Genomic DNA, 57,671 nt, shown 5'->3' with positions numbered 1-57,671 from the left:
GGTGTTGCTCTGGATGGCACAAAAGGCGCTCAAAAGCCCGTGGGGCCGGATGATGCGCGCAATACGGGACAACGAGGTTGCCGCCGAAGCAATGGGCAAGGATGTGACCCGCAGGCACCTGCAGGTCTTTGTTCTGGGCAGTGCCGTTTGTGGGATCGCTGGGGCGATGATGACGACCATGGACGGGCAATTGACGCCCGGCACCTATCAGCCGCTACGGTTCACGTTCCTCGTCTGGGTGATGGTGATCGTTGGTGGATCCGGCAATAATTTCGGCTCGGTCCTTGGAGCGATGCTGATCTGGTTTCTGTGGGTTCAGGTCGAACCGATCGGGATCTTCCTGCTCGATGTTCTGACGTCGGGAATGTCGGATGGTCCGCTGAAATCGCATCTGCTGGACAGTGCGGCGCATATGCGTCTGTTGACCATGGGGCTGGTACTGATCCTCGTCTTGCGGTTCAGTCCGCGTGGATTAATCCCGGAGAAATAGGAAATCGCCATGAAAACGTCCACATGTTGCGATGTTAACGCTTATGAGTCTCCGTTGCGCTAAATTCCCCGTGTCAACGCGCTTCGTTTCAAGTTAGTGAATGGAGATGAGCCTTTGGTTGTCTTGAATGAGTAAGGATTCCACGATGAAAATACCCTGTGTTCCCGCCGCCCTGATCTTATCAGTAGTTGCTGTTGCTGGATGTGTGCCCTCGCCCGCAAGTTTTGAATCGGCACCCGTGCAGGTGCAAACGGCTCAGGGTGTCGTCACATGCCAGCTTTACACTCCGGAACGTGTGTACTGGGATCGTGCGATTGACAGGCCAAACTCAATGTCAGTACAGCAAGGCGATGCGGTGTGCCGGGCAGAGGGTGAGCGGCGCAAGAATAGCTGAGGCCGTCACAGGCGCCGTTCTGCAGCGTCTCTGCTCTGCCCCGAAACACAGCTCATATTCCAACGCGCTGAGAACTTTGATTTCAGTCAGCGTCAGATGGATCGGTTTCGGGTCGAAACGTTCTAGCGCCCTTTGAACAATCCGCCGAGGATGCCGCGCACGATGCGGCGTCCGGTTGTCCCTGAGAGCTCTTTCATGACGTTCTTGGTCAGCGCTTCGGCAAAGCCGCTGCCGCTTTGCTTCGTCTTACGCGAGGTCGAGCGACTGACACGGCTACCTGAATAGCGGCGTCCGGCGTTGAACTCGCGGAACATCGGTTCCATCTCTTCGGCCTTTTCCTCGGACTTCGCCGCTTCGGTAGCGGCCTGCGCCGCGCGTTGGGCCAGGATCTCGTATGCCGATTTCCGGTCCAGCGTCGTGTCGTACTTGCCCGCCATGTCCGATGCCGCGAGATGGGCCTGCCGTTCCTCGACTGTAATCGGACCAAGTTGCGAGGACGGCGGACGGATCAATGTGCGTTCGACAATACCGGGTACGCCCTTGTCCTGTAGCATCGAGGTCACCGCCTCGCCGACGCCAACCTCTCGGATTGCGTCTTCGGTCGAAAACCGGGGATTCTCGCGATAGGTTTCCGCGGCCAGTTTTAGATTCTTGCGATCCTTGGCAGTGAACGCGCGCAGGGCATGTTGAATGCGATTGCCCAGCTGTCCAAGGATGTCTTCGGGCACGTCGGCGGGATTCTGGGTGATGAAATAGACCCCCACCCCTTTGGACCGGATCAAGCGAGCAACCTGCTCGACCTTGTCCACAAGCGCCTTGGGCGCGTCGTCAAACAGCAGATGTGCTTCGTCAAAGAAAAAGACCAGCTTGGGTTTGTCCGGGTCACCGACTTCGGGAAGTTCCTCGAACAATTCGCTGAGCAGCCACAGCAGGAAAGTCGCGTAGAGACCCGGTGCGCTCATCAGCTTGTCAGCAGCAAGGATGTTGACCACGCCCTTTCCTTCCGCGTCAGTGCGCATCATATCAGCGAGTTCCAGCGCGGGTTCGCCAAAGAGTTTTGCGCCTCCCTGATTTTCGAGCACCAACAACCGGCGTTGAATCGCGCCGATCGACGAGGTCGAGACATTGCCATAGCGCAGTGACAGGGTTTCGCGGTTTTCTCCGATCCAGACCAGCAAGGACTGCAAATCCTTGAGATCAAGCAGCGGCAAACCTTCTTCGTCCGAAAGACGAAAGGCGATATTCAAAATACCTTCCTGCGCCTCGGTCAGTTCCAGCAATCGGGCCAACAACAACGGACCCATTTCCGCGACTGTTGTTCGCACCGGGTGGCCTTGGTCGCCGAACAAATCCCAGAACGTCACCGGATAAGCTCGGTATCCATAGCTGGTGAACCCGATCTTTGCGGCACGGGCCGTAAACGCATCGTGCAGCTTGTGATCTACGCGCCCTGGTTTTGCCAAACCGGAAAGGTCGCCTTTGACGTCAGAGAGAAAGACCGGGACACCGGCATCACTGAACCCCTCAGCGATGATTTGCAGCGTGACGGATTTGCCCGTGCCGGTTGCCCCGGCGACCAGACCATGACGGTTCGCGTATTTCAGGCTCAATCCTTGAGGGCTGGCATATTCCTCGCCCCCCCCACCGATAAAAATTTTGCCATCCATACCAACTTGCCCCCTGACTTACCGTGCCTATCGCACCGACCATACTAACTTAACTTTTCGCTGCCATAGTTAATTCGCGCGCTAAAGAGGGTCGATTGGCCCGGCGGGCACTTCCTCCCTGTTAGACTGGCCGTGCCTTCGGGTACGGCCCTTTTTTCAAACAACTTCGATTCTCAGGCGAAAGTGTCGGTTTTAACGCCTTTTTATTGGCGTAGCTGTTGACCGACGGGCGGGCCTCTCGTAACGTCGCGCCATAACTAAGTCGGCCAGTCCGACGGGGAGACAACCTATACTTAAAGGGGGCTTTACGGCCCCCTTTTCTCGTTGTGCCTTTTTGCTGTTGAAAGCCCAATGTTTACGGGCGGAAACTCCTTCAAACCATAGCGATCAGTTGAATATCCGCCTGACACCGCTGCACTGTCGTGATAAGGCGTCGGCAATTGCGGACTGTGCGCAATGGAATCGCCGATGCCGTGCAGGATGCTCCGAGCAACTATAAACAAACGAGACAGGCACATGTTCAAATACCTTTCCCCCTTCGCCGCGTTGGCGCTGGCCGCGATGTCTTATCCGGCACTTGCACAACAGACCGACGACGCCGCAGCGCCCGAAGAACCGGCGGTGTCCGAAGACGCGGCTCCAGACACAGGCCCGCAGTTGGATCTCGGACAGCCCGTGACCGAAGGCCCCAAACTCGGCGAGCGCTATTCAAAAGAAAAGATCGGCGACTGGGACATGGCGTGCATCCGCACCGAAGCTGAAACCGATCCTTGCTCGCTTCTCCAGATCATGCGGGATGACTCAGGTAACGCCGTCGCCGAAATGTCGCTGTTCCGGATCGAAAACGGCGGCCAAGCCGCTGCCGGCGCAACCATTCTGGTGCCACTGGAAACCCTGCTGCCTGCGCAGTTGACCATTGCGGTCGATGACGCGCCCGGCAAGCGCTATAACTATACCTATTGCAGCCCGGTCGGCTGTGCCGCGCAGATCGGCCTGACACAGGAAGACATAGACACGTTCAAGAAGGGCAACAGCGCCACCGTAACACTGGTCCCAGCCCCTGCGCCGGATCAGGTTGTCTCGCTGACGCTGTCTCTCAAGGGATTTACCGCCGGTTATGACTCTGTGGATGTCGTCAAGCAGTAATAGCCTACACATCTTGTCAAATTCAGACGCCGGGCCAGTTGGTCCGGCGTTTTTCGTCAGACCTTGCGCAAGACCAGAACCGCGTTCAAACCGCCAAACGCAAAGGCGTTCGAAACCGCGACCTCGACCTGTGCATTGCGCGCTACATTGGGGACCACGTCAAGCGCGCACTCTGGGTCGGATTCTTCATAGCCAATCGTCGGGGCGATAACGCCGTCGCGCAAGGCCATTATACAGGCCAGCAACTCGACCGCACCGGTTCCACCGATCAGATGCCCGTGCATGGATTTGGTTGAACTGATCATCAGTTTGTCGGCATGCGGTCCGAACACGTCGGCAACTGCGGCGCATTCGGTCTTGTCATTGGCCGCCGTGCCCGTGCCGTGCGCATTGATGTATCCCACTTCAGAGGGCGCAACCCGCGCATCACTGAGCGCCCCGGCCATCGCGCGTGCCGCGCCCTGTTTGGACGGCATCACGATATCGGATGCATCCGACGACATGGCAAACCCTGCGACCTCGGCCAGAATATCGGCACCACGGGCGCGTGCGTGTTCGTAGTCTTCAAACACGAATATGCCTGCGCCTTCGCCCTGAACCATCCCGTTGCGACCAAGACTGAACGGACGGCAGGCGTCTCGCGACATGACACGCAGCCCTTCCCACGCCTTGACGCCGCCAAAGCAGAGCATCGATTCAGACCCGCCGGTGATCATTGCCGGGGCCATTCCGCTGCGCACCATGGCAAAGGCTTGCGCCATCGCGTGGTTGGAACTCGCACAGGCCGTCGACACCGTAAACGACGGCCCCTTGAGGTTGTATTGCATGCTGACGTGACTGGCGGCCGCGTTGTTCATCAGTTTGGGTACGACAAACGGGTGCACCCGGTTCTTTCCGTCCTCATAGACGCTGCGATAATTGTCGTCCCATGTTGACACCCCACCACCGGCCGTACCCAAGACGACCCCTGATCGGGCCGAAAGATCACCGTGAAATTCCAGCCCAGACTGGCTGATCGCCTCTTTGGCTGCGGTCAGCGTAAACTGGGTAAAGCGGTCATAGAGCGACATTTGCTGCCGGTTGAACCGCCCCTCGGCTTCGAACCCGCGCACCTGTCCACCAATGCGGATGGACAGCCGCTCTACGTCACGGAACTCCAGATCGCCGATCCCACAACGTCCTTCGCGCATCGCGGCCAGGGTTTCAGGAACAGAATGTCCAAGCGCGTTGATCGTGCCAGCGCCGGTGATGACGACCCGGTTCATTATCTCTCTGCCCTGCCCTATGCCTTCTCCGACACGAGCTTTTCTATTCCGGCGACGATGGCGGCGACGCTGGATATGTCAAAGTCGCTGTCGGTCGGCTCGTTGGCGTTGAAGGGGATGGTTATGTCGAACTCTTCCTCAATGGCAAAGATGCTCTCGACCAGCCCCAGGCTGTCGATCCCAAGACTTTCGAGTGTGCTGTCCATTGCCACGTCAGACGGTTCAAGAACGGCCTGTTCCGCGATGATCGCTATGACCTTTTCATTGATGCTCATAATCTGGTCCCAAGCTGTGCGTCTGGCGCTGACTTAGTCCTTCGCCTCCGCTTTGAAAACAGCCTTTTGTAACGCTGCGACGTCACGCGCCAAACGCGGGAGGCGACGCTGTGCCTTGTATATCTCGGTATGGGTTTCCATCTTGATCGCCGGATACCCCATCATCACGCGTCCTGCCGGGGCATTTGACAGGATCTTGGTACCGCCCGCCGCGATCACGTTGTCGCCGATAAATATATTATCGACGACCCCGACCTGCCCCCCAAGGATCACGTTGTTGCCAATATCGACCGAACCAGAGATTCCGACCTGCCCGCATAACAGACAGTCCGTTCCGACACGGGTGTTGTGGCCAACATGGACAAGGTTATCAAGCTTGGTACCGCTGCCGATCCTTGTGTTCCGAATGGTGCCGTTATCGACCGTGCAATTTGCACCGCACTCGACATCGTCGCCGATTTCAACCGCCCCGAGCGAATGGATCCGAACCCAGCTTTGCGCTTTGGCATCTCCCTGATCCCCAAGGGTCTTGCGCACGTTTTCCGCGCCGCTCACTTCAGGCGTGACAAAGGAAAACCCATCGGCACCGATCCGTGCTCCGGGCTGTGCAATAAAGCGGTCCCCGATCTGAACCCGCGCTCCGATACTGACCATTTCGCGCAAATAGGCATGTTCGCCGAGCGTTGCATCGGTTCCGATGGTGCAATGAGGACCGATCACCGACCCGGCCCCGATCCGAACCCCTGCGCCAATCACACAAAGCGGACCAACCGAAACATCAGGCGCCAAATGCGCCGTTGGATCAATCACCGCACTTGGGTGGATGCCCGGTGCAAACCCCTGACCGGGGTCGAGCATCGACGTCAGGCTGGACATTGCCATGCGCGGGCGTCCGGTGAATATCGCCGCGTCCAGCCCCATGCCCGCCCAGTCAGCGTCTTCCCAGAGGATCGCCGCTCGCGCCTGCCCCAAGGCGAGCGCCTCGCCGTACTTCGCAGACATCGCGAGCGCCAAATCATCGGCTGCCGCGTCTACCGGTTCGGCGGCACCTTTGATGACAAAGGACAGGTCGCCGACGGCCTCGGCGCCAAGTGCGGTTGCAATCTCTTCGATCGTAAATGTCATGGTAGGTCCCCGTTGCAAGCAGCTCCGGGTTCGTGATTACCCCTGAACAGCGCCCAGAGTCACCCCCGCATTCTCGAGCGCCTTCCAGATCTTGGCGTCACGGCCATAGACATCGCGGCGGTACTCGGCGTTCCCTTTGGGGTCGATGACGGCGGTGCGATAGATAATGTGCACCGGCACCGGCGCGTCCAGGACTACCTTGGTTTCACGCCCGGACTTCAGAATGCGCTGAAACTCTCCCTTTGGGTCATCCGATTGCACGGCGAGAAGCGCATAGGCAAAATCAAACGGATCAGCCAGACGAATACACCCATGCGAAAAGGCTCGGACTTCGCGGTCAAAAAGGCTCTTGGACGGCGTATCATGCAGATAAATGTTGTATTTGTTGGGGAACATGAACTTGACCAGCCCTAGTGCATTGCGACTGCTCGGAGGTTGCCGCATCGCATAGGGAAAATTTCGTGCGCTATACTGAGCAAAGTTGGCATTGGCGCGATTGACGCGACGCCCACGGCTATCGGTGATTTCGATATGACCAACGGCATGCGGGTTGTTCCGGAGTTTTGGCAAATATTCCTTGGTCACAATCGAGCGCGGCACATACCAGCTCGGGTTCACGACCATGAACTCCATCTCGTCCGAAAACTCCGGGCTACGCCGATCACTGGTGTTCTTGCCGATCACTGAGCGTGTCTGAAACGTGACCTTGCCGTTATCGATGATCTTGGCGCTAAAGTCCGTCTGGTTGACCAGAACATGGCGCGGACCCAATTCCATATTGATCCAGCGTTCGCGCTCCATCGCGACGATCACTGATTTCAATCGCTGCTGAACCGAGACGTTGACTTCGTTCATCGTACCCTTGCCAGCGACACCATCGGCGGCGAGGCCATGCGCTAGCTGAAACCGTTGAATGGCTTCCTGCATCTGCACATCATAGGTTTGCGATGCGCTGCGCCCCATGTACCCCATGGCAATCAAACGATTGCGCAGCGTGACGACCGGCGCGCCGGTTTGACCGGGCTTGAGGCTGCTCGCCGAGACGGTCGGACCCCAACCACCTTGCTCCATCAAACCTTCAAGCTGCAGCTTTTCTTTCATCAACGCACGGTATTGCGCGGATTGCGGAGGAAGGGTTTTCAGGAACTCCCGCGGAGACCCCGCGGCAAACTCGGTCAAAGATGCTGTCCGGTCGCGATACGGCACCTGCCGCACGAGGCCGCCATCAATGCGTGATGGCACCAGCGTCCCCGTCTGTACATCACGGGCATATTGCAGAAGCATCTTGCTGAGTTCGACCTCGACCAAGCCCAAATCACGTGTTGTTTGCGCGGTTTCCATCTGCTCGCGCAGCGCCGCCACATTGTAGCGCGCAGGTGACAGTCCGTGAATATCGACCGCTGAAAGCGCCCTGATCAGTTCGACCCGCCGCGCTTGATGTTCGGTCGATTGACCCGTCCATAGCGGTTCATAGGCGTTGTCACGATAAAAGGCGGCTATGTCGCCGTCCGTCGACGCCGCTTCGGCGACCGCCTGTTTGAAGGCCGTGACTTGCGCAATTGAGGGGACGGTCCAAAGGTTGAACAGGACAAGTACCGCAACAATCAAACCCAATGGTTTGAATACACGAGGCAAATTCAACTGTTCAGTCATGAGACATTCCTTAAAATCAGTAACATTGTAAGTCACGAGCACCATCTATCAATTTTAGGAACGTAGACCCACTTGTCCATCAAACTCTGCCATCAGTGCTAACTCGATGTTACTCTGATGTTTGACTGCATCGCTTCGCCCGCTCGCTGGATTCGCGGTTCGGTGGTTGCGCAAAAAATCGCCGAAATTCCAGCATATTTAAAACTTGCACAATTCCCAGCTTGGAATGTGGGCAATAATGTGGCATGAAAACGACACATCAGGGGATGGATGTAACAACGATGTGAGAATGCGCGCGTAACATCGCGCGCGGGCAGGAATACAAGCGTACAGGACGGCGCAGGATATGAGACAGAACGACTCATCGGGTTTTACCCGGCGTGCCCTATTGGGTGCATTTGCAGCAACGGCAGTAGCAGCGACACCAACCTTTTCCAACGCAGCAGGGTTCCTTCGGGGTGGCGGAGATATTCGCCGGATCCGGATGTATTCCGGACGCACCGGTGAACGGTTGGATATGATCTATTGGATCGACGGGAAATACATCAAGGACGCAGTGAAAGAAGTGAACCACTTCATGCGCGATTGGCGGACCGATCAGGCCAAGAGCATGGACCTGCGGACCATCGACATCATGGCCGCCGCGCACAACCTGATGGATGTGAACGAGCCCTACATGCTGTTGTCCGGCTATCGCAGCCCCCAGACCAACGCAATGTTGCGCCGCCGCTCACGTGGTGTCGCCAAGAACTCGTTGCACATGAAAGGTCAGGCAGCTGATCTTCGGCTCTCTTCCCGCTCGGTCAGCCAAATGGCGCGCGCTGCGAGTGCCTGCAGCGCTGGCGGTGTCGGGCGCTATTCCCGATCGAATTTTGTCCATATGGACTGCGGCGTTGTCCGCACATGGGGTGGCTGACGCCCCCTGACGAAATACACAGACGCACCAGGGAAGGCCGTTGCAATTCGCAGCGGCTTTTTCTTTGGCAAACAGCCTTTAAGTTGTTGATAGACGAAAAGTTGTCCGAGTGTAGGGGCGCAGTCCGCAGCGCCCCTCCCTCAACTTGACGTCGCCAAACAAGAAGCGGGCGGTCGCTGAAACCAGGACCGCCCGTAAAACTTATCAGTGATCTGCCACCTAGAAGTTGAGCGACAGGTCCCGGTGTACAGAGTTACACTTTGCGAGGAACAGGGCCTGATCGCGACTGAATCGGGGCTGCTGGCGGGCGCCAACATTCTCGGCAATCCCTGCGATATAGGCTTGAACACCCGGGCGCACCTCTTGCTCTGCCGCTTCACGCCAGCGCAGTTGCTCTTCGTAGGCAGAGACGGCGCTGGCATATTCGGAAACAGCCTTGGCGCGGTCCTCTTTGCCCTCACGCAGGGCCCGACGAGAGGTGGACAGTGCCGACGCGATATCTCGCGCACCGGCGATCTTGGCAAACGCTTTCCCGATTGCGTCCACAGCAGCCTCGGCATCCTCGCGTGAACCGTTGGCGACCGTGCCGGACATGCCTTTCAAATCATCCTCAAGGGCTGCGAACTCTGCGTTGGCATCCATAATTGCAAGGAACTCGACCGCAGGTTCGACCGCATCATCAGATGCACGACGATACTGATTGCGGGCCGTTTCCTCGGCCTTGGTCAGAGCAGCAAAAGTTGTGTGCGTCCCTTCCCAACTTTCAGGAATGTCGGCCGCGATGACCTCTTTCTCTGCTTCAAGCTCGGCAATGCGTTCCTCGATCTTCGCACGCCGTTCTGCTTCACTCTCATCATTCATGAACCGCGCCGAACGCTGCAACTCGTCGATTTCAACATCGAGTTTGCGCATGTCCTTTTGAAGGTCTCGAACGATCCGCATAATCGGACGATAATCGCTGGACGCAGCCTGAACGGCCGCCTCGGTTGCGGTGATACCGCCAAGAAGCGTCACAGCCTCGCCCGCACGGTCAAAGGCCCCTTTCAGATCCGATGCCATGCTCTGCGGCAACACCGACACATCCAGCGCCTGCGCCTTGGAGATCGCCCCGTTGATCGCATCACCGTTGATCATCACCTGTTCAAGCACGTATTCCTCAAGGCATTGCTGCAGTTTCGGATTGCGTGGCGGCGGAGATGTCTCGGAAAGAAAGCTCATCCGGTTGGGCAAATAGTTGACCAGTTGCGGATAGTAGCCAACGATCGCAAGCGCCAGAAGTTGCAGTCCGATAAAGGAAATGACGCCTTTGTAGATCTGCACCGTCTTGACGATTGCCGGGGCAACGCCCCGCAAATAGAACAGCGCAAAGCCGAACGGTGGCGTCAGGAACGACGTCTGGATATTCAGACCGATCATGACACCAAGCCAGACCGCTGTGATGTTCGCCTCGGGATCCGCCAGCAGGATCGGTGCGACGATTGGCACGACGACCACGGCGATCTCGATAAAGTCGAGAAAGAAGCCGAGGACGAAAATCACGCCCATCACGATGACAAATTGCGTCCAGAATCCGCCCGGAAGCGAGTTGAGGAAATCACGGACCAGTTCCTCGCCACCAAAGGCACGGAAGGCTGCCGTCAACATCGCAGCACCCAGCAGGATGATGAACACCAGCGATGTGGTCTTGGCCGTTTCGGTCATCACCTCGTGCAGCGTGTTGTCGACCTTGAGTACGCGTATCCCGCTCCAGATCAGGGCTACAACAAGCAGGACCACGGCGATGACGCCAAGGACGATCCCTGTCATATCACCGCCGACAACCAGAATTGCCTTGATGTTCATGTTGTATCTGGACAGCGCAAACACGATCATCCCGAGCGCCAGGAACGTCAGCAACGCCGGGTAATAGGTGAGCTTGTTCGGTTCGGTAATCCGATACCCCGCCATGATGATGGCACCGGCCGCACCGATGGCGCCTGCCTGGTTTACCGTAGCAACACCGGTCAGGATCGATCCCAACACAAGAAAGATCAACGCAAGCGGCGGCACAAGTGTCAGGGTGACATTGGCCCAGAACGCCATATCGCGCGCGCCCTCATATGGCACGGCAGGCGCCGATTTGGGGCGCAGGATCGCGTAGATCAGAATAAAGATCATATAGACCAGCACCAGAACGATGCCGGGCACAAACGCCCCAAGAAACATTTCGCCAGCACTGGTCGAGGCCACGTCAAAGACGCTTGGCATGCTCAGTTCGCCGGTCGCTTCCTTGTAGAGCGCCTTACGCGCCGTGCTTGCCTGATCCGACGCACTGGCCAGCTGGTCAGCGAGAATGATCAGCACGATGGACGGCGGAATGATCTGCCCCAAGGTGCCGGAGGCCGCAATCGTGCCTGTAGCGAGCGACTGTGAATAGTTGTTGCGCAGCATCGCGGGCAACGAAATCATACCCATTGCAACCACTGTCGCGCCAACGATCCCTGTCGTTGCCGCCAGCAGTGCACCCACGAAGACAACCGAGATACCCAGACCACCGGGAACGGGGCCGAACAGGCGCGCCATGGTGACCAGCAGGTCTTCGGCGATCTTGGAACGCTGCAGCATGATGCCCATGAAGATGAACAGCGGAATCGCAATCAGCGTATCTCGTTCAACCTCCCAATAGACCCCTCGAAGGTTGGTCACCCCCGCCGTCAGCCATTGTGAGGGTCCGCCCGAATGAAAATAGGCATCTGGATTGTCGGCAAAGATATATCCGCTGCCTGCTGCCAGAGCGATCGTGATGATCGCCGATCCGGGGAGCGCGAATGCAACTGGGAAACCCGACGCCAAGGCCGTGGCCATGATGACGATCAGGATGAATAGAAAAAGGAGTTCCATGCGTGCGGCCTCAGTGTGAAATGGCAGCGACTTCGCGCTTGCCGGGTTCGTCGCGCGCGTCGGCGACAGCCTCGAACAGGTAGCTGACGAACTGTATCAGCATCGTCACCGCGAAAATCCCAAGGAACGCCGCCATCTGGTATTTGACAAACATCCCCGCGGTGCCAACCTGCGACACCTCGAAATTCGCAACCGGCGAATTGATGATGGCCTGCTTGGAGCCAAGCCCGATGATGATGATGGTCCACGTCGTCACGATACCCAGGAAAATGCAGCCGATCGAGTTTATGCGCCCCTTGGTGCGGGAACCAAAGCCCGCATAGAGGACATCAACCCGGACGTGACCTTCCTCGAGCAATGTGTAAGCCGAGGCGAAAAGGAACAGAGCCGCGTACCAATACCGCACAAGATCGCCCATCAGCGCCTGTTCATACGAAAAGACAAAGCGCGAAATCACGATCAGGAGTTCGGCGACCACGATCAAAAGGGCGAGCCAGATAAAGCCCAACGACCGCGAAAACAGGGCCGCCACAAATCCCAGCAGGATCAGCGGGACATGGACATAAGGGCCGATGAAACGCGATCGGGTCAGCTCCTTTGCCATGTCGCCCGACACCAACGACGTCAGCAACCCTTCGACCCGCAGAAAGGCGATCGCGAAATCAGCTACTCCGACAAAGAGGACAGCAAAGTAGCAGCCTCGTATCAGATAAGCGTTGAAGTCACTGATCATATGCGCGTCATAGCGCAGCGTTCGGGTCGACGTTCGCTGCACTAAAAGTCCCGCGCCCACCAGTGCCAGCAAGTAGGTCGCGGCCAACACCCACGCACGCTTGTCCGTCCCGCTAAACAGCGACGTGATCGTCGGATAGTCATACCAGACGATAAGCACGTTGTTGATCAAAAATGTCAAAAGGACCAACAATGTGGCCCAACCAAAATACCGCACATAGGGTGCGGGTGCACCGCGTGGCGACAGAATCTCTGCCTCTGAGGTAGCGTTCATTGCGATTTCCCCAATCATACAGCCCGGTTCAGGTCGGGTCAGTCTCACGCAGGGTCAGCGGAGTACCTGTTGAAAAGCAGGGGGCAGCCCGAGAGCTGTCCCCTGCCTGCTACACAGCGAACAACGTTTAACCGATATCCAGGATACGGTTACGCTGTTTGGTGAATTCGATCTCGGCAATGGCACGCCAGCCACCGATCTCGCGCAGCGACGCCTGATAGGCATCGTTGATCTTGGCGGCGAGTGGCGAGTGATCGCGCGTTTCCTCGAACACTTCTTCGGCCGCGCTGCCGAATGCGTCCCAGACTTCCTCATTGAACGCGCGCACCTGGACGCCGTGTTCGTTCACGAGTTTACCCAGATACTCACCATTCTTGGCCGAGGCTTCTTCGATCTGTGCCGCCATTTCTTCGTTACAGCAGGCGGTGATCACGGCCTGCTCGTAATCGGACAGGCTTTCCCACCAGGATTTGTTCATGCCAAAACCCAGTCCGCCACCCGGCTCGTGCATGCCGGCGGTATAGTAGTATTTGGCCGCTTCGTAGAACTTCATGAAATAGTCGTTGTACGGACCAACCCATTCGGTCGCTTCGATCGCGCCGGAAACCAGGTTTTCATAGATTTGGCCGCCCGGCAGCGACACGGTGGACACGCCCAGCTTGGTCATAACGGCACCCGCAAGTCCGGGGATACGCATCTTGAGGCCGTTCAGATCGTCAGGCGACAGGATCTCTTTGTTGAACCAGCCACCGGCCTGCGCGCCAGTACCACCGCAGGTGATGGTCTTGAGGCCAAACTCGCCAGCCAGTTCATCCCACAGTTCCTGACCGCCAGCGAACTTGATCCATGCGTTCCATTCCGGTGTGGTCATGCCAAACGGAACAGAGGTGAAATAGTTGAAGCCCGGATGTTTGCCGCCGAAATAGTATTCAGCGCCGATATAGGCTTGGCTGTTGCCGCTTGCGACTTCGTCAAAGACGTCAAACGCGCCGACACGTTCGCCTGCCGCAAAATACTCGGTGCGCAATGCGCCGCCGGAAACAACTGTGATTCGTTCGGCCAGTCGCTGTGCCGAAGAACCAAGACCGGGGAAATCCCGAGGCCACGTCGATACGATGGTAATCGTTTTGCCACCCTGGGCGATGGCTGGTGCTGCCAGTGCTGCACCGGTGCCGGCAATCGCGGCACCCTTCAAAAACTTACGACGTTCCATATTCCCATTTTCCTCCTGTTGGGTCGGTAGTATTTTTTATTATTTCGGGCGGAACGGCCCAAAGAGCGTGCTCCGCCTTCAACGTCGCGCCAGCGTATTCGTAAGCCGCAGAATTGCAATGGCTTTTGATCCCGAAAACGACGCTTGCTCAGGTTTAGCGTCACAACAGTCCATTGCAAATCTGCTTTTGCCCGGATTGACGTAAGGGCATCTCCCCATTTGGCCGGTTTACGCTGCATCTCAAAACACCGGTGCAACGGTGCTCCACAAGCCTCTGTTTTGGGACAACAATATAGCCTTTCGCCCTGTCATTTTCGACCGTTTGGATGGCTGTAAAAGCCACGTAGGCATAGTGAAGTTGCCGCCTTTAGTTGGAGTTCCTCAACGAGCCAGCGCGGCTTCTGGCATATGATTATGTTGGAACAACGCCCAATTCCTGCGATTGCCACCCTGACAACTGCAATGAAGCGCTTGCGGATTGTTTCGAGAACGGCTTTCAAGGAGGCAACAAAGCCACTTTGTCGACGTTTGAGGTCTATCATGTCCAAACCTTGTATCCTGTGCTGCGCCATCACCGGCAGCGTGCCGACCAAGGCGAACAACCCCGCCCTGCCTGTCGCCGTGCAAGAGCAAGTCGAAAGCAGTCACGAGGCGGTCGAGGCTGGCGCGAGCATCATCCACGCGCACGTCCGCAACGATGATGAAACCCCATCGTCGGACCCGGAGAAATTCGCATTGCTCAAGGAAGGGCTTGAGAAACACTGCCCCGGCGTGATCATTCAGTTTTCCACCGGCGGCCGGTCCGGTGCCGGTAAAACGCGTGGCGGCATGTTGCCTCTTGTCCCTGACATGGCTTCGCTTTCGGTTGGGTCGAACAATTTTCCCACCCGTGTCTACGAGAACCCGCCCGATCTGGTGGATTGGCTGGCGAGCGAGATGCGAACCTATGAGATCACGCCCGAAGTCGAGGCATTTGATCTGAGCCATATACTGCACGCCATCCGGTTAAGCGAGGCGGGTGTGCTCTTTGGCAAACTCTACGTGCAGTTCGTCATGGGGGTGAAAAACGCCATGCCCTGTGATCGCGAAGTCTTTGATTTCTACGTTCATACCATGCAAAGCCGCGCGCCGGAGGCCGAGTGGTGCGCCGCCGGGATCGGGCCCAACCAGATTGTGGTCAACGAATGGGCGATTGCGGCAGGGGGCCATACCCGCGCGGGACTGGAAGACAACATGCGCCTTGATCGCGAATATTTGGCCCCGTCAAACGCGGCCTTGATCGCGCGGGCTGCTGATCTTTGCGAGAAATACGAACGCCCGGTCGCGACCCCTGAACAGGCCCGCGAGATATTGGGCCTGCGCGCAGCATGACTGCCCGCTAGATCGAATGTTCCCGGGCGGCGTCAGCCGCTTCGCTGCCCGGCAATCGCACGACGCGGCTGCCGTCTTGAAAATCTTTCATCGACAGCGGCCAGACCGTACCCGGCCAGCGAATTTCCATCTCTTTTTTACGAGGTCTGTAGACGGCGGTGTAAAGCGTACCGAACCCAACCGAAAATGCTGTGGAGTAAAGTGGCGGTTTCAGAAAAGCGTTAATGAAGGTTTCTTGCGGATCCCGGTGCAAGGTCAGCCGTTGTAACAGATAACGCTCGCGCTCTACCGTCGCTGTGAAACGTGCATGGCTGACCCATTCCACCGCTTCCTGATGATTGGTCGCAACGGCCGCATGGGTAATGACGGCTGGTCGATCCGGGGCCATCATCGCGGTCAGATAGTTCCGCTTTTTGTCAAGCGCCGTCACGTTATAGCTCATATGGGTGGGAATGCGCGCCAGCGCCTCGCCGGCCTCTTCTGCGGTTTTGCAGGTTTGCAGCACATAGCGCAGGATCAAGGGTACTCCAAACCCCTCTCCCACAATGCGTCGCCCACCGAATGTCAGCGACAGGGAAAGACCAGCGTCATTGGTTCCGTCCACCAATCCCCAAAGGCCATCACTGGTGCCCATGACCGTGCGCCCCATCCAGTTGGTCTTGAGGATCAGGCTGTCAAAGGCGTTGGGGTTGTAGTCATAATTGCGGATCAGGACAGGCTCCTTGCCGGTCCAGATCGCCTGCGAACATCCTGACAAATAAGGCGGTGGGCAATAAAAGCTGAGGAAACGCGATGCCTGGTCGCCGCCGCCAGCCAGTTCACACAACTGATCATAGAGTTCGACGATTTCCGGCATGTGCTCGTTGAGCGCCCGCCGGCTTTCCATATAGGTCGGGCGCACGCTGTCGCCCTCCCGCAACCACCATCTTCGGTAGTCAGGCCAGTATTCAGAAAACAACCCGGCCCATACAGGGCCGGGTGAATCTTCACTTATCGCGCGCCAGAGCATGGCGAGCCCCTTACATGATTTTAAAGGCAGGATCACTCAGTGCCGGTTCGGCTTGAGCAACGGAAAGTGGTTTTGCCGCAACGGTTTGCTTGATCCCGTGAATCCAGCGCTTGGCCCGTTCGTTCAGCTTGAAGCCTTTGGTCATGGACCGCCCGCGCGTCACCAAAATGCCGATATCGGCACCTTCATAGCGATAATCGCCGGGTTGCAGGATGCGCAGGAAAAAAGCCTCGTTCTCGCTTTCCACTGCACGGCGGTGATAGTCGAACCGGTCAAACACAACCCGACCATCCTCGAGCATCTTGTAGATGCCGGTCTCGGGCGCCTGGGTACAGATGTCGACACTGTCATCCGTGTGCTTGATCACCATCTGCGACCAGCTGTCGATCATGTCGGGATCCGCCCAGCGTGCATTGAGTTCATCCACATCCAGATCGAATTTCTTGCGTGAGAACTCCAGCAAGTGGAACAGGAACAAGGGTGCATCCGCGTGGGCAAACGCCGCGTGGTTCGTCATCGACGATGCGCCAGTGATCCGTGGGTTCAGCTCGCCCAGCCAAAGTTCACCGGTTTTTTTGTCGATCAGGAAGTCCAATTCGAAATAACCGCGATAGCCTTCCTTGCGCAATTGTTCGCCGAACTTGAATGTCAGGTCGCGTGCATGGTTACGGACCTTTGGCGGAAAGGCAGTCGACAGGATTTCGTTGCCACACCAGCCGCCCCGGTACGGTGTCAGTTCCTTGAACCCAACCAGTTCGGTCATCAACGGGCCAACGATGGTGCCTTCCTTGGTGGCGCAGGCCTCGATCGCTGATCCACGGCAATCGATCCGCTTCATGATCTTAATCTCGCCTTCACCGACGATCTCGTGTTCATGGCGGCGGAAATCGGCCTCGCTCTTGATAAAGAACGTCGTGTGACCGGAATCGCCAAAGGCAGATTGCAGAACCAGATCATGCCCAATCCCGCCCTTTTCGCAGGTCTTGCGCAGGTCTTCATAAGATTTAACCTCGGCCAGCACGTTCGGCACCGACGGAACGCCAGCCTTGTCGCCAATGCGCACGGTTTCGATCTTGTTGTCCATCTTGGTGCGCAACTTGGCCTTAGGGAACCAGACATCGGCACCCAGCTCCTTGGACAGGCGCTCGGTTTCTTCGTCAAACATCAGGAACACGAATTTTGGTTTGCCCCCGCGCCGTTTGACGAAATCAATCACTTCCTTGTGCTGAAGCAGGTAGTTGTTGATGTCCTCGATTGACTGGAATTCGGCATGAGGCTGTTCCGAAGGCACAAAGGTGTTGGGGTGCTTGCCGTCATAACAGTCGATGTAACAGATGTATTTGAAGTTCTTCACCCACTCGTCAATGCCCAGCAGATTAAAGTTGGTCGCCGAGATGAAATAGACCGGATCTTCGTTTCGATGAAAGAAACGACGGATTTCCGATATATTTTTCAATACTTTAGTAGCCATGTCTTTCTCCCAGTTCTTATTTTGCTGCAGTTATCAGATTTGATTCTGCATGTTTTGCAAGCGCCTCTGGCGTGAACACGCGCAGCCCGAGGTCGGCCCGATACCCATGAATCTCGTTAACATCCAATGCCCGCATGAAGGCGAGGATTTCGCTGCTGACCACCTGCCCCGGAACTAGGATCGGAAATCCTGGTGGATAGGGAATGATGAAGCCGGCGGAAACGACTTCCTGACCGCTATCAAGCGCCTGTTTCAGGGACCCATCCAGTTCCATGTAATCGCAATTGTCGCCCTCGTAGCTGAGGAAAAACGCAGAGCGAATATCGCCTTCGGACGTACCCTGATCGGTGCGGAACGCATCGTGGAACCGGCTGAAATCAGGCAATGGCGGCAGGTCTTCCATCAGGTTCTTGACCCGGCGATCAAAGCCGATTCGCTCCATTCGACTGGCATCATCCAGAAGGTCGTCCAGCCCTTTGGCGATTTCGACCAGAACCTCGATCAGATATGCAACGCTGGACCGGGTCGTGCCTATATTCGTCATGAACAATACAGTGTTACGCGATGTCTTGTTGATCTGGATACCGTAGCGATCCATCAGGATCTCGGTCTTGAACGTATCGCCGTCCCAGCCAGTTCCCCCAACCGCAAGGGTCACGCGGGTCGGGTCGAGCGCGAATTCATCCTGCTGCCAGCAGTCCCACATATCGGTCCAGCCCTGTTCGGCGTCAAAGTAACTGGTGACGCCGCTCTCGCGATGGCCTTCGGGGATCATGTCACCCGCCGTCAGCACGCGGAAGTACTTTTTGAGCAACGGGTGTGTGGCAATCGAACGGCGCATCGACATCGCCGCCTCGACCTGCCGTTGAACAAATTCGAACCCTTCCAGCTCGACCTGCCGTCGCCCGACATCGAGGCTCGCGATGATCTGATAGTTTGGCGACGTCGACGTATGCGTCATATAGGCTTCGTGGAAAGACTGTTCCACCTCGCCTTTAAAGTCCTGATCGTTAACGTGAATCATAGACCCCTGCCGCAGCGACGTCAGTGTTTTGTGGGTCGATTGCGTTGCATAGGCCCGCACCCTCGCATCAGGTGGTGGTATCAGCCTCGTATCCAGCAGGGTTTCATCATCGGCATCGGCCAGTTCCGTTTGTTGCTTTTCGTAGGCAGCCAAGTGCTTGTCGGTCTTGAAACGACCGCGCAATTCCGCAGCGGCGTGCATGGCGGTTCGTTGACGATAGGTCGGGTTGAACCGGGCGAAGGCAAACCACGCTTCGTCCCAGAGAAAGATCAGATCGGGCTTGATCGCCAGACATTCTTCCATGACGCGTTCGACATTATAGACCACACCATCAAATGTGCAGTTTGTCAGCAGCAACATCCGCACACGATCGAGCTTGCCCGCTGCCTTTAACTTGAGAAGCTGATGCTTGATCTCGCGGAGTGGCACAGCCCCATACATCGAATATTCGTTGAGCGGATAGCTGTCGAGATAGACTACCTGCGCACCGGCGAGCACCATGCCGTAGTGGTGCGATTTGTGACAGTCCCGATCGACCAGCACGATATCGCCGGGGCTGACCAGTGCCTGAACAACGATCTTGTTGCAGGTCGACGTTCCGTTGGTCGCAAAGAACGTCTGTTTTGATCCGAACGCTCGGCTTGCGAGTTCCTGCGCACGTTTGATCGGCCCATGCGGTTCCAAGAGCGAATCCAATCCACCAGAGGTGGCAGAGGTTTCCGCAAGAAAGATGTTCGGGCCATAGAACGCGCCCATGTCCTGGATCCAGTGGCTGCGACTAATCGACTTGCCGCGGCTGATCGGCATCGCATGAAAGACACCCGTGGGTTGCTTGGAATATTCGACAAGTGCGGTAAAGAACGGCGTCTTGAAACGCGACTGCACACCACGCAGGATATTGAGGTGCAGTTCAAGGAAGTCTTCCTGATTGTAGAAGACCCGCCGGCAGATCCCCAGATCATGCCCAGCAATATCTTCGACAGATCGTTCAGTGATCAGATAGGCGTCCAGCTCGGGTCGGGCGCGCGCGATCAGGCGGCACAGTTCGGGGCCATAGTCCTCGGGCTGCATCTCATCAAACTGCTCAGACCCACCGGCCCGATCCAGGTATTTGTGCAAGATCGGCTGTTCCATCTTGGAACGCAGGGTCAAGCCCGGCCGCACCACGATGGCCTGAATGTTGTAGTTGAACAGGACTGCAATCAGCGCATCTTCGAGGCTCGGCACGACCAATGCCTGATAGGCAAATTGATCTTCCGGGCGGCGCATCCGCGCCATGTTGGAGCGCAGCCAGCGCTCCTGATCCTCGCCCACATTGTCAACGATCAGAACCTCGAAGTATGGCTTGCTGAGCGCGCGCGCTTCTGGCGAAAGCTGCGCTTCGTCATCATGCTCTTCATTGTCCAGGCTGTCGCGTTCGAGCGGAATATTGCGCCGCCGGTAAGCGCCGGTTGAGAGTGCGCGCGTGACACGCCCGACAGAGAATGCCAGATCGTCATAGTTTCCATGTGCGAACTGGCGGCGCATATGCTCAAACGCAGCCATGCCCGGAAACGCCCAATATGGCTCGATCAACGCCAGCGATTGAAAGAGGTCATCCGCCTTCTTTTGAAGCGTCGACAACCTCTTTTCGGAGCTCTCTTCGGTCAGCGCGCTGGTCACATCGCGAAGCGCACTCCAGCGATCCGCCCTTAGTTGGATCGCTGAATAATAGTCAGAAACAGAATGCATCAGTGGTCCTCCAGAAGGACAACCATCTGTCTGATTCGGCAAAATATCAACAGGTTAGTTTAAACAAACTCTCAGCCGTTCGATATTTTGCCCGCAAACGGCAGGGTAACCGGAGCTGTCGTGCCTGAAATTGCGTCAGTCTCGCCACCAAGCCCGTTAGGCACGGGTTCGGTCGGCACATCCACGTGAAGTCCCGCACGGGTTCCCTGTGTCTGCATCTCGAGCGGACCAAGAGTTTTCAGGTAGGAATCGGTGCCACTGTTTCGGTCATAAACCGAGAAATCGGTCGACCGGTCACGGAAACTCTTGAGTACCTGGCCCAACCCTTTCATCCCGGCTTCGCGTTGGCGCCGGACCATGTCGAGATCAACTTCGATCGGGAACATGTCTTCTTGCCCGGCGGACTGGTGCAAGACCATCGACGTCGGATCAACAACACATGATTTACCGACACCGCCCGCGCCAAGACCGTTCACGTCAAAGACATAGCACTGGAACTGGGCCGCCGTTGCACGTGCGATCGCCAGTTCGGCGTCGCGGTCGGTCGTGCCTGTCAGAACCGGGTGCAGCAAGACCTCGACACCCTGTGCCGTCAGCTGTCGCGTGGTTTCCGGGAACCAGATATCATAGCAGATCGAAAGCCCGAACCGGCCGACTTCGGGCACATCAAACACACAGAAATCGGTGCCTGCCTCGACGTCCACCTCGTAGGGCCGGAACGGGAACATTTTGTCATAGCTTGTCACGATATCGCCATCGGGATTGATGACAAAGGATGTGTTTCTGACCAGCCCGTCTTCGCCCTTGATGAACATAGAGCCGGGTATCAGCCAAACCTTGTGACGGCGCGCGGCCTCGCAAAACTGCAATACGGCATCGTTCTGTCTGGGCTGTGCATAGCGATGCAGCGGGCCGTAAGGGGCCAGTTCACTGAACAAAACCATCTGGGTCCAGGGAAAGCGCGCCATCAGGATATCCAGACGATGGATCATGCCTTCAACATTGGATTGAAGCGCGGCAACGTGCATTTGCACGCCGGCGATAGCAAAGGGGGTCATTTAACAAGTCTCCGTCTGTGCAGCGATCAGGGTGATCAGCACATGGTCTGCCTCTTTTGCGCGGTTCGTCGGCATATGCAAGAGCGCCGCCGCGACAATCAGCACACAGATGCCGGAACTGCCTAACTGTTAAGCAATCCGATGCAACCGTAACACAGGACGCGCGCGAACGGTATCTAGCGGTCGTTCAGGTAGTCAGCCATTCGCGCAACGGCCCGTCGAATATTGTCCTGCGAGTTGGCATAGCTGAGGCGGATATAGCCTTCGCCCAACACGCCAAAATCGGGGCCGCCAATCGTCGCAACTCCAGTCTTTTCAAGCAGGTCCGATGCCAGAGCCTTGGCCTTTAGACCCGTCGCCGAGATGTTGGGAAAGGCGTAGAATGCCCCTTTGGGCGTGATACAGCTAACATCCGGCAACCCGTTGAGCAGATCGACAACCAGTTTCCGGCGCGCGTCGAATTCTTGCAACATTGTGCCAACGGCATCCTGCGGACCAGTAAGCGCTGCAAGCGCCGCATATTGTGCAGGCGCATTGACACAAGACCACGCATTGACCGCCAGTTTCCGCGCGTTTTCATAGAGACCATCAGGCCACACCGAATATCCGAGACGCCAGCCGGTCATCGCATAGGTCTTGGACCAGCCGTTCAGCAGGATCAGCCGATCACGGATGTCCGGATATGACAGCAGGCTGACGTGCTCCTCACCGTCATAGAGCATCTGATCATAGATTTCGTCGGACATAATGGCGATGTCCGGCCGGTCCGCAAGCCCCGCGACCAGCGCATCGATCTCGGCCTTGGGCGTCACGCCGCCACAGGGGTTGGCAGGCGAGTTCACGATGATCAGACGCGTCTCGGGCGTGATCAGCGACAGCAGCTCTTCGGCGGAAAAGGCAAACCCGTTCTCTTCGCGGATCGGCACCGGGATCGGCCGTGCGCCAGTGAATTCGATCATCGAGCGATAGATCGGAAAGCCGGGATCCGGATAGAGAATATCCGCACCCGATTCGCCAAACATCATGATCGCGGTGAACATGGTGACCTTGCCACCCGGAACGATCAGCACGTTGTCCGGATTGACCTCGACCGAAAACCGACGATGCAGATCGCCAGAAACCGCCTCGCGCAACTCCGGAATGCCGGTGGCGGGGGTGTATCCGTGGTGCCCATCCCGCAATGCCTTGATCGCGGCCTCAACAATATGATCCGGCGTGCGGAAATCGGGCTGTCCGATCCCGAGGTTGATCACATCCATGCCCTGTGCCGCCAAGGCTCCGGCGCGGGCCAGAACCGCAAACGCGTTTTCTTCGCCGATGCGATCAAATCCAGCTATGGTTTTCATGCAAAAGTCCCTTGTTGCCCGTATTGGCGTTAATAGGTTGCCCGACCGCCAGACAGATCAAAGACCGCGCCCGTGGAAAACGAATTCTCTGCACTCGCCAGCCAGACAATCATGCGCGCGGCTTCGTCGACCTCGAGAAACCGATTCCGGGGTATCTTGGACAACATGTAGTCGATGTGTTCTTGGCTCATCTGATCAAAGATCGGAGTCCGTGCTGCGGCGGGTGTGACGCAATTCACCGCGATATCAAACCCGGCAAGCTCTTTGCCAAGAGATTTGGTGAAACCGATAACCCCGGCCTTTGACGCGGAATAGGCGCAGGCGTTGGGGTTGCCTTCCTTTCCAGCAATGGACGCGATGTTGACAATGCGGCCATAATCGCGCGCCTTCATCCCAGTGATGACGGATTTGTTGGTGAAATAGGTTCCGGTCAGATTGATCTGAACGATCTCCTGCCAGGCATCGTTGTCATAGTCCTCGACCGTGGTGTTCGGCCCTGCAATTCCGGCGCTGTTGATCAGAATGTCAATCCGCCCGTACTGTGCCTCTGTTGCGCGGGTTGCACTCAGAACGCTGTCCCAATCGGCAATGTTGCAGCCGACCACAAGAACACCCTGCCCCTCAAGCGCCGATTGCGCTGCGTCCGGGTTCATGTCCCACACTGCGACCTGGGCACCCTCGGCGAGCAGCGCCTTGACCACCGCAAGCCCGATGCCTTGCGCGCCGCCGGTGACAACCGCGACGCGGTCTGCGAATTTCGTACTTTCCGACAATTTACACTTCCTTTGTCTGGCGGACGCTCCATTCCAAGGCGTCCGCGCTCCGCTAATAGCTATGTCAGGAATTGCCGGTTCGGCAAGAGCACTATGCGTCGGAGGTCAGACCACCAAGCAGCTTGTCCCGCTCATCCACCAGACGAACACGGTAGCGCCGCATGGTCTTGCAGGCAAACTTGTTGTGCCGTGCCGCATTGGTCTTTGGATCGCGCCGGGCATCTGCCTCAAGGTCTGTGATGCATGTATCGACCTCTTCGATTTCGCGGATGATCTCTGCCAATTCCTTTGCCGTGTTGCTCATGCCTTATCTCCTCTGTTGCCTTATCCGGAGCGGCCCGACGCCGCCCGTTGCCACGATGATTTGCGCAGGTCCTCGTCAGACTGCGCGGTTGCCAGGTCAATCTATGCCGGAGGTTTCGACCTTCGCAAGTCTGCTTTCCCCTACCCCTTCGGCCATTCTAACCCCCGCCAAGCGGCACAGATGCCAGGCAAGAACAAGGTTGCTTGACAAGATAGGCAAGCCTGTCTCCCGCTCAAGCGGGGCAATGACATCCAGAGTGTTGAGGTTGGTGCAGGACAGGAACACCGCGTCGATGCCGCCTTGGCGTGCCAGCGCCAACGTGACACCGGTCAGGGATTGCGATGTAATCCGGGCAACGCGTTGTTCTTCGGCCTCGGCAAAGGTGCCAAAGACCGGCGAGTCGACACCGCGTTCAGAAAGTGCAGTCCGCAGGCGGCTCGATACATCCGCAATATAGGGCGACAGAAACCCCAGCCGCCGCACCCCAAGCGCGCTGCAGGCCGCGACCAACGCGCTAAGCGGATCGCTCACCGATTTCGTTGACGCGCCTTGGCGCAGCAGTTCAGCCACACGCGCCTGTCCGATCTGCGCGGTTCCCGAAGTGCAGCCATAGCCGATTGCATCAAAACGGACAGGTCGGGGAAGCAAACGGGCCGCCGCCGGAATATGCGCCTCCATCAACTGGAGCGTTTCTGGCGTCACATCCGGGCTGCTTTGGACGCGCGAGACATAGAGATTGACCGACAATGGCAAGAGCCTGCGGAAATCCTGTTCGATCCGCTCGTCCGATTGCAAGACGATCAGGCCGATACTCGGGCTCGGGTCCTCCTGCATCGCATAGTCAAACCTAGTCATAGCTCAGCCCTCAAGCACCGCAATCTCCCGCAGTGCTGGCGTGGAAAGGAACTTTGCACCGCCGTCACGGATCACGATATCCTCTTCATGTACCATGATCTTGCCGTTTGGAAGCGTCAGACCGGGTTCCAGCGTAATCACCATACCCGCTCGCAGCTTGGTCTGGTCTTGTGGAATCAGCGACAGCCCTTCGGTCAATTGCATGCCCAACCCATGCCCAAGCCGACCGGCATCCCCACTGCCCTGCCCGCCTGTCACCACCGCATCCATCGCATGAAAAAGGTCGGCAGCGGTCCTACCCGGTCGCGCGATTTCCGTGCCTGCCGCGACTGCATCGACCAATCGGGAATGCGCAGATTGAATATCATCAGCGGGCGGGCCGACCGAATAATTCCGGTCGAAATCACAAAAATACCCATCCCACACCAACCCGGTATCGAGCATCAGAACATCACCTGATCGCAACGGCACGTCATGCGCGGGCGAGATCACGTCATCATAACCGCCCTGATCCGCACCCCCCGCAAGGTAAGGAACCCAATCGGCACCCTCGTCGAGACACAGCATCTGAAATCGGCGAAACACCTGGTCCAGCGGCACACCCGCCCCCGCGATCTCGGGAACACGCGTAAAGGCGCGGTCTGCGATCTGGCACGCGGCGCGGATTTTTGCAATTTCGGCCTCGGATTTCACCATCCGCAAATCGCGCAGGATATTGGCGTCGCCGCATACGGTCACATCGGGCAGCATCCCCTGCAGCCGATGCCAATCTGCCAGCGGCATTCGCAGATGGCTTTCCAGCGTCATTGGAACGCCGATCCGCCCGGACGCACCAACAGCATCGCGGATCGTGTCCGACAAGAGCGAAACGCCATCATCGTTAGGCGCAGGCGCGCGCCATGTGCGGATGTCTGTCACCCATGTCTTGGCCATCAACGCCGCACCAATCGACGGTATAACCGCAATCGGCGCGCCCGCCGCAGGCAGCAGCACATACCAAGGCCGGGTCGGGCTTTCCCAAAACCGCGTCAGAAACCCGGTGACATAGCGGATATCTGCTTCGGTCGTCAAAAGCAGGGCGTCCAGCCCCGCTTTGCTCATCAAGCCTTGCGCGCGTTCAACCCGGGCTTCGTATTCAGACCGAGGGAAACCGCGCGTCAGGCCCGTCACGGATCAGGCCCTGCGACGACGCCCGCCGGATCGACCAGCCCGCCCCCGGCCTTCTTCGCCCGCCTTGACCGGCAGCTTGTTGGTGCGGATCCATTCGCCGCCATGAGGATCATTGTTGGTCAGAAAGTTCGCGGCCCGGATCGCTTCCATTTCCTTGCCCGCCAGCGGTTTGGTCGAACCCATCCCGAACAGCGTCACAAAGGTTTCGTCATCCATATCCTCGGGCAGCACGATCCCGGCCGCAGCAACCTCGGCGCGTTTCTCAGCGATCTTGGACGGCGGCACCGGCAGCGCCACCGGGTTCATGATCGCGCTGGTCATGCCAGCGCCCATAGCCATCGGCAGAAACGCGTTGTTGATACCGTGTCGGTTGGGCAGGCCAAAGCTGATGTTTGAGGCTCCGCATGTGGTGTTCACACCCAGTTCTTCGCGCAGGCGCCGCACTAGCGTGAAAACCTGCAAACCGGCAGTCCCCATCGCCCCGATCGGCATCACCAGCGGATCAACCACAATATCATGCGCCGGAATGCCGAAATCGGCGGCGCGTTCGACGATCTTTTTGGCCACAGCAAAGCGCACATCCGGGTCTTCGGATATACCTGTGTCATCATTTGAGATCGCGACGACCGGCACATTGTATTTCTTGACCAGCGGCAGCACCAATTCCAACCGGTCCTCTTCACCAGTGACAGAATTGAGCAGCGGACGCCCCTCGGCAACCGCCAATCCGGCCTCAAGCGCGCCGGGAACCGAGCTATCGATACACAAAGGTACGTCGACAAGCCCCTGAACCATCTCGACAATCTGTGTCATCAACGGCGGTTCTGTTTCATTCGGATTGGGGTTAGAATTGTAAACCACGCCCGCGTTGATATCGAGAACAGTGGCCCCCGCCGCAACCTGTGCCAGCGCATCCTTTTCAACAGTCGAGAAATCCCCGGCTTCCAGTTCGGCGGCAAGCTTTTTGCGCCCCGTCGGGTTGATCCGCTCGCCGATCACACAGAAGGGCTGATCAAAGCCGATGATGGCAGTTTTGGTTTTGCTTTCGACGATGGTCCGGGTCATGGGTGGCCTTTCAGGACTGGTTTGCGGGGCGGCCAGAGTCGCCGCCATGTGAGATGGCCCAGCTTGCATTGGTTTTGATCCCGCCAAGCGGGAAGAAATGCACGTTGGTGATGTTGAAATCTGGGTTCGCCGCCTTGTGGGCCGCCAGTTGGGCAAGCACATCGGTCGGCTCGTAAGGCAAGAGCAGCTTGCCGACGTCCATCGCCCGCTTTTGCAGCACCTTCAGCGATGGTCCGACGCCACAGGCAATCGCGAATTTGATCAACGTCTGCAGCTTGGCCGGGCCAGCGATGCCAATGTGAACCGGCAGCGTGATACCCGCCTCGCGCAATTGATCTGCCCAAGCGATGATCGGCTTGGCATCAAAGGCAAACTGCGTGGCCAGCGCCATTTCGGCGTCAGTTCGCTCGGAAAATTGCTGTTTCCAAACAAGTGCTTCTTCGACGTTTTTCATGCCGCCGTTCGGATCAATGTCCCGGTTGCCTTCGGGGTGGCCAGCGACATGCAGACGCTTGAAACCTGCCTTGTCAAACAATCCGCTTTCCATCAACTGCATGGAGTTTTCGAATTCACCGACGGGTTGAGCGACGCCACCGGCCAACAAAAGCGCCTGCTCGACCCCGGCCTCGCCCTGATAGCGCGCGATCCAATCGGCAAGTGTTGCCTTGTCTTTGATGATCCGCGCCGGGAAATGCGGCATGACCGGATAGCCATCGCGCGCCAGTCGGCTCGCTGTGGCGACCATGTCTTCGATCGGGGTGCCTTCGATGTGAGCGATGTAGACTCGTGTGCCTTCGGGCAGCAGCTCGCGAAAATCATCCACCTTTTCGGCGGTTCGCGGCATCACTTCGATAGAATAGCCCTTGAGAAAGGCCTCGACCTGTTCGTTGACCGGGGCAGAAACCGGGGTGTCACGTTTCTTGAAATTCAACAAAGCCATGGCGGCCTCCCAGAATGACGTCAGGCTCATGCCCATCCGTCGTTGTCGATAAGGGCCTTGATCCGGTCCCGGTCGTATTCGGTTTCCAGTCGTGTTGCTTCGGCTTCGGCTATCTCGGTTGGCTCGCCTTCCACAGTATAGGGGGCAGCCTTGCGCCATTCGGCGAGATAGGCGTCTGTATCCTTGGCGTTGACCTTCATCGCCGCCCGGTCAATCGCCTGTTCAAAGCGTTCTTCCAGTTGCCGTTTTGCGCCGCGCCGTCCCTTGCCCACAATGACCTGGGCTGGGATGTCGCGCCAAAACACTACGGTGACGTCGGGCATGACTGATTCCTTCCTCTTCGTTTGCCCTGTCTAATGCACCGTCCAAGCCGGACGACGCCTGTTTTCGACAGAACACGCGGTGACAGCGACCTGTGCCTCATTCCATAATACAGCGGCATTCGTTAGGCCACCGCACCAAGCCCCCATAATCTTCATGACAATATTGAATGTGCGTTCAAACACGGCGTCTTGCGATCTTTCAAATGCGGGCCTATCGTACCCTCAACTTGATATCGGAGGGCGTGACAAATGGCGCCCAAGCGTCCCAATGGTGCGGGCGCGTTCCCGAAAGCGGTCGAAAGCCCTGCGCCGAAACCGCCCAATCCGGCCGAGCTTTATGCCGCGCTGGATCTGGGTACGAACAGTTGTCGCATGCTGGTTGCCCAACCAAAGGGCAGCGGTTTTCATGTGGTGGACAGTTTTTCCAAATCCGTGCAGCTCGGCTCGGGTCTGGAGCGGACGGGGCGCTTGTCCCGCTCGTCGATGGCACGCACCGTTCAGGCGCTGCGCATCTGTCAGCAAAAACTAAAGCGCAACAAGGTGCTGCGCATGCGCCTTGTCACCACAGAAGCCTGCAGGCGGGCCAAGAACTCGCGCGAGTTCATTCGGCAGGTGCGACGCGAAACCGGATTGTCGCTGGAGGTCATCCAGCCCGAGGAAGAGGCACGGCTGGCCGTCATCTCCTGCGCGCCACTGGTGAGCACCAAGACCGAACAATTGCTGGTCGTCGATATCGGTGGCGGCTCGACAGAGTTGGTCTGGATCGACATCAGTTCGGTGCCGCGACGCGACCGGCCCAAGGCAATCATGCGCCTGCACGCCGGGTTTCATCCGGCCGAAAGCCCGTTTCCGGCAGCAAAGGTTGTCGATTGGATCAGTGTCCCGCTTGGCGTCGCGACACTGCGCGATCAATTCAGTGATGTAGACGACGATTCAGCCCGATTCGCGCTGATGAGCTGGTTCTTTGAGGAAAACCTGTCCGAATTTGCGCCCTACAAGGACATCCAGGCACGTGAGGGGTTTCAGATCATTGGCACATCCGGCACCGTCACGACGGTGGCCGCAAGTCACCTTGGCCTGAAACGATATGATCGCACCAAGGTTGACGGCTTGCGCATGACCAGTGATCAGATCGACAAGGTAATCCGGACCTATTTGAATCTCGGACCGGTTGGGCGACGCAAGGATCCGCGCATCGGCGAAGATCGGCAAGCTCTTATCATGTCCGGTTCGGCAATACTTCAGGCGCTGTTGAGATGCTGGCCGACCGATCAGTTGTCCGTGGCGGATCGCGGGCTGCGCGAGGGACTGCTCTATGCGCAGATGAGCGCGGATGGCGTGCTTGAAGACGGACCGTTTTAGGCAACCCTGCCCGCCTTGCGGCGAACGCGCAGGGACAGTAGAGACCAAGGCGATACGATTTAGGTGATCATCATGGCCAAGACGCCGACAGGAAAAAATACGTCCGGACGCGGGCAACGCGACCTTAAGGTCAAGGTCAAGTCCGCGCGCGGCCGCACGCTGAGTTCGACCCGCTGGTTGCAACGGCAGTTGAACGATCCCTATGTCAAACGCGCCCAGACCGAAGGCTATCGTGGCCGGGCGGCGTTCAAGATATTGGAACTGGACGAAAAGTATCGGTTTCTGGTCCCCGGCGCACGTGTCGTCGATCTCGGCTGTGCGCCCGGCGGCTGGCTGCAAGTCGCGGTCAAACGCATCAATGCATTGGGCGAAAAACAGGGGAAATCCGTTGGCACCATCCTCGGGATCGACCTGCAAGAGGTTGAGCCAGTGGCCGGTGCGGAGATTCACCAGCTTGATTTCATGGCCGATGATGCCGACGCCCAAGTCAAGGAGTGGCTTGGTGGCAAGGCGGATGTGGTGATGTCAGACATGGCGGCGTCGTCATCCGGGCATAAGCAGACAGATCACCTGCGCATTATCGCACTTTGTGAGGCAGCGGCCTATTTCGCCTTTGACGTGCTGGAAGATGGCGGAACCTTTGTCGCCAAAGTGCTTGCCGGCGGGGCCGAGGGTGAATTGCAGAAACTGCTAAAGCAGAAATTCACCACGGTCATGAACGTCAAACCACCGGCGTCGCGTTCGGACAGTTCGGAAAAATTCGTGGTGGCCACCGGTTTCAGGGGCTGACAGGGCGCTTTCTACTCTGGGCGCGTTTTTCGAGCGCCCCGTTGAATTCTGCCCCAAGGATCAGCAACGCAGACATCAGATACAGGAATATCAACGCCACCATGACACCGGCCAGTCCGGCATATGTGGCGCTGTAGCTGGCGAACCGGCTGAGATAGTAGGAAAACCCAGCCCCGGCCAAACCCCACAAAAAGATCGTCAAGATCACGCCGGGCAATATCTGGGACAGCGAGTGACGATGGCCTGGCAACCAGATGTGACAGGCAGCGACCCCGGCCCCAAGCAGGAAAATCGTGATCAGCGTGGCAAAGGTATCGCTGGCCAGCCAGCCCATCACATCGGATGGCACCACGTCGGCCACAAAACGCAGGTAGAGCGGCACCGCGAGGCCGATCGTGGCGGCGATCATTAGGATCGCACCGCCGACAACGACAAATGCCAAACAGATCAGGCGCGCCTTCCAATAGGGGCGAGGCTCGTGATCCCGATATGCCTGTATCATCGCCTTTCGCACGGCATCGACTCCATTTGACGCGAAATAGATCGCGAGAACACCACCGACCGTCAAAAGCCCAGAATTGGCGGACCCCAGGACCGAACGGACTTCGGATGTGATCGGTTGCGCGATCGCATCTGGCCACGATCCAAAGATCAGCTCGATCAGGTTGTCGACGTCAATGTCCTGCGACAGTGTTGCGGCCAGAGCCACAACGAACAGAACAAAGGGAAACAGTGCCATCATCATCGACATCGCCACGTGGCTGCTCATGACCCAGCCACCTTTGTCATTAAATCGCGCCGCCGCATCCATAAGCGCGCGCGCCGCCAACGTGACGTGAGAGAAAGAGGGAGTATTCACGATTTTTCCTGATCCGGGCGGTCCAGCAAGGTTTTCAATCCTGATTGAATGGCACGCAACAACGTGCTGGTGATCGCCGAGAGGTTGCACAACTGTAGCGGGGGATGCAACATCACCGCGTGACTTTCACAGGCCGTCGCAACAACATGCGGCAAACGCAGGCACAGGTCAGAACCTTCGGTTTCGGCCGCCCTGCCCCGGATCGGGCAATCAGGTGGCAAGATGATACCGCAAGACAAAGACGACGCACAAAAGCCCCGGCCTGAAAAATCAGCGCTGGCGCTGTGGCGTGACATATTGCTTATCGCCACGCTGATCATCAGCGGCCTCTATGCGGGTGCGGGATTTCTGATGCCCCTGACATTGGCGGCGCTGATCTTTGTCCTCATCACCGCGCTCAGCGACCGGATTGGCAGAGCAACGATCGGAACTTGGCATCCTCCTCAATGGCTGAGCTATCTTCTGGGAACGGCGGCGGCGTTTATGGGGCTGTTTGCGGTTACTTATGTCCTTGCCAGTCAGGCCTCGCAATTCGCGCGCGCATTGCCCGGTTACGAAGCGCAGATGGATAACGCCCTTGCCCGTATCGCAGGTCTGCTCGGCGAGGGAGTCGTCGCGTTCATCCGCACAAACGTCATCCAGATCGACATGTCCCGCATCGCCGTCAGCGCCCTTGGCAGCGCCGGGTCGTTTCTCGGCAGCTTTTTCCTGATCTGCCTTTATGTGGTTTTCATGATCGGTGAGCGTGCCGCCTTTGGCATCAAGATTGAACGCGCCGCGCAAGACCCGGTGCTGCGTCAGGACATCCGCGAAATCTCTGACGCGATATCAACAAGTTTGCAGCGCTATGTCAGTGTCAAATCCATGGTCAGCCTTCTCACGGCGGTGCTCTGCTATGCGGTGTTTCGCTTGCTGGGGTTGGAGTTCGCAGAGACATGGGCGGTTTTGACCTTTGCGCTGAATTTCATACCGTCGATTGGCTCGGTCCTCGCCGTGGTCTTGCCCGCACTGGTGGCCCTGATCCAGTTTGAAACGTTCGCGCCGTTTCTGGTCATCACGCTTGGCTGTGGCACAGTGCAATTCCTGATCGGCAACATTCTTGATCCGGCGCTTACGGGGCGGTCTCTGAACCTTTCAACTTTCATGGTGATCCTCGCACTGACATTCTGGTCTGCGATCTGGGGGTTGCTCGGCGCGTTCATGAGTGTCCCCTTAACTGTCTGCATCCTGATCGTCTTTGCACAAATCCCAGCAATGCGTCCGTTGGCGATCCTGATGTCCAAGGATGGGCGATTGACGGATACCACGGATCGGCACACCGATCCGGCATGAAGGCTGAGCGACAAAAAGCAAAAGAGCCGATCTATATCGGCGCGCGGATTTATCGGGCCTCCAGCTATGGTGGATCGCACCCATTGGCGATTGCGCGGGTGCCGACCGTAACGGATCTCTGCAAGGCGATGGGTTGGTTGCCGCAGCAGCAATACCGCAACAGTCCGCGCGCCAAGCCGAGCGCGTTGCAGGCGTTTCACACCGGTGAATACGTCGCCGCACTGCAAGCCGCCGAAGACAACCAGCAGGTCAGTGACGACACTCGAACGCGTCACGGTCTGGGAACGCTGTCAAACCCGGTGCATCCGCATATGTTCCGCCGTCCCGCAACCTCGGTCGGCGGTGTTTTGTTCGGTGCAGCTCTGATCGCGAATGGCGGAGTCGCCTATGTTCCGGGCGGCGGCACCCATCATGGAATGCCCGATCGCGCCAACGGTTTTTGCTATTTCAACGACCCGGTTCTGGCGATCCTGTCCTTGCGGCGACAAGGACTCGAGCGCATCGCCTACGTGGATATTGATGCCCATCATTGTGATGGCGTCGAGGCTGCGTTTCACGGTGCAGAAGATGTCCGGCTGATATCCGTCCACGAGGAAAACCGTTGGCCATTTACCGGAGCGCTTACTGACACCGCTGGCGGAACAGCGTACAATCTGCCGGTTCCGCGCGATTTGAATGACACTGAATACGATTTGATCCTGGACCGCGTCGTTTTGCCGACCGTGGTGAAATTTCGACCCGATGCCGTGGTATTGCAATGCGGCGCGGACGCCTTGCTCGAAGATCCGCTTGCGCGTCTTGCGCTGTCCAACGCCAGCCATTGGAAAACTGTCGCGGCCTTGGGCGCGCTTTGCGACCGGTTTCTGGTCCTTGGCGGCGGCGGATATAATCCGTGGTCGGTCGCCAGATGCTGGGCGGGTGTCTGGGCGACATTGGCCGGCCATGACATCCCGGACGTGCTGCCAGAGCAGGCTCGCGCCGTTTTGTCACCATTGAAATGGAACCGCAAAGCGGGCTTTCAGCCCCCTGCACAGTGGATTGAGACCTTGCGAGATCCGTCCAGACATGGCCCCGTTCGTGATGATGTTCGATCAAGGGTACGGTATCTAACGGACCGATTGAGCGCAGAATAGACTAAAGCTCTCGCTGCTCGAACCCGATCGTCCAAAGCCCCTTGATGCGAAGACGTCAGTGACGCGCCCTATGATGATCTTCGCGATCCGCCGCGAGGAGCCGATTGGTGATCGCCACAAGAAACGCAGTGCTCAACCCAAAACTCAGCAGACCCGTCACTGCGGCAAAGGTTGCGAATATCCGCGCCTCGGGACCGAGAACAAGATCGCCGTACCCAAGCGCGGTAAAGGTAACCAGCGAAAAATAGACCGACTCGTTCCAATTGGGAAATATCTCGAAAAGGATCCAGATTGTTGACCAAATCCAGACCTCGATCGTGAGTGCAAAGATCAGGATACCAAGGGCCAGCATCAACATGGTCGTGATCTGCATGGCCAACTTGTGGCGGCGTATGCGCTGTGAAAACGTTTCCAGAATCCGTGCGCACATCGCGAGACAGCCCACGTGGATGATCAGGCACAACCCGAGTACGGCACTTCCCCAAAGAATCTGTTGAAGGATTGTCATGGTTGCAAATCTCAGTCCTGATTCTGTTTTGACGCTCGCGCCTTTTCAGACTATTTCGCCGAGGTGTTAACTCTCATGTCAATGGCGCGGATCGGATTCCATCACCGACGCGACATCTTGGCCGCATTTGCGCACGACGGTGGACACCGGCGTAAACCACGCCATCATCCTGCTGCGAAGCAAGGGAAGTGTTGCGTGTTGTTGTCTGTGCAAAACATCGTCAAGCGATATCCCGGAGATGATCCGGACCGTCCTATTCTCAACGATATCTCTCTCGCTCTGGGTGCGGGCGAAACCCTCGCACTGACCGGCGAAAGCGGGTCCGGCAAGAGCACCCTGCTGCATCTTGTCGGCGCTCTGGACGAGTTTGACAGTGGTGAAATACATCTGGATGGCACGGCACTGTCTGGCCTGGATGATGCTGGGCGTGCCGAATTGCGGCGCGGCACGGTTTCGCTGGTGTTTCAACAATTCAACCTGATCCCATCGCTGACCGTTGCCCAAAACCTCGCCTTTCATGCCCGACTGGCCGGACGGGAGGACACCGACTATATCGCCCTTCTGACCGAACGCCTCGGGCTGGCTGAACACGTTGATCGTTTTCCCGAGCACCTGTCTGGGGGACAGATGCAACGGGTTGCGATTGGCCGCGCGCTGGCCGTGCGTCCCAAACTGTTGCTTGCTGATGAGCCTACCGGAAATCTGGATGAGCGGACGGGTGATCTGGTGTTTGAACTGATGCTGGAACTGGTAAGGCAATCAGGCACCGCCCTGTTCCTCGTGACCCATTCGCCCAGAATTGCAGACCAACTTGACCGACATTTGCACCTCAGTCGCGGTCGCATCGCATGAGACGTACGGGTCTCGCCGCCTTGCTGTCGCATTGGCGCAGGCAGCCTTTACAGCTTGTCACATTGGTGCTCGGGCTGGCGTTGGCGACCGGTTTGTGGTCCGCCGTTCAGGCGATCAACGGTCAGGCGCGTGCGAACTATGCGCAAGCCGCCGAGCAACTGGGCGCGAACCGATTGGCCAACCTCTCTGCACCCGCTGGTTCCATCCCGGTCGCGCAATACGTCCGGTTGCGCCGTGCTGGTTGGCAACTCAGCCCCGTACTTGAGGGTCGCCTTAGGCTGAACGACATCAGTGTCACACTGCTCGGCGTCGACTCGCTCAGTTATCCGGTGCCACCTGCCCCGGCCTCGGATCGTGAAACGTTTGAACCTGTGGATATCCTGACCGCGCCCGGCCGCCTTTTCGCCCACCCGGAAACTGCGGATAACCTGTCTGGCGCACCGTTGCCTGCCCCGCTGATCGTCACCGAGCATTTGCCGGTTGGCATTGTCCTTACGGACATCGCCATCGCCGAAAGACTGCTGAACAAACCGGGCGAGATCAGCCGTATTCTTGTACTCCCGGATCAACCCGTTGGGCTTGCGCCATTGTCGGACATCGCGCCCGATCTCATTCTGACCGAAACCGATGGTAACGCAGACATTGCCCGTCTCACGGACAGTTTTCACCTCAATCTCACGGCCTTTGGCCTCCTCTCGTTTGCCGTCGGCCTGTTTATCGTAAACGGAACCGTCGGCCTTGCCTTTCATCAACGTCGCGGTATGTTCCGATCGCTGCGCGCCCTCGGCGTGCCGTTGGGCGTATTGACGCAATTGTTGCTTGTCGAACTTCTGGTGCTGGCTCTGCTGGCAGGAATTCTCGGGTTGATCATCGGTTATCTGGTGGCGGCAGCGCTGTTGCCCGATGTCGCGGCGAGCCTGCGCGGGCTCTACGGGGCGCCGGTCGCTGGTACGTTGACATTGCGCCCGGCATGGATCGCCAGCGGTCTCGCAATTGCATTTCTGGGCGCGTTGATCGCGGGGGGGCAAGGGGTCTGGCATCTGCATCGTCTGCCTATTCTGGCCGCACCCGGTTTGCAAAGCTGGCGGCTTGGGTCGGCCTCCCGTGACCGGGTTCAGGTACTGGTGGGGATCGGGTTGGTTGCGGCCGGTTTCGTCATCCAATGGTTGGCGGACGGCCTGATCGCAGGTTTTGCCTTGCTGGCGGGTCTGATGCTGGGCGCGGCGTTGTTGCTGCCACCGATCCTAGGCCTGGTCCTCGGCTGGTTCGAGCGGCGTGCGAGGGGGCCTGTGGCCCAGTGGGTCTGGGCCGATCTGCGCAGCCATATGCCCGGTCTTTCGCTGGCACTGATGGCACTCCTGCTGGCGCTTGCGACCAATGTTGGCGTCGGCACGATGGTGTCGAGTTTTCGGCTCACCTTTACCGGCTGGCTGGATCAACGCCTTGCCTCTGAACTCTATGTCACGGCCCGTACGGATGATGAAGGGGAGGCCATCCACCAGTGGCTCAGCTCGCGCAGCGACGCGGTCTTGCCAATTCGCTATGCCGAAACACGTCTCGCGGATCTCCCCGGGCGGATCTATGGCATCGCAGATCACGCTACTTATCGCGATCACTGGCCGCTGATACAGGCCCTGCCGGATGTTTGGGATCGGCTCTTTGCCGACCGCGCGGTTCTGATCAATGAACAACTCGCGCGACGCGCTGATCTGTGGCCCGGCGATCAGATCCCTTTGGATGCTGATTGGCGCGCTGAGGTTGTCGGTGTCTACTCTGACTATGGGAATCCGAACGGTCAGGCCATTGTGTCGTTGCCGGCGCTCTTGTCTCATTATCCCACCGTGCCCAACCGGCAACTCGGCGTGCGCGTCGCAATCGATCAGACTGTCAGGCTTATCAGCGAACTGCGTGATGCCTTTGACCTACCCGCCTCTGCGATCATCGATCAGGCTGCGATCAAGGCGAGTTCGCTCGGGGTGTTTGAAAAGACATTCGTTGTGACCGGTGCACTGAACGTGCTCACATTGGGTGTTGCCAGCTTTGCCATTCTGACCAGCCTCCTCACCTTGTGGACTCTGCGCCTGCCGCAGCTTGCACCGGTATGGGCGCTTGGTCTGACACGGAGACAGCTTGCCCGACTCGAGGTGTTGCGCAGCGTGGCGCTCACCGTGATGACCGCCTGTCTTGCTCTGCCACTCGGGTTGATCTTGGCCTGGGTTCTGCTTGCCGTCATCAATGTCGAGGCATTTGGCTGGCGATTGCCGATGTATTTATTCCCCTTGGACTGGGCGCGGCTTGCAGTCCTTGCCCTAATTGCGGGGGTCGTCGCCGCCGTCATCCCGGCCCGACGCCTGCGCAACACGCCGCCGGCAGACATGTTGAAGGTATTCAGCAATGAACGATAAAGCCTGCGCGGTGTTTCTGATGGCGCTCTTTGCTCAGCCCGCACACACGCAGGGCTTTGCCGGTCTCGGAACCGACGCCGAAGGATTTGCTATTCCACAACCGGATCAGACTTTCAGTTTTCCCGCCGACCATGGCCCACACCCCGAATTTCGGATCGAATGGTGGTATCTCACCTCAACTCTGACAGGTGATGACGGCCAGTCTTATGGCATCCAGTGGACATTGTTCCGCTCGGCGCTGAAACCCTATGAAGAGGATGGATGGCAGTCGCCGCAACTCTGGATGGGGCACGCCGCGCTTACCAGCGAAACCGCCCACCACTTTGATGAACGTATTGCGCGGGGCGGCATTGGTCAGGCCGGCGTGACCGCAGCGCCGTTTTCCGCGTGGATCGATGATTGGGAAATGACCGGTCAGCCCGGCAGAGGATTGTCCGAACTCAGTCTGACCGCACGTGGCGGCACATTTCAGTATGATCTGGAACTGACTGCAGACAGGCCGTTGGTGCTTCACGGTGAGGCCGGGTATTCGACAAAAACCGATGACGGCAAGGCGAGTTATTACTATTCCCAACCCGCCTATTCGGTCACCGGAACGCTGCATTTTCCCAATGGACCTATCAATGCCACTGGGGAGGGCTGGCTGGATCGAGAGTGGTCGTCACAGCCGCTTTCGGAGGATCAAACCGGCTGGGATTGGTTCTCGCTGTCCTTTGACAGCGGCGCGCGGATGATGGGGTTTCGGTTGCGCGACGGGGCCGACGGGTACACATCCGCGACTTGGATCTCTGCCGATGGGTCAAGCGTATCGCTGCCAAACGGCGTACTTGAAATCGAACCCCTCGAGACAAGCGCCGTGCAAGAGAGAGAGATTCCGACCGTATGGCGCGTGGTGTTGCCTGCACAGGACCTGGACATCACGGTGAAAGCCCTGAACCCGCAAAGCTGGATGGGCACGTCATTTCCGTATTGGGAAGGTCCCGTCACGGTTGCGGGGAGCCATACCGGGCGCGGATATCTCGAGATGACGGGCTACGATTAAATCGCATCGAGCCGACGTTCCAAGCGAGTGATGAGAAATTCCAGATCGCGAACAGTGTCTCTGGAAAGTGGCTTGCCCGGTCGCCTGACCGTGTCATGCGCAATCGCGCCTCTGCGTGCGAGGATGAATTTGCGCACCGCCAGCCCTAATCCGGGCTGGGATTCATAGCGAATGATGGGAAGATATGCGTCAAAGATATCCTGCGCATGGTCAGGATCGCCCGCATCATGAGCGGCAACAACCTTGGCCATCATCTCGGGATAGGCAAACCCCGTCATCGCCCCGTCAGCGCCGCGCCGAAGTTCTTCGGGCAGGAACTGGCCACCATTGCCACAAAGGATCGAAATGCGGCGCGCGCCCGCATCCGACGCTGCCCGCAATGCTGTGATCTTGTCCAAGCCCGGCCAATCCTCATGCTTGAGCATCACGCAATTGCGACAATCCTCCACGATTTTCAGAACGGTTTCCGCAGAAATCACAACATTTGTAACCAACGGAAAGTCCTGAAGGACAAACGGGATATCGCCCAGCGTTTCGGAAACATCGCGATAATAGCCAACGATCTGTGCATCGGTCCTGAGCGACCAAGGCGGCGCAACCATGACGCCAACCGCGCCGATCGACATTGCGGTCTCCGCCAGAGACCGGATGGCGGCCAGACCCGGTGCCGAGACGCCAACAATCACCGGCAGATCACTGCGCACCACAACGCGCCGAATAACGGCCTCGGATTCGTCGACCGATAGTTTGCCCGCCTCGCCCATGATCCCGAGGATGGTCAGACCGGTCGCGCCCTTTTCGGCATAGAAATCCACCATCTGGTCAACGCTGTCCAGATCAAGAGCGCCGTCAGGTTTGAAGGGGGTCACGGCGATGGTAAAGACGCCCCTTGCGGTTTCATCGAGCTGTTTCATGTCCTGCCCCGTTTTCCTGTTCCGATGATCTGTTAGAACGCTAGTGACAGGAGCGGAAACATGGAACCGGAAAGCAAGCAACGGTCGATGGACTGCAATCACCTGCTGCGCGGTCACCCCGTGGCACTCTGGGTTTTGGACTACGGATTATTCCGGGTCCACGCCAACGCGCGGGAGATCGGGATATGCGGGTTCCTGATCCGCACAAGCGCGGGAGAACTGGTTTTGATCGATACAGGCTTTCCCGCGAAATACGCCCGTGATGCCAAGACGGCGGCGATGGAGGATGGCGTGAACGCGTTCGGCACTGTGTTGCAATGCGCGCCAAACAACCTCCCGTCCGCCCAGTTGGAATTGACGGGTTCGTCGTTGGACGAAATCGACCTAATGATCCAGACCCACACCCATGTTGATCACATCGGTGGTCTTGACGCCTGCCCGCAGGCGCCGATCCTGATGGCACGATCAGAGCGGGCCTTACCAAGGCCGCTCTATTGGGGTGACGTGCAACCAATGGGCTGGCCTGCGCGGGATTATGTGTTGATTGATCAGGATACCGAGATAGCGCCCGGTTTCCAGGTCTTGTCCGTACCAGGGCACACTCCGGGACAGCTGGCGGTGATGCTGAACCTGCCGGAAACCGGGCCTGTTCTGCTGACCTCGGATGCGATCTCGCGACCTGATGAGATCGTCGAAGGATTTGAGGGCGCCAGGGATGCCACTCTGGCGCAAGCCAGTTGCGATCGGCTTGTCGCTTTGTCCACCGAACAAAATGCCTTTTTGATCTATGGGCATTGCCCGGAACAATGGCCCATCCTGAAGAAAGCGCCGGTTCACTACGGTTAGCCTGCACCGGCTGGTGAGAAATCGCAGAGCAAAGTTAACAAATTCGAAAGGGTTGAGGGCACAATAATCACGTATTGTTGCAAATTGTTTCCCGGTTTGGATTTCCTGATATGCAAACGACGCCTCAGCCCCCGCAAAGCTCCTCGAAATCCACCACACCCTATGACCGCGCAGGAATCGCGGAGGCATTTGCGCTTGCCGGTTCACCGCCTCCGTTCGTGTTATGGTGCCCTCATGCAGCAATGGTTGAATGCCGGTCAACGATTGCGTTCCAGAACGCCTGTGACCGGCTTTCAGGAGGTAAGAATGCAATAACCGAGGACGAACTCGACCTGTCCTCGTTCGGGGGCATGAAAGACTGGCTGACGGTATTGCGCCCATCCGGGCGCGAAAGACCCTACCGCTATACACATTTCGGACGGGAGATCACACGGTCTTATGGCCGCGACATGACGGGCAAGACCACTGCAGATTTCCCCGCCCATATCAGCAAGTTCCACACAGCAATCTTTGACGAGGTATGCCGCCGCAAAGAGCGCGCGCTGACCGTGCACCAACCGCCTGATCAGATATTTGTTACCAAATGGCGGCGCCTAATCGTACCGATCGTCGACAAAGCCGGACATGTCACGCAAATTCTGACATCAAACAGACCCGAGAACGAACTGCACGCGGGGCTCGAAATCCTGCCTGCATCGGTTTTGATCGTCGATGCCGATCATGTGGTCCGCTATGCCAACAAGAGCGCGCGCCAAACCTTTGACGCGGGCAACTTCGGGCCGTGGTCACGCACACTGTTTGAGTATGCCGCCCTTGATCTGGAGATTCGCGAGCGACCCGAAGACATCCTTGCCCATGGCCTCACCCAAACCAGCACCTGCCGCCACATCAAACACCAGCGGATTGGCCAGTATCACGCGACGGTCAGCGCCGCGTTATACAAGGGCACAGCGTTTTATGTCGTGCTGCTGCAACCGGCGCGATAGAACGCCTCTCCTAAACGACCGCCACGTCGCACTTTGTAGTCAACGAACCACAAAGACCGAACATTGCGAATGGTTGATGATCCGTGTGGCGTTCGGGCCAAGAAGGTAATCCTTCATGTCGGGCTTGTGGGCACCGATCACGATCAGATCGGTGCCGGCATTCTCCGCTACCAGCAGGATTTCCGTGTACGCCGGACCGGTCGCCACGACGTGACGCACCGATTTGTTGCGTTCTTCGCCAAGTACTGCAATGCACAACTCCTGCAGGTGCTTGGCGGCTTCCTCCTCGGCCTGTTTGTGAAAGTCCGGCTTGAAAAAGCCCGAGACCAGACTGGTGCCGAAATCGGGCAACACCGTGATCACATCAAGTTGGGCGCCATGCATGTCGGCAAGTTGTGCGGCTTCTTTCAGCACACGGCTGTCGACATCGCCGTTGCTGACGTCAACGGCACAGAGAACGGATTTTGTCATGCGGGATCTCCTTGGCGGGATGCGCGCGCGCGCTGAAGGAAGGCGAGCAATCCAAGCAGGATCAGCGCCGGGATAAAGACCAACTCCTTGGGCATTTGATCCGCAGGAACCTGAACTGTCGCCAGTTGCACCGGTGTATCTGCATAGAAATCAAAGCTGCCCAGATCGGAAGAAACCGGCGTGCCGAACATCGGTTCGTCCAGCTTGGCGATACCGTCCTCCTCGAGGATGATCAGACCCATGGCATCCAGCCGCTCCTGTCCGCTTGGCTCTGGGCCAACTTTCAGAAGCATGGTGGTTTCCTTGAGATCACCCGTGTCAAAATCCGGTCCGCTGACCACCACGCGCAGTTCGCGACCTTCGGCGGCGGCATCCAAACGCTCAACCAGGGTGGTCGGTTCGATCTGCTGATACGGAGGTTGGATCCGGTTCATGAAGAAGTCGGGCCGGAACAACGCAAATGCGATCAGGATCAACACGACACTTTCATAGAGGCGGTTCTTGGTCAGGAACCAGCCCATTGTGCCGGCGGTGAAAACCAGGATGGCGATGGTTGCCGTTATGGCGACAAGTATACCCTGCGCCCAGCCGACATCGATCAACAACAAGTCGGTGTTGAAGATGAACACAAACGGCAACGCCACGGTCCGAAGGCTATAGAAGAAGGCAACGAACCCGGTCTTAATGGCATCCCCACCCGACACCGCCGCGGCGGCAAAACTGGCGAGGCCAACAGGTGGCGTAACGTCAGCCATGATCCCGAAGTAGAACACAAACAGATGCACCGCGATCAAGGGCACGATCAGACCCGACTGCGCGCCCAACTCAACCACGACACCTGCCATCAGCGAACTGACCACGATATAGTTGGCCGTGGTGGGCAGCCCCATCCCTAGGATGAGCGACAGCAGGCCGACCATCACCAGCATCAGGATCAGGTTGCCCCCCGACAGGAACTCAACCAGATCAGCCATCACCTGCCCGACACCAGTCAACGTGACGGTCCCGACGATCACACCCGCCGTTGCCGTTGCAAGCGCGATACCAATCATGTTGCGTGCGCCGTCGATCAGGCCCTGCCAGAGATCGCCAACCCCGTTCATGAAGGTTTCCGTCATGTTGGTCTGACCCCGGAAAATCGCCTTGAGCGGTTTCTGGGTCAGCAGGATCACGAACAAGAGCGTGGTTGCCCAGAACGCGGACAGACCGGGGGATTTCTGTTCGATCATCAGGAAGTAGACCAGCACGATGATCGGCAGCAAATAGTAGAGACCGGCGCGGTAGATTTCGCTGACAACCGGAAGTTCGACCACCTCGGCGTTGGGATCATCCGGCACAAGGTCCTCAGTCCCTGAAGCGAGCCAGAGCAGCGCGACATAGGCCACGACCACCAGTGCCGACAGGGTCAATCCGGATGCGCCCGGCATCAGAGCGATGATCGCTTTGACCGGGTATTGCACGCCATAGCAAAGCAACGCAAAGCCGACGAAGAACAACGCCATGCCACCGATGGTCTTGCCCATCGATACGGCGCGGTTACCCAAGGTCGGCATATTGGTTTTGACCGCTTCAAGATGCACGATATAGACCAGCGCGACATAAGAAATCGCGGCGGGCAAGAAGGCGTGCGTGATAACCTCGACATATGAAATGCCGACGTATTCCACCATCAGAAACGCCGCAGCGCCCATGACCGGAGGCATGATCTGACCGTTGACTGAACTCGCCACCTCGACAGCCCCGGCCTTTTCACTGCTAAAGCCGACCCGCTTCATCAGCGGGATGGTGAAGGTACCGGTGGTCACGACGTTGGCGATGGACGAACCAGAGATCAGGCCCGTCGCAGCAGAGCCAACAACAGCAGCCTTGGCCGGACCACCCTTGAGGTGACCAAGCGCGCCAAACGCCATCTTGATAAAATAGTTGCCCGCGCCCGCCTTGTCCAAGAGGGCACCAAAGAGCACGAAGAGAAAGACGAACTTGGTTGAAACCCCAAGCGCGATGCCAAACACGCCCTCGGACGTAATCCACATATGGCTCATCGCCTTTTGCAGGCTGGCGCCTTTCCAGCGAATGACATCAGGCACCCAGGAAGAAGATCCGAAGAACACATAAAGCAGGAAGATCGAAGCGATGATCGCCATGGCCGGACCAAGCGCGCGGCGCGCGCCCTCAAACAGCAACAACAGGCCGACCAGCGCAAACCACTTGTCGGTGTCATCCGCGAGGCCACCGGATTTCACAATCTTTTCGTAAAAGAAATAGCCATACATGGCGATGAACGCGCCAAGGACACCCATGATCCAGTCCTGGATCGGGATATAATGTCGAGGCGAAGATTTCAGCGCGGGATAGGCCATAAAGGCGAGGAACAGGCCAAAGGCCAGATGGATCGAACGGTCATTGTTTATGACTGCGCCCGGCAGCACGAGGTTGGATATCGGCGAAGCCAGCACCACCTGAAACACCGACCAGACGACCGCTACTATGGCGAGAAACGTGCCAATTGCACCCGCAGGATTGCGTGCACCTGCATCACTGGACGAGACCAGTTCCTGCAGTTCTTCTTCGCTTAGAGGGCCCTTGCCCGGCGTGTCTTGCGCCATCATTCACTCTCCCTGATCATCGCATTGGTGCGATTTGTTATCATTCAGTTACAAGAAAACCGGGGGCAGCATGCTGCCCCCGGTCATAGCTGGTTTATTCGATCCAGCCTTTTTCCTTGTAGTACTTGGCCGCACCGGGATGCAGCGGAGCCGAGAGGCCAGCAGTGGCCATTTCTTCAGGCGTCAGGTTTGCAAACGCCGGGTGCAGTTTCTTGAAGTCATCAAAATTGTCAAAGACCGAAGAAACCACCGCGTAAACCGCATCATCCGAGACGTTCGCAGAGGTTACGAAAGTCGCACCAACACCGAAGGTGGTGACATCTTCGTCGGTGCCACGATACATGCCGCCGGGAATGGTTGCCGTCCGGTAGTAGCTGTTGTCGGCGATCAGCTTGTCGATGGCTTCACCGGTGACGTTCACCAGAACGCTGTCACAGGCGGTCGAGGCTTCCTGAATCGAGCCCGACGGGTGGCCAACGGTATAGATCATCGCATCGATCTGGTTGTCGCACAGGGCTGCGGCCTGTTCGGCGGCCTTCAGCTCTGTCGCCAGTGCCAGGTCGTCAATCGACCAGCCCATTGCGTCCAGCACGACTTCGGTTGTTCCGCGCGCGCCCGAACCGGGGTTGCCGATGTTCACCCGCTTACCTTTGAGATCCTCAAAGCTCGAGATGCCGGCATCGGCGCGGGCCACCACGGTAAAGGGTTCCGGGTGTACCGAGAACACCGCGCGCAGCTCTTCCATTGGGCCGTCGGCTTCGAAGTTTTCGGACGTCCCGTTAAAGGCATGATACTGCCAGTCGGACTGCGCCACACCAAATTCAAGCTCGCCTGCGCGGATTGTCTTGATGTTGTAGACCGAACCACCGGTCGATTCGACCGAGCAGCGAATGCCATGCTCTTTGCGGCCTTTGTTCACCAGACGGCAGATCGCGCCACCTGTCGGATAGTATACACCGGTCACGCCGCCCGTGCCGATGGTGATGAATTCTTCTGCCATGGCCGCTGGTGCCATGAATGCCGCTGTGACCAACGCGCCCAGCGACAGCTTTGTTTGATATCTCATCCAGTTTCTCCCGTGTCATATTCTTGCTCAGACGAAGGTAAAGGCGGAGATGGTTCCATATTCAGGCGACAATAGGCCTGACCGATTTTCTCAAACTATCAGTTGTTTATACGGCACCCAATCACCCCTCCCCAAGTCTCGGACCGTTCCACCGGTCGCTCTCGTTGTCAAGTCTGCTGCACAAACCGGAGTGGTAGAGCAGACAGCGGCAACACTTGCTGCTCGGGAAATCGGCTGACGAGACCGGTATTCTACCGCTTCTCATTTTCTGCGTTCGGCAAGTTCGGAAAGAATCTGGTCTCTGTGCTGATCGCGCTTGGGTACCGGCGGCGGGGACCAGTCCGCGGCCCCGGCAAAACGCGGCGCGGGCGCAGCTTGGAGTGTACCGCCCTTGTCGTGCCATGTCTTGCGAGCGGCGTTGATCGGATGTTGCAGCGATTGTTCCGGGGTCAGCACGGGTGCAACGCAGGCGTCAGTGCCATCAAAGACGCTTTGCCACTCTGCCTGCGAACGACCCAGAAACAGCGCCTCCAGCCGTGCAGTCAAGGCAGGCCACCTTTCTCGGTCAAACTGGTTTGCAAATTCCGAATCATCCGCCAGTCCAAGCAGTTCGATAAAGATTGAATAGAATTTGGGTTCCAGACACTGAACGCTCATGTACCGGCCATCCGAGGTTTCATAAGTCCGGCTCCAATGCGGCCCATCTAGCAGGCTCTGACCCCGTTCCGAGGAAAACCCGCCCGATTGCGCGAGGGTCATCAACAGGTTCATCATGTTCGCGGCACCATCATAAATCGCCGCATCCACAACCGTACCCTGCCCGGTCGCACGAGCATTCAGAATGCCGGCCAATAGTCCCACCACAAGATAAAGCGCGCCGCCGCCAATATCCCCGACCAGAGTCGGCGGCACGATCGGTGGTTGTCCGACCGGCGAAGCGTGCCAGAGGGCACCCGCAAGCCCGATATAGTTCATGTCATGCCCGGCCCGATCTGACAGCGGACCCTCCTGCCCCCAACCGGTCATCCGACCAAACACCAGCGCCGGATTGACCGCGTGACAGTCCGCAGGTCCCAGACCCAAACGCTCCATCACCCCGGGCCGAAATCCTTCGATCAACGCATCCGCAGTTGCGATAAGATGCAGAGCCGTTTCGCGGTCTTTCGGTGATTTAAGGTCAAGCGTGATCGAACGCTTTCCACGATCCAGAATCGGCGCATCCGGCATTCCCGGCGCCGGTTCGCCCGCGGCACGGTGCACGACGATGACATCCGCCCCCAGATCTGCCAGCATCATCCCGGCGAATGGCCCGGGGCCAAGTCCTTCGATTTCGACAACTCGAATTCCGTTCAGCATCCTACCCCACTCCATTTGGAACGTCGTCTTTGATCCTGACAGATCAACTGCCGATCCGCATCGACCGAATTGCGCCGGTTCATGGAACATCTGCCAGCATGCCGGAAGCACCCAAACATCAGCGCGCATAAGTTGCAACAAGTCAGGAAAACACTACGTTGCGCCATTCTGCCCGCTTCGCTAGTCTCTTTCTTGTCCATTATGATTTAATGCGGCATTCCGCTGAAGAAGTTTGACAAGTATATGAATTTGAGTGTTTTTGGTAGGGCTCCTACCTGATGCCGAGGTGTAGGAATATGTTCAGGCGCATCGCGCAAAAATACAATCCGGCAACTGCATCGCATTGCACCTGCAGCGTATTGGCATTGACCCTGTTCGTGGGCGCGATACCCCAGACAACATGGGCGCAGGATGATGTTCCATTTGATGCGACTGCCGACACAGTGTTTGACATCATACAGGACAGCGACCCATCGACATTTGTCTGTCTGTCCTACGAAGGCCGCACCACGCGTCAGATGTGGGACAAGCGGCAGGACGATGAATTCGATCTCGAAGTGTTCCTGTTCACGGCCCACTTCAGCGACATGCCACCGATTGATATCATCCTGAACCCCGAGTTTGAAACACCAGAGGCCGCTCGCGCAGAAGCCGACAAATACACCCACCGGCTGGGTCGAGTGCCGTTGGTGTTTCGACATGGCATTCGCCAGCTGGGCGTACACAAGGGCGACAAAGGGTTTCACGCGGGAACTGGTAAGGTGTTTGTCTATTCTGACATGTCCGACCGGCGGATCTCGGAAAACCATCTTGAGGAATCTTTGCTCCACGAAGGCGTACATGCGACCCTTGATGATCAATACCGGTTGTCTCCCGAATGGATCGCAGCACAAGAACAAGATGGCCGGTTCCTGACGCGCTACGCCGCCAGCCGCCCCGAACGCGAAGACTTGGCGGAAACCGCGCTTTTTGCCTATTCATTGTTGCGCCATCCCGGTCGTATACCGCCCGCCGACAGCGCCGCCATTGCCCGGATCGCGCCAGCACGTATTGCCGTGGTCGAGAGTATACTGAACACGACAGTCGAAGTATCACCACCAACACCTCCACCCGGAGGATGCGAGTGACTTCGGAGATTTATTGATTTCATTCAACCATTAAAGCGGTCGCAGGTGATGCTGCCCGCCAGGAAAAAAGTCCAGGAGACAGATATGACCAGAACAATTGCACAGATTAAGGCCCAGGGCGGCGAGGACGAACTGCGCCGCGATGACTATTTCCCGACATTGGTCTATTCCACCAAGCTGCATGATGCAGAGTCGATGAACAAGGAAATCCTGACCGCGATCCTCGCCGAACGCGACAAGGACTCAAAAGGGATCGAACGCTCCAACTATCGCTCTCTCGGTGGTTGGCACAGCCACAACAACCTGCACAAGGACGCCAAGTTCAGCCGCCTGACCAAGCGCATCAACTCCATGTTGGCAGGTATCAGCGAGAACCTGGGCTATGATACCGGCCGCGATCTCAAGGTTTCGACAATGTGGTCGATCACCAATCCGCCGCTCAGCTCGAACCGTGCCCATATCCACCCCGGCGCACTGTGGAGCGGTGTTTATTACGTGCAGGCGCCCGAAGGCGCCGGGGCGATTGATTTTGTTGACCCGCGCACCGTGACGATCATGAACAGCCCGACGTTCATCCCTAAAAAGCGCCGCAAAACCGAATGCTGGAGCAAGGTCAAGGTCAAGCCCGTACCCGGCAAGATGTTGTTCTTCCCCAGCTGGCTGTATCACGCGGTTGACCCGAACCTCGCGCAGGGCGATGGCCCCGAGTCCGAACGGATCATCATCAGCTTCAATGTCAACCAGTTCAAGAAACCCAGCAAGAAATAATCCGGTTCAAGATTTAGAAAACGGCCTCGGAGAAATCCGGGGCCGTTTTCATGTGTTAGATAGGCCGCCCGTAATCGGTTGGGCCGCTATTTGGCCAATGCCATCAAGCGTCGGTTGGCGATCTGAGACAGGGCCACGGTGGATTTGGCGATGCTGAGCAGGACAACCACGGGCGCGACCGAGAATAGCGATGTCGACACCAGCGAGTCCGACAGCGTGATCGACATCTTCTGAAAGCCGGCCGCAATCGGAAAGGCGTAGGAGGCAAAGATGATGAGGAATGCGATGCCCATGCCCAGATCCTGTGTCAGCCGAAACCGCGCGTGGGTTTCGCGCACTTTGCCCTGCATATCGCCATAGCGACGCAGTCTGTCACGCAGCACCTCTTTTTTTGCGGTTCTGAGCGCGACCGGCGCAAGGTGATCGTTTGAGGCCCGAAACGACAGAAACGTCTTTTCAAGCCTGGTTTCGGCGCGATCATAAGCCACGCCAAGTGCACGCAGAATGCCGCGATCCCCAATGGTCAGCGTCACGATGATCAACGCGACGATCACTCCGATGACGACCAGCGGCGAGATGAAATAGACAAAGCACAGCAAGAGCAGAAACCCGAATATGACGGCCTCTTCCTCGCGCTTGCGATCGTTTTCACGCAGGATCGTCGTTACATTGTTGACCGTCAGTGGCGCATGCTGGGCGGGGCGATACTCGAACTGAAACTGTTCACGGACGCGTATCAGCCCTTCTTCGCTCAGCGTCTTGCAGCGAGCCCGCAGCCCGACAGCGATCAGCCCGACCCCTGCTGCCAACGCAAAGATCAATAAGAACGGTTCGATCGCGCGGATTTCCACACCCCGTCGGACCGCGTAGAACAATATGATGATCGACATGACCGACAGGATTTTCGAGATCAGCCGATAGGCTTTCATCTCGCGCTGTTCGCGTTGCAGCAACGCGTTCAGCCGGTTGGTCAGGCCGGGAACGTCAGAGATGTTGCCCAGAACAACACCGCGCAATTCGATAATCGCACAGCCGCTTTCCCGATCCGGAACTGGAAACCTCTGCACCGTCCGCCATTCACCTGTGGCGGAATGCCAGCGCGCCAGCTCTCCCTGCCCGTCCTGCCGCAGCAACCGAAGGGCATAGCCCGCGCGCGGCGCTTCGTCCGGATCATCGGTCACCGACCATTGCGCCGCCGTGATGCTGCTGCCCTTGGGATCGGAAAAGAACACATCCATCGGCAATGGCGCCAGCTCGGGGGGAACGGTCGCCTCGCGGTAGGGCCAGATATCACCAAGGATCGGATAGGTCATGCTCATGTCTCAGGCCGCCTCTACCAGTGTCAGTCGCCGCATTGTCAGATGCCCGGCGCGGTCAATGCCAGACGCCTTGAGCCGGGATTGCAGGTCCTTGAGCGCAAGTCGTTCTCGGAAATCCCAGAACACCGGGAAATCACCGGGCGCACAGCTGTGCAGATCCCGCAACAACGTATCCTCAAGCCCCCTGTCGAGAATTGCGCGGGTATTTTGGGGCACCGGAAGCGTGCTGCCAGCGCGCGCTTCGCGGGCGATCATCAGGTGTTCGAAATCGGCAAGTGTCGCGTCTTGGCCCGGACCAAAGATGCGCACCGCTCCGATATGATCGAGGCGCTCGTCTGCAGGAAGATTTTCCAGCGTAAGACGGACGATATCGGCCATGATCAACCGTTGTTCGCGCACGGTCAGATCGGGCTGCTGCAGGCTGCGGGTCAAGGGCGTGATGCCTTCGATCCTGGTCAGACCGCCCGCATGTTGCACCTTGAGATCAACCTGCCCCACAACCCGCTGCCGGCGCAGAGGAACCTCGCTGGCGGTCAGTTCGGACACCGGCTTGCGGGCGGAAAGACCCGGCGCGATTGTCATCACGCGGCGGAAATCAAGTGGTACGATCTGCATCGCCGCAAGGATCCAGAACATCAGCGCCACCGGCGGCAAAGCACCGACAAGAACTGTCAATCCAGCGGTTCCGATCACTGTCCATTTTGCAATCTCGCCAAAGAGATCCGGAGCAGACAGGGAATTGAGGATATCAACGCCCAGCCCAAGCTTGCTGTAACGCCCAATGCCCTTGCGAATGGACCGCCGACAAACCTTGACCCCATCAAGTTGGACGACAACGAGCAGGAGACCGAACAGAAGGAGATGTGCCAACGCGAGATACGGGCTGAGAAAGCAGAGGAGTGCCGGCACGGCAAGAAACGAGCCGAGGGCCGCGGGCACTTGGGAACGCTGCGGGATTGCGACGCTGAGGCCGCGGCGCAAGGCGCTCGAAACCTCTTGTTCAGGGCGGCCTCGAAAGCCGCTAAGGTCCCGGCCCCGCACAGCCGTGCGCAGGACACCGCGCCACAACCGGTTCTGATTGCGGCGAATCCAGCCATCTTCACCCTCGAATTTCACCTGATGCGCCACGAGCAGCAACACGCCGCACACCCCGATCAGACCAAAGGCCATCAGCAGCGACGGGAAACTGGCCTGGTTCAGTACGAGATAAAGCACCGCGACAAGGCAAAGCAGGATCGCACATTCCAGCAACCGGGTTGCAAAACCGACGATGAACAACGCCGCAGGTTCAACGCTCCACCGTTTCGCGCCACCCACGGGTGTCGATCGCTGTTGCCGCGCGGGCAAGGTGCTGGCATCCGATGGTTTCTGAACCTCAAGCAGGTTGCCGGAATAAAGACTTTCGAAATCGGCAGTCGGGTAAAATACCGGCCCCATCGCCGGATCAAACACCAGCACTCCGTTCGCTCCCGTGCGCAACAGAACGACGTAATGCTGTTGTTGCATATGCAAGATTGCCCTGCCCTTAACCTTGCGCAGGCTCTTGGCGGGCACTTTGAGCGCCTTGGCGACAAAGCCGTGACGGTCCTGAAAATAAAGGCGCAGGGATTCAAGGCTTGTGCCGGTTCGGTCGGGGTCCATGTCTTCGACCGCCTGCACCGCATCTGCTGAACGACGCAACAGGTTCAAGAGCGTGAGCGCGCTGGCCACCCCGCAATCGGTACGCCCGGTTTGCAGGACAAAGGCCCGGCGTCTGGTCAGAAGGGTCCAGACAGAGGCGATCCAAAAGAGGCTAGATTGCAGCATTTCGAGCCAACAGGAAACTGAACAGGGACTGCCGCGCCAGCGGGAAGCTGAGATGCACGACAGCGCCGGGGAGATGGTCGATCTGCTGAGCAGAGCTGTCGCTCACCCCAACAACGACCTGTGAAAGAACACCACGTTTGATGATCTTCGAGGCCAGCGAGGCATTGCCAAGCCGGATGCCAAGTTCTTTGGTATCCACGGTCGAAAAGTCCCGATCAAGCAGGACGGCGTCAAACAGGATGTCAGACCCTGTACGCGTATCGCTGATCGAACCGCGCACAGCTTGACCAGGACGCAACACAACGGCATGTCGGTTTTCAAGGAAGCCAACGATTTCATGCGCTTCGGCCCGATCGCTCGCTGGATCTCCAACTTTTGGCAAGTTGACCACTGTCGTAACCAGCACAGGCAAATCATTGTCGGTACGGGCTTTTGTCGACGACACCGTCAAACGCGATTTCAATGGTTCGGCGAATTCGGCAAAAACAGACATCAGATCAACGGACCCGGCGGTCTGCCGATCAAGGCGGACATCACGGATGGCGATCCCGGAATCGACCAAGACATTTTTGATCGCGTCCTGATCAGCGGGAAGCGGCAAGGTAATCTCTTGATCACCGTATTGCAGCTGGATCGAACCCGTATCCGGCGTGCCATATATCAGCATGAACAGGCCAGAGACCTGTTTTCCCGTGGCAAGCAGGCGCAAGGCATCGCTCTTATCCACATCCGCGCGGCTGGCCTGGAGCGTACGCATGTCCAGCGATACGCCATCCGAAATCGCCACTTGTGGCACGACCGCCTTGGCGAGATAGCGGGCCTCGGCCTCGGATCTTGTGGTCTGGCGCAGCACTTCCAGCTCGCGCATCTGCATTTTGAGATTGTCGAGCCGTTCAGTCAGAATTTCAACTTCGGCCCTGTCGATCGAGTTGTCATATTTCAGATCGTTCAGGGTCTTGACCATGTCTAGAACCATCTTGTCCGACGAAAACTTGGTGCCTTTACTTGTGATCACCGCCAGACGATCGCCCTGAATGTCATCCATCATCGACGCCAGTTTCTGTGCCGGCAGCGCCGACACTTCGCCCGAGCGTTTTACGAGATCTTCAAGACGGGCGATTTGTTCCAGACGCGCTTCGTTCAACTGATCGATGTCGGTCACGTTGTCCTGGTTGAAGGATTTCAGGGCCGTCAGAACATCGTCGGTGTTCTCCTGAAGCTTGGTTCGGGCCGCCAGCCGTTCGGTCGTCGCCACCAATTTCGCACGGTCACGGCCCAGATCGACTTCGAGCTTTGAGACCCGCTCCAGATGATCGCTTTCGATCTTGGCCAGCTCTCGCCGCATCGTCCCTTCCAGCAACGCATTGTTCGCCACAGCCGTACGGTCAACCACAGCGGTCACAATCTGTCCCGGCAGGAAACGCCCATCCTGTGACGGATAATGCACGACGACACCCGGATCGGTTGCGCGAATGGTGCGCACGCCTCCGGGGTTCACGACCAGCCCAAAACCGTCAACTGAGAAGGAGACCGGAACGTAGAAAACGCCGAGCGCGGCCAACAGGAGCCCGACTGAAACAGAGAATAGTTTCATGGCCTTAACTCCTCATCCTAATGAATCGAATCAGCGCGAGATCGCCGGTCACTTCTTGCGAGGGACATATGACAGGCACACGCTGGGCCATCACAACGCCTCCGGGTCGAGTTTCTTGGTGTGATAATCCGCAATGACCGAGCGCAGAATTGCCATCAGCGTCATGATGTCGGTTTCAATTTCGACAGCCGGCGGGGCCTCTGGCTCGTCGACAGCGCGCACACCATCGACATCAATCAACAGCGAGCGTCGGATGCGCCCATCCACAAGGAACGCCACATGCCAGCTGTCGCGGCCGGTCTTGGCGACGTTCTCCGCATAAAAAAAGCGTGGAAGCAACTCGGCAATCATCAGGTCGAGCTTCTCGGGGGTCGTCAATGCATTGAACTTCACGCGCTCGTTGATCTCGCGGTCAAAGGCGTTGGCGGCATCCAGAGCGGGACGAAAACAGGCCGCGACCCTGCCGCCGTCTGGGTCCATTTGCAAAGTCGCCCGTCCCGCCGCGATCGCCTTGCTCAGCGACATGGATTTTACCGCGTATCCTGATGCCTGATCGATGAACTGCATTGCCGTAGCCTTTGTCTGTGCCTGGGTAGCGTTGCATTAAATTCAGAAGTTCCAGTGACCTGAACGTCAGAACTGAAACTTAAAATGCAGGGCCAGTGCCGGTCCTGCATCGTGAGCCGGGGTCGCCATGTCGGCGGGTCCGGCCAAGACGGAACTGCTCGCAGGGAACAGGTCCGATGGGCATAAGAGCATCTGCGTCTGGTGACGCAGGGCGATGATGTCGTTTGCAAAGATCATCGCCCTGCGCCCTATTCGCTAAGCTGCTCTCTTAGAGCCCTGCGTCGAGGTCATCCAGACCACCTGCAAGGTCGGCACCAAACAGGTCATCGGCATCATCGCCGCCACCGGAGGCGCCACCCGCATCGACGGCACAGGCATCTGTGCCACAGGCGTCGGTTTCATCCGAACCGCCGTCCGCGCCGCAGGAGAACCCGGCAGCTGCCGCTGGCACACCTTCGTCGCCTTCGTCACCTTCGTCATTCGGGGTGAACTCATCGCCTTCGTTACCTTCGTCGACGCCACCTTCGTTTCCTTCGTCGTGTTCGTTGCCTTCGTTGCCTTCGTTGCCTTCGTCCTGACCGGCAGCGATACCTTCGTCGCCTTCGTTGCCTTCATTCCCTTCATTGCCTTCATCGGCGCCGGGCTCGTCGCCCTCGTCGCCTTCATCGCCTTCGTTGTCTTCGTTGCCTTCGTCCTGACCGGCAGCGATACCTTCGTCGCCCTCGTTTCCTTCGTTTCCTTCGTTGCCCTCGTCGTCGGGGCTGCCGTCTTCGTTGCCTTCATTGCCTTCGTCGAGGCCACCTTCGTTGCCCTCGTCGTTTTCGTTTCCTTCATTGCCCTCGTTCCCTTCGTCGGCGCCAGGCTCGTCGCCTTCATCGCCTTCATCGCCTTCATTGCCCTCGTTGCCTTCGTCAACGCCGCCTTCGTTGCCTTCGTCGTGCTCGTTGCCTTCGTTGCCTTCGTTGCCTTCATCCTGACCGGCAGCGATGCCTTCGTCGCCTTCGTTGCCTTCGTTGTCTTCGTTGCCCTCGTCATCCATGACGTTCTCGTTGCCTTCGTCGCCTTCATCGTTGGGCGTGGCATCCTCGTCGCCTTCGTTCCCTTCGTCGCCCTCGTTGTTTTCGTTGGCTTCGTCGCCTTCGTCGCCTTCGTCACTTTCGTCGCCTTCATCGCCTTCGTCGTCTTCGTTGCCTTCGTCGTTTTCGTCGTCCTCGTCGCCTTCGTCGCCTTCGTTGTTCTCGTCGCCTTCGTTGTTCTCGTTGTCTTCGTTGTTCTCGTCGAATTCGTCGCCCTCGTTGCCTTCGTCGCCTTCGTCGCCCTCGTTGCCTTCTTGCAGCGTTCCGGTGTTTTCGTTGCCTTCGTCGCCTTCGTTGCCTTCATCGTTCTGGCCGATGATCACGGGCTCGTTACCCTCGTTGCCTTCATCACCCTGGTTGTCTTCGTCGCCTTCGTTGCCTTCGTTGCCTTCATCACTTTCATCACCTTCATTGCCCGAGAACAGGCCTTCGTCGCCCTCGTTGCTTTCGTTGTTTTCATTGCCTTCGTTGTTTTCAAAGCCTTCGTCGAGTTCGTTGCCTTCGTTGCCCTCGTTGTTTTCGTCGCCTTCGTCGCCTTCGTTATTGCCGAATACATTTGGGTCTACGAGAACCTCGTTAAACTCGTCGCCTTCGTCACCTTCGTTGCCTTCATCGTTTTCGACGTTCTCGTTGTTTTCGTCGCCTTCGTTGTTTTCGTCGTTTTCGTTGCCTTCATCGCTTTCGTCGTCTTCGTCGCCTTCATCTTCGAAATCAAACAGGCTCTCGTCGCCTTCGTCGTCTTCGTTACCTTCGTCGCCTTCGCCGCCTTCGTTGCCTTCGTTGCCTTCGTTGTCTTCGTTGCCCTCGTTGTTTTCGTCGCCTTCGTCACCTTCAAAGCCGTCGCCGATCAGATCGTCGACAACGAATGTACCTGCTTCGTTTCCTTCGTTGCCTTCGTTATTCTCGTCGTTTTCGTCGCCTTCTATGCCTTCGTTGCCTTCGTTGTTTTCGTTGCCTTCGTCGTTTTCAAACCCTTCGTCGTTTTCATCGCCTTCGTCGTTCTCGTTACCTTCGTCGCTTTCATTGTCTTCGTCGTCTTCGTTGCCTTCGGCGCCTTCGTTGCCCTCGTCTCCTTCGTTGTTTTCGTTGCCTTCGTCGCCGTCGTTGTTTTCGTCGTTTTCGTCGTCTTCGTTGCCTTCGTCGTTCTCGTTGTTCTCGTCTTCCTCAAAACCTTCGTTGTTCTCGTCGCCCTCGTCGCCTTCTCCGCCTTCGTTGCCTTCGTTGCCCTCGTCGTCTTCGTTACCTTCGTCTTCGAAATCGAAAGCGCTTTCATTGCCTTCGTTGTCTTCGTCGCCCTCGTCGTTTTCGTCGCCTTCGTTGTTTTCGTTGCCTTCGTTGTTTTCGTCGCCCTCGTCTTCCTCGTTGCCTTCGTTGCTTTCGTCGCCTTCGTTGCCTTCGTCGTCCTCGTCGTTGGCGACAGTTTCTTCGTCGCCTTCGGTGCCTTCGTTGCCTTCGTCGCCTTCGTCGTCGGAGGCTACTGTTTCGCCGCCCTCATCGCCTTCACTGCCTTCGTTGTCTTCGTCGTCTTCGTTTCCTTCGTCGTTCTCATCACCTTCGTCTTCTTCGTCGCCTTCGTTACCTTCGTCGTTCTCGTCCGATTCGTTGTCTTCGTTGTTCTCATTGAACTCGTCGTTCTCATCGCCTTCGTCGCCCTCGTCGGCTTCATTGCCCTCGTCGTCTTCGTTGTTTTCATCGCCTTCGTCGTTTTCGTTGCCTTCGTCGTTTTCGTCGCCCTCGTCGTCTTCGTCGGATTCGTCGGCTTCGTCGCCCTCATTACCGGAATTCTCGGACTGCTCGGGATCAGGAATCGGCATACCGCCAGTAATGGCGGCAGCGTCCAAAGCTGTCATTTCGATGATTTCCTCGGCCTCGGCATCAAGGGTGGCTGTTGAGGTACGCAGAATTGCGAAAAGGTTCATTGCTAGTTCTCCAAAGTCAATTATTGAAACAACCCGCGGGTTGCTCCCTGTCTGTCAGGCCGAAAACTGGCCCGACCTATTACTTGTCGTAAACGCCTTAGGCGTCTGCCCTCAGCGCGTGATGAACCGCGCCAACGGAATCCAGCGTGTGCCGGTTGCCCGTCAGCAATCCATCGTCGTTGACCGTTGGACTGTTTTTCTGATGCCAGTCGTCATCTGTGACGAACCCCCGCGCTTTCGCACGAAGAAACAGTTGCTCGGCCATATTAAATTTCAAACTCGGGCAAGGCAGTTTTCCCGCCTCTCCCGACGCATAATCATTGTGTACAAATTTGAAGGCACAGGCGCCGCCACAGGAGGGCAGCAACTTGCAGCTTCCACAAACTTCGTTCTCAAAAGGAGACCAGTTGTTCCACATGGCCTCGGTTCCCGCGTCCTTCTTGCGTGTGTTCCCCATCACGCTGCCAACCCGCAGGGTGGAATCCATCACCGTGTCCC

49 protein-coding genes (2 of these 49 running past the window's edge) are annotated in these 57,671 nt (G+C 57.7%); 15 read left to right on the top strand and 34 right to left on the bottom strand.

Translation table 11 applies throughout. The annotated features are described in order from the left end of the window. Positions 1-490 carry the 3' end of a branched-chain amino acid ABC transporter permease gene (locus ABJO75_RS25790; protein WP_348125278.1) on the top strand. 812 nt of this gene lie to the left of the window's left edge, so 490 of the gene's 1,302 nt are visible here — the last part of the coding sequence; its start codon lies off the left edge, out of view; the stop codon is at positions 488-490. 516 nt (positions 491-1,006) lie between these two features. Here the strand turns inward: ABJO75_RS25790 and ABJO75_RS25785 are convergent. Further along, complete coding sequence (locus ABJO75_RS25785; protein WP_348125276.1) at positions 1,007-2,551, bottom strand: helicase HerA-like domain-containing protein; 1,545 nt, start codon at positions 2,549-2,551, stop codon at positions 1,007-1,009. 516 nt (positions 2,552-3,067) lie between these two features. On the opposite strand from ABJO75_RS25785, the gene ABJO75_RS25780 reads away from it, so the two are divergent. Next, on the top strand, positions 3,068-3,697 hold the full coding sequence (locus ABJO75_RS25780) for an invasion associated locus B family protein (protein WP_348125274.1): 630 nt from the start codon (positions 3,068-3,070) through the stop codon (positions 3,695-3,697). Between the two features lie 56 nt (positions 3,698-3,753). Here ABJO75_RS25780 and ABJO75_RS25775 read toward each other — a convergent pair whose 3' ends face one another. From ABJO75_RS25775 to ABJO75_RS25760, 4 genes are read right to left on the bottom strand one after another with little or no spacing between them, the layout of a single operon-like run. Next, positions 3,754-4,962, bottom strand: coding sequence for a beta-ketoacyl-[acyl-carrier-protein] synthase family protein (locus tag ABJO75_RS25775; protein WP_348125272.1), 1,209 nt, complete (start codon positions 4,960-4,962; stop codon positions 3,754-3,756). A gap of 17 nt (positions 4,963-4,979) precedes the next feature. Further along, entirely contained in the window at positions 4,980-5,237 is a 258-nt protein-coding gene (locus ABJO75_RS25770; protein WP_348125270.1) for a phosphopantetheine-binding protein, read from the bottom strand. Positions 5,238-5,270: 33 nt separating this feature from the next. After that, positions 5,271-6,362 carry a UDP-3-O-(3-hydroxymyristoyl)glucosamine N-acyltransferase gene (lpxD, locus tag ABJO75_RS25765; RefSeq protein WP_348125269.1) on the bottom strand — a complete coding sequence of 364 codons (1,092 nt, stop codon included), beginning with the start codon at positions 6,360-6,362 and terminating at the stop codon, positions 5,271-5,273. A 36-nt stretch (positions 6,363-6,398) separates the two neighbouring features. Next, positions 6,399-8,015: a L,D-transpeptidase family protein gene (locus ABJO75_RS25760; RefSeq protein WP_348125267.1), complete on the bottom strand. Its 1,617-nt coding sequence runs from the start codon at positions 8,013-8,015 to the stop codon at positions 6,399-6,401. Between the two features lie 346 nt (positions 8,016-8,361). On the opposite strand from ABJO75_RS25760, the gene ABJO75_RS25755 reads away from it, so the two are divergent. Further along, a complete protein-coding gene (locus ABJO75_RS25755) occupies positions 8,362-8,931 on the top strand; it encodes a DUF882 domain-containing protein (RefSeq protein WP_348125265.1) in 570 nt (189 codons plus the stop codon). A gap of 219 nt (positions 8,932-9,150) precedes the next feature. On the opposite strand, the gene ABJO75_RS25750 is transcribed toward ABJO75_RS25755, so the two are convergent. The 3 genes from ABJO75_RS25750 to ABJO75_RS25740 form a co-directional block, all read right to left on the bottom strand. Further along, positions 9,151-11,811, bottom strand: coding sequence for a TRAP transporter large permease subunit (locus tag ABJO75_RS25750; protein WP_348125263.1), 2,661 nt, complete (start codon positions 11,809-11,811; stop codon positions 9,151-9,153). 10 nt (positions 11,812-11,821) lie between these two features. Further along, on the bottom strand, positions 11,822-12,817 hold the full coding sequence (locus ABJO75_RS25745) for a TRAP transporter small permease subunit (protein WP_348125261.1): 996 nt from the start codon (positions 12,815-12,817) through the stop codon (positions 11,822-11,824). Positions 12,818-12,944: 127 nt separating this feature from the next. Next, entirely contained in the window at positions 12,945-14,030 is a 1,086-nt protein-coding gene (locus ABJO75_RS25740) for a TRAP transporter substrate-binding protein (protein ID WP_348125259.1), read from the bottom strand. A gap of 540 nt (positions 14,031-14,570) precedes the next feature. On the opposite strand from ABJO75_RS25740, the gene ABJO75_RS25735 reads away from it, so the two are divergent. Next, positions 14,571-15,401 (top strand): 3-keto-5-aminohexanoate cleavage protein, encoded by an 831-nt coding sequence (locus tag ABJO75_RS25735; protein ID WP_348125257.1) that lies wholly within the window; start codon positions 14,571-14,573, stop codon positions 15,399-15,401. Between the two features lie 7 nt (positions 15,402-15,408). Here ABJO75_RS25735 and ABJO75_RS25730 read toward each other — a convergent pair whose 3' ends face one another. From ABJO75_RS25730 to ABJO75_RS25675, 12 genes are all read right to left on the bottom strand, one after another. Further along, positions 15,409-16,410 (bottom strand): C45 family peptidase, encoded by a 1,002-nt coding sequence (locus ABJO75_RS25730; RefSeq protein WP_348125255.1) that lies wholly within the window; start codon positions 16,408-16,410, stop codon positions 15,409-15,411. Between the two features lie 10 nt (positions 16,411-16,420). Further along, entirely contained in the window at positions 16,421-17,881 is a 1,461-nt protein-coding gene (locus ABJO75_RS25725) for a biotin carboxylase (RefSeq protein WP_348125253.1), read from the bottom strand. Positions 17,882-17,897: 16 nt separating this feature from the next. Further along, the gene (locus ABJO75_RS25720; protein WP_348125252.1) at positions 17,898-20,636 is read right to left on the bottom strand and encodes an aminotransferase class I/II-fold pyridoxal phosphate-dependent enzyme; all 2,739 of its coding nucleotides are present in this window, start codon (positions 20,634-20,636) and stop codon (positions 17,898-17,900) included. Positions 20,637-20,707: 71 nt separating this feature from the next. After that, the gene (locus tag ABJO75_RS25715; RefSeq protein WP_348125250.1) at positions 20,708-21,694 is read right to left on the bottom strand and encodes a carbon-nitrogen hydrolase family protein; all 987 of its coding nucleotides are present in this window, start codon (positions 21,692-21,694) and stop codon (positions 20,708-20,710) included. 176 nt (positions 21,695-21,870) lie between these two features. Further along, on the bottom strand, positions 21,871-23,040 hold the full coding sequence (locus ABJO75_RS25710) for a pyridoxal phosphate-dependent aminotransferase (protein ID WP_348125248.1): 1,170 nt from the start codon (positions 23,038-23,040) through the stop codon (positions 21,871-21,873). Between the two features lie 29 nt (positions 23,041-23,069). Continuing rightward, on the bottom strand, positions 23,070-23,813 hold the full coding sequence (locus tag ABJO75_RS25705; RefSeq protein WP_348125246.1) for an SDR family NAD(P)-dependent oxidoreductase: 744 nt from the start codon (positions 23,811-23,813) through the stop codon (positions 23,070-23,072). A 91-nt stretch (positions 23,814-23,904) separates the two neighbouring features. After that, on the bottom strand, positions 23,905-24,117 hold the full coding sequence (locus tag ABJO75_RS25700; protein WP_348125244.1) for a hypothetical protein: 213 nt from the start codon (positions 24,115-24,117) through the stop codon (positions 23,905-23,907). A 96-nt stretch (positions 24,118-24,213) separates the two neighbouring features. Next, the gene (locus tag ABJO75_RS25695) at positions 24,214-24,972 is read right to left on the bottom strand and encodes an aspartate/glutamate racemase family protein (RefSeq protein ID WP_348125243.1); all 759 of its coding nucleotides are present in this window, start codon (positions 24,970-24,972) and stop codon (positions 24,214-24,216) included. 3 nt (positions 24,973-24,975) lie between these two features. Continuing rightward, complete coding sequence (locus ABJO75_RS25690; RefSeq protein WP_348125241.1) at positions 24,976-26,142, bottom strand: Xaa-Pro peptidase family protein; 1,167 nt, start codon at positions 26,140-26,142, stop codon at positions 24,976-24,978. A gap of 3 nt (positions 26,143-26,145) precedes the next feature. After that, a complete protein-coding gene (locus ABJO75_RS25685) occupies positions 26,146-27,207 on the bottom strand; it encodes a methyltetrahydrofolate cobalamin methyltransferase (protein WP_348125239.1) in 1,062 nt (353 codons plus the stop codon). A 10-nt stretch (positions 27,208-27,217) separates the two neighbouring features. Then, positions 27,218-28,147 carry a methylenetetrahydrofolate reductase gene (locus tag ABJO75_RS25680; protein WP_348125690.1) on the bottom strand — a complete coding sequence of 310 codons (930 nt, stop codon included), beginning with the start codon at positions 28,145-28,147 and terminating at the stop codon, positions 27,218-27,220. Between the two features lie 26 nt (positions 28,148-28,173). Further along, positions 28,174-28,470 (bottom strand): virulence factor, encoded by a 297-nt coding sequence (locus ABJO75_RS25675; protein ID WP_348125238.1) that lies wholly within the window; start codon positions 28,468-28,470, stop codon positions 28,174-28,176. Positions 28,471-28,719: 249 nt separating this feature from the next. On the opposite strand from ABJO75_RS25675, the gene ABJO75_RS25670 reads away from it, so the two are divergent. Further along, positions 28,720-29,832 (top strand): Ppx/GppA phosphatase family protein, encoded by a 1,113-nt coding sequence (locus tag ABJO75_RS25670; protein WP_348125236.1) that lies wholly within the window; start codon positions 28,720-28,722, stop codon positions 29,830-29,832. A gap of 72 nt (positions 29,833-29,904) precedes the next feature. Continuing rightward, a complete protein-coding gene (locus ABJO75_RS25665) occupies positions 29,905-30,621 on the top strand; it encodes an RlmE family RNA methyltransferase (protein WP_348125234.1) in 717 nt (238 codons plus the stop codon). Here the strand turns inward: ABJO75_RS25665 and ABJO75_RS25660 are convergent. After that, positions 30,611-31,480, bottom strand: a complete 870-nt coding sequence (locus tag ABJO75_RS25660; RefSeq protein ID WP_348125232.1) for a YihY/virulence factor BrkB family protein — start codon at positions 31,478-31,480, stop codon at positions 30,611-30,613. The genes ABJO75_RS25665 and ABJO75_RS25660 overlap by 11 nt on opposite strands. Positions 31,481-31,702: 222 nt before the next feature. Between ABJO75_RS25660 and ABJO75_RS25655 the strand changes: the two genes are divergently transcribed. Beyond that, positions 31,703-32,812 carry an AI-2E family transporter gene (locus tag ABJO75_RS25655; protein ID WP_348125230.1) on the top strand — a complete coding sequence of 370 codons (1,110 nt, stop codon included), beginning with the start codon at positions 31,703-31,705 and terminating at the stop codon, positions 32,810-32,812. Next, positions 32,809-33,945, top strand: coding sequence for an acetoin utilization protein AcuC (locus ABJO75_RS25650; protein ID WP_348125228.1), 1,137 nt, complete (start codon positions 32,809-32,811; stop codon positions 33,943-33,945). Before ABJO75_RS25655 ends, ABJO75_RS25650 begins: the two co-directional genes overlap by 4 nt. Positions 33,946-34,000: 55 nt before the next feature. On the opposite strand, the gene ABJO75_RS25645 is transcribed toward ABJO75_RS25650, so the two are convergent. Further along, entirely contained in the window at positions 34,001-34,453 is a 453-nt protein-coding gene (locus tag ABJO75_RS25645) for a potassium channel family protein (protein ID WP_348125226.1), read from the bottom strand. Positions 34,454-34,648: 195 nt separating this feature from the next. On the opposite strand from ABJO75_RS25645, the gene ABJO75_RS25640 reads away from it, so the two are divergent. The 3 genes from ABJO75_RS25640 to ABJO75_RS25630 are packed head-to-tail and all read left to right on the top strand — an operon-like array spanning position 34,649 to position 38,752. Then, entirely contained in the window at positions 34,649-35,305 is a 657-nt protein-coding gene (locus ABJO75_RS25640) for an ABC transporter ATP-binding protein (protein WP_348125224.1), read from the top strand. Beyond that, a complete protein-coding gene (locus ABJO75_RS25635) occupies positions 35,302-37,710 on the top strand; it encodes an ABC transporter permease (protein ID WP_348125222.1) in 2,409 nt (802 codons plus the stop codon). Before ABJO75_RS25640 ends, ABJO75_RS25635 begins: the two co-directional genes overlap by 4 nt. Further along, positions 37,700-38,752 carry a lipocalin-like domain-containing protein gene (locus tag ABJO75_RS25630; RefSeq protein WP_348125220.1) on the top strand — a complete coding sequence of 351 codons (1,053 nt, stop codon included), beginning with the start codon at positions 37,700-37,702 and terminating at the stop codon, positions 38,750-38,752. The genes ABJO75_RS25635 and ABJO75_RS25630 overlap by 11 nt, the downstream gene beginning before the upstream one ends. Here the strand turns inward: ABJO75_RS25630 and ABJO75_RS25625 are convergent. After that, positions 38,749-39,666, bottom strand: a complete 918-nt coding sequence (locus ABJO75_RS25625) for a dihydrodipicolinate synthase family protein (RefSeq protein ID WP_348125218.1) — start codon at positions 39,664-39,666, stop codon at positions 38,749-38,751. The genes ABJO75_RS25630 and ABJO75_RS25625 overlap by 4 nt on opposite strands. Positions 39,667-39,726: 60 nt before the next feature. Between ABJO75_RS25625 and ABJO75_RS25620 the strand changes: the two genes are divergently transcribed. Continuing rightward, positions 39,727-40,512: an N-acyl homoserine lactonase family protein gene (locus ABJO75_RS25620; protein WP_348125217.1), complete on the top strand. Its 786-nt coding sequence runs from the start codon at positions 39,727-39,729 to the stop codon at positions 40,510-40,512. A 110-nt stretch (positions 40,513-40,622) separates the two neighbouring features. Further along, positions 40,623-41,498 (top strand): hypothetical protein, encoded by an 876-nt coding sequence (locus tag ABJO75_RS25615; protein WP_348125215.1) that lies wholly within the window; start codon positions 40,623-40,625, stop codon positions 41,496-41,498. A gap of 39 nt (positions 41,499-41,537) precedes the next feature. Here ABJO75_RS25615 and ABJO75_RS25610 read toward each other — a convergent pair whose 3' ends face one another. The 4 genes from ABJO75_RS25610 to ABJO75_RS25595 all read right to left on the bottom strand — a co-directional run bounded on the left by ABJO75_RS25610 (position 41,538) and on the right by ABJO75_RS25595 (position 46,997). Then, positions 41,538-41,969 carry a universal stress protein gene (locus tag ABJO75_RS25610; protein WP_348125213.1) on the bottom strand — a complete coding sequence of 144 codons (432 nt, stop codon included), beginning with the start codon at positions 41,967-41,969 and terminating at the stop codon, positions 41,538-41,540. After that, positions 41,966-44,575 carry a TRAP transporter permease gene (locus ABJO75_RS25605; RefSeq protein WP_348125689.1) on the bottom strand — a complete coding sequence of 870 codons (2,610 nt, stop codon included), beginning with the start codon at positions 44,573-44,575 and terminating at the stop codon, positions 41,966-41,968. The genes ABJO75_RS25610 and ABJO75_RS25605 overlap by 4 nt, the downstream gene beginning before the upstream one ends. Before the next feature lie 94 nt (positions 44,576-44,669). Further along, positions 44,670-45,641, bottom strand: a complete 972-nt coding sequence (locus tag ABJO75_RS25600; RefSeq protein WP_348125211.1) for a TAXI family TRAP transporter solute-binding subunit — start codon at positions 45,639-45,641, stop codon at positions 44,670-44,672. Between the two features lie 261 nt (positions 45,642-45,902). Further along, complete coding sequence (locus ABJO75_RS25595; RefSeq protein WP_348125209.1) at positions 45,903-46,997, bottom strand: CaiB/BaiF CoA-transferase family protein; 1,095 nt, start codon at positions 46,995-46,997, stop codon at positions 45,903-45,905. Positions 46,998-47,293: 296 nt separating this feature from the next. On the opposite strand from ABJO75_RS25595, the gene ABJO75_RS25590 reads away from it, so the two are divergent. Beyond that, positions 47,294-48,124 (top strand): hypothetical protein, encoded by an 831-nt coding sequence (locus ABJO75_RS25590; protein WP_348125208.1) that lies wholly within the window; start codon positions 47,294-47,296, stop codon positions 48,122-48,124. A gap of 84 nt (positions 48,125-48,208) precedes the next feature. Beyond that, positions 48,209-48,892 (top strand): TIGR02466 family protein, encoded by a 684-nt coding sequence (locus tag ABJO75_RS25585; RefSeq protein ID WP_348125206.1) that lies wholly within the window; start codon positions 48,209-48,211, stop codon positions 48,890-48,892. 86 nt (positions 48,893-48,978) lie between these two features. Here the strand turns inward: ABJO75_RS25585 and ABJO75_RS25580 are convergent, their stop codons facing one another. The 7 genes from ABJO75_RS25580 to ABJO75_RS25550 form a co-directional block, all read right to left on the bottom strand. Then, positions 48,979-50,211, bottom strand: a complete 1,233-nt coding sequence (locus ABJO75_RS25580; protein WP_348125204.1) for a hypothetical protein — start codon at positions 50,209-50,211, stop codon at positions 48,979-48,981. A 3-nt stretch (positions 50,212-50,214) separates the two neighbouring features. Further along, the gene (locus ABJO75_RS25575; protein WP_348125202.1) at positions 50,215-52,017 is read right to left on the bottom strand and encodes a cysteine peptidase family C39 domain-containing protein; all 1,803 of its coding nucleotides are present in this window, start codon (positions 52,015-52,017) and stop codon (positions 50,215-50,217) included. Further along, positions 52,004-53,611, bottom strand: a complete 1,608-nt coding sequence (locus ABJO75_RS25570; RefSeq protein ID WP_348125201.1) for a hypothetical protein — start codon at positions 53,609-53,611, stop codon at positions 52,004-52,006. Before ABJO75_RS25570 ends, ABJO75_RS25575 begins: the two co-directional genes overlap by 14 nt. A 90-nt stretch (positions 53,612-53,701) precedes the next feature. Further along, complete coding sequence (locus ABJO75_RS25565) at positions 53,702-54,178, bottom strand: hypothetical protein (protein WP_348125199.1); 477 nt, start codon at positions 54,176-54,178, stop codon at positions 53,702-53,704. A 66-nt stretch (positions 54,179-54,244) separates the two neighbouring features. Beyond that, complete coding sequence (locus ABJO75_RS25560; RefSeq protein WP_348125197.1) at positions 54,245-54,415, bottom strand: hypothetical protein; 171 nt, start codon at positions 54,413-54,415, stop codon at positions 54,245-54,247. Positions 54,416-54,446: 31 nt separating this feature from the next. Further along, positions 54,447-57,173 carry a hypothetical protein gene (locus ABJO75_RS25555; RefSeq protein ID WP_348432639.1) on the bottom strand — a complete coding sequence of 909 codons (2,727 nt, stop codon included), beginning with the start codon at positions 57,171-57,173 and terminating at the stop codon, positions 54,447-54,449. A 97-nt stretch (positions 57,174-57,270) separates the two neighbouring features. Continuing rightward, positions 57,271-57,671, bottom strand: partial view of a radical SAM protein gene (locus tag ABJO75_RS25550; protein WP_348125194.1) — the final stretch only. It continues 1,090 nt past the right edge of the window; only the last 401 of its 1,491 coding nucleotides appear in the window; its start codon lies off the right edge, out of view; it ends in the stop codon at positions 57,271-57,273.

It is taken from the genome of Sedimentitalea sp. (genome assembly GCF_039973035.1).
Lineage (GTDB): Bacteria > Pseudomonadota > Alphaproteobacteria > Rhodobacterales > Rhodobacteraceae > Sedimentitalea.
This window is presented reverse-complemented; position numbering and strand designations above follow the sequence as displayed.

Excerpts from the sequence above, each read along its gene's own strand:
- ABJO75_RS25785 (WP_348125276.1), bottom strand. The coding sequence starts at position 2,551 with ATGGATGGCAAAATTTTTATCGGTGGGGGGGGCGAGGAATATGCCAGC.
- ABJO75_RS25780 (WP_348125274.1), top strand. The coding sequence starts at position 3,068 with ATGTTCAAATACCTTTCCCCCTTCGCCGCGTTGGCGCTGGCCGCGATG.
- ABJO75_RS25775 (WP_348125272.1), bottom strand. The coding sequence starts at position 4,962 with ATGAACCGGGTCGTCATCACCGGCGCTGGCACGATCAACGCGCTTGGA.
- ABJO75_RS25770 (WP_348125270.1), bottom strand. The coding sequence starts at position 5,237 with ATGAGCATCAATGAAAAGGTCATAGCGATCATCGCGGAACAGGCCGTT.
- lpxD (WP_348125269.1), bottom strand. The coding sequence starts at position 6,362 with ATGACATTTACGATCGAAGAGATTGCAACCGCACTTGGCGCCGAGGCC.
- ABJO75_RS25760 (WP_348125267.1), bottom strand. The coding sequence starts at position 8,015 with ATGACTGAACAGTTGAATTTGCCTCGTGTATTCAAACCATTGGGTTTG.
- ABJO75_RS25755 (WP_348125265.1), top strand. The coding sequence starts at position 8,362 with ATGAGACAGAACGACTCATCGGGTTTTACCCGGCGTGCCCTATTGGGT.
- ABJO75_RS25750 (WP_348125263.1), bottom strand. The coding sequence starts at position 11,811 with ATGGAACTCCTTTTTCTATTCATCCTGATCGTCATCATGGCCACGGCC.
- ABJO75_RS25745 (WP_348125261.1), bottom strand. The coding sequence starts at position 12,817 with ATGAACGCTACCTCAGAGGCAGAGATTCTGTCGCCACGCGGTGCACCC.
- ABJO75_RS25740 (WP_348125259.1), bottom strand. The coding sequence starts at position 14,030 with ATGGAACGTCGTAAGTTTTTGAAGGGTGCCGCGATTGCCGGCACCGGT.
- ABJO75_RS25735 (WP_348125257.1), top strand. The coding sequence starts at position 14,571 with ATGTCCAAACCTTGTATCCTGTGCTGCGCCATCACCGGCAGCGTGCCG.
- ABJO75_RS25730 (WP_348125255.1), bottom strand. The coding sequence starts at position 16,410 with ATGCTCTGGCGCGCGATAAGTGAAGATTCACCCGGCCCTGTATGGGCC.
- ABJO75_RS25725 (WP_348125253.1), bottom strand. The coding sequence starts at position 17,881 with ATGGCTACTAAAGTATTGAAAAATATATCGGAAATCCGTCGTTTCTTT.
- ABJO75_RS25720 (WP_348125252.1), bottom strand. The coding sequence starts at position 20,636 with ATGCATTCTGTTTCTGACTATTATTCAGCGATCCAACTAAGGGCGGAT.
- ABJO75_RS25715 (WP_348125250.1), bottom strand. The coding sequence starts at position 21,694 with ATGACCCCCTTTGCTATCGCCGGCGTGCAAATGCACGTTGCCGCGCTT.
- ABJO75_RS25710 (WP_348125248.1), bottom strand. The coding sequence starts at position 23,040 with ATGAAAACCATAGCTGGATTTGATCGCATCGGCGAAGAAAACGCGTTT.
- ABJO75_RS25700 (WP_348125244.1), bottom strand. The coding sequence starts at position 24,117 with ATGAGCAACACGGCAAAGGAATTGGCAGAGATCATCCGCGAAATCGAA.
- ABJO75_RS25695 (WP_348125243.1), bottom strand. The coding sequence starts at position 24,972 with ATGACTAGGTTTGACTATGCGATGCAGGAGGACCCGAGCCCGAGTATC.
- ABJO75_RS25685 (WP_348125239.1), bottom strand. The coding sequence starts at position 27,207 with ATGACCCGGACCATCGTCGAAAGCAAAACCAAAACTGCCATCATCGGC.
- ABJO75_RS25680 (WP_348125690.1), bottom strand. The coding sequence starts at position 28,147 with ATGGCTTTGTTGAATTTCAAGAAACGTGACACCCCGGTTTCTGCCCCG.
- ABJO75_RS25675 (WP_348125238.1), bottom strand. The coding sequence starts at position 28,470 with ATGCCCGACGTCACCGTAGTGTTTTGGCGCGACATCCCAGCCCAGGTC.
- ABJO75_RS25670 (WP_348125236.1), top strand. The coding sequence starts at position 28,720 with ATGGCGCCCAAGCGTCCCAATGGTGCGGGCGCGTTCCCGAAAGCGGTC.
- ABJO75_RS25665 (WP_348125234.1), top strand. The coding sequence starts at position 29,905 with ATGGCCAAGACGCCGACAGGAAAAAATACGTCCGGACGCGGGCAACGC.
- ABJO75_RS25655 (WP_348125230.1), top strand. The coding sequence starts at position 31,703 with ATGATACCGCAAGACAAAGACGACGCACAAAAGCCCCGGCCTGAAAAA.
- ABJO75_RS25650 (WP_348125228.1), top strand. The coding sequence starts at position 32,809 with ATGAAGGCTGAGCGACAAAAAGCAAAAGAGCCGATCTATATCGGCGCG.
- ABJO75_RS25645 (WP_348125226.1), bottom strand. The coding sequence starts at position 34,453 with ATGACAATCCTTCAACAGATTCTTTGGGGAAGTGCCGTACTCGGGTTG.
- ABJO75_RS25635 (WP_348125222.1), top strand. The coding sequence starts at position 35,302 with ATGAGACGTACGGGTCTCGCCGCCTTGCTGTCGCATTGGCGCAGGCAG.
- ABJO75_RS25630 (WP_348125220.1), top strand. The coding sequence starts at position 37,700 with ATGAACGATAAAGCCTGCGCGGTGTTTCTGATGGCGCTCTTTGCTCAG.
- ABJO75_RS25625 (WP_348125218.1), bottom strand. The coding sequence starts at position 39,666 with ATGAAACAGCTCGATGAAACCGCAAGGGGCGTCTTTACCATCGCCGTG.
- ABJO75_RS25620 (WP_348125217.1), top strand. The coding sequence starts at position 39,727 with ATGGAACCGGAAAGCAAGCAACGGTCGATGGACTGCAATCACCTGCTG.
- ABJO75_RS25615 (WP_348125215.1), top strand. The coding sequence starts at position 40,623 with ATGCAAACGACGCCTCAGCCCCCGCAAAGCTCCTCGAAATCCACCACA.
- ABJO75_RS25610 (WP_348125213.1), bottom strand. The coding sequence starts at position 41,969 with ATGACAAAATCCGTTCTCTGTGCCGTTGACGTCAGCAACGGCGATGTC.
- ABJO75_RS25605 (WP_348125689.1), bottom strand. The coding sequence starts at position 44,575 with ATGGCGCAAGACACGCCGGGCAAGGGCCCTCTAAGCGAAGAAGAACTG.
- ABJO75_RS25600 (WP_348125211.1), bottom strand. The coding sequence starts at position 45,641 with ATGAGATATCAAACAAAGCTGTCGCTGGGCGCGTTGGTCACAGCGGCA.
- ABJO75_RS25595 (WP_348125209.1), bottom strand. The coding sequence starts at position 46,997 with ATGCTGAACGGAATTCGAGTTGTCGAAATCGAAGGACTTGGCCCCGGG.
- ABJO75_RS25590 (WP_348125208.1), top strand. The coding sequence starts at position 47,294 with ATGTTCAGGCGCATCGCGCAAAAATACAATCCGGCAACTGCATCGCAT.
- ABJO75_RS25585 (WP_348125206.1), top strand. The coding sequence starts at position 48,209 with ATGACCAGAACAATTGCACAGATTAAGGCCCAGGGCGGCGAGGACGAA.
- ABJO75_RS25580 (WP_348125204.1), bottom strand. The coding sequence starts at position 50,211 with ATGAGCATGACCTATCCGATCCTTGGTGATATCTGGCCCTACCGCGAG.
- ABJO75_RS25575 (WP_348125202.1), bottom strand. The coding sequence starts at position 52,017 with ATGCTGCAATCTAGCCTCTTTTGGATCGCCTCTGTCTGGACCCTTCTG.
- ABJO75_RS25570 (WP_348125201.1), bottom strand. The coding sequence starts at position 53,611 with ATGAAACTATTCTCTGTTTCAGTCGGGCTCCTGTTGGCCGCGCTCGGC.
- ABJO75_RS25565 (WP_348125199.1), bottom strand. The coding sequence starts at position 54,178 with ATGCAGTTCATCGATCAGGCATCAGGATACGCGGTAAAATCCATGTCG.
- ABJO75_RS25560 (WP_348125197.1), bottom strand. The coding sequence starts at position 54,415 with ATGATCTTTGCAAACGACATCATCGCCCTGCGTCACCAGACGCAGATG.
- ABJO75_RS25555 (WP_348432639.1), bottom strand. The coding sequence starts at position 57,173 with ATGAACCTTTTCGCAATTCTGCGTACCTCAACAGCCACCCTTGATGCC.